General features: G+C 60.7%; 54 protein-coding genes and 1 pseudogene (1 of these 55 running past the window's edge). 39 read left to right on the forward strand and 16 right to left on the reverse strand.

Annotated elements, in window-relative coordinates; all coding sequences use genetic code 11:
• From FBY10_RS22285 to FBY10_RS22325, 9 genes are all read left to right on the forward strand, one after another.
• Positions 1-1236, forward strand: the 3' portion of a protein-coding gene (locus FBY10_RS22285; RefSeq protein ID WP_145337751.1) for a malto-oligosyltrehalose synthase. The gene continues 1515 nt to the left of window position 1, outside the view; 1236 of the gene's 2751 nt are visible here — the last part of the coding sequence; the start codon falls outside the window, past its left edge; its stop codon occupies positions 1234-1236.
• 24 nt (positions 1237-1260) lie between these two features.
• Positions 1261-1530: a DUF2934 domain-containing protein gene (locus tag FBY10_RS22290; RefSeq protein ID WP_131696149.1), complete on the forward strand. Its 270-nt coding sequence runs from the start codon at positions 1261-1263 to the stop codon at positions 1528-1530.
• Positions 1531-1660: 130 nt separating this feature from the next.
• Positions 1661-3820 carry a glycogen debranching protein GlgX gene (gene glgX / locus FBY10_RS22295; protein ID WP_131696148.1) on the forward strand — a complete coding sequence of 720 codons (2160 nt, stop codon included), beginning with the start codon at positions 1661-1663 and terminating at the stop codon, positions 3818-3820.
• Between the two features lies 1 nt (position 3821).
• A complete protein-coding gene (locus FBY10_RS22300) occupies positions 3822-4820 on the forward strand; it encodes an acyl-CoA dehydrogenase family protein (RefSeq protein WP_145337750.1) in 999 nt (332 codons plus the stop codon).
• Positions 4817-5575, forward strand: a complete 759-nt coding sequence (locus FBY10_RS22305; RefSeq protein ID WP_145337749.1) for a PIG-L deacetylase family protein — start codon at positions 4817-4819, stop codon at positions 5573-5575. The genes FBY10_RS22300 and FBY10_RS22305 overlap by 4 nt, the downstream gene beginning before the upstream one ends.
• Complete coding sequence (locus tag FBY10_RS22310) at positions 5572-6171, forward strand: SAM-dependent methyltransferase (protein ID WP_145337748.1); 600 nt, start codon at positions 5572-5574, stop codon at positions 6169-6171. The genes FBY10_RS22305 and FBY10_RS22310 overlap by 4 nt, the downstream gene beginning before the upstream one ends.
• Positions 6168-6827, forward strand: a complete 660-nt coding sequence (locus FBY10_RS22315; RefSeq protein WP_131696144.1) for a glycosyltransferase family 2 protein — start codon at positions 6168-6170, stop codon at positions 6825-6827. Before FBY10_RS22310 ends, FBY10_RS22315 begins: the two co-directional genes overlap by 4 nt.
• A gap of 177 nt (positions 6828-7004) precedes the next feature.
• Positions 7005-7766 carry a PIG-L deacetylase family protein gene (locus FBY10_RS22320; protein ID WP_131696143.1) on the forward strand — a complete coding sequence of 254 codons (762 nt, stop codon included), beginning with the start codon at positions 7005-7007 and terminating at the stop codon, positions 7764-7766.
• A 247-nt stretch (positions 7767-8013) separates the two neighbouring features.
• Positions 8014-10557, forward strand: coding sequence for an autotransporter outer membrane beta-barrel domain-containing protein (locus FBY10_RS22325; RefSeq protein WP_145337747.1), 2544 nt, complete (start codon positions 8014-8016; stop codon positions 10555-10557).
• On the opposite strand, the gene FBY10_RS22330 is transcribed toward FBY10_RS22325, so the two are convergent.
• Entirely contained in the window at positions 10558-11964 is a 1407-nt protein-coding gene (locus FBY10_RS22330) for an amino acid permease (RefSeq protein WP_131696141.1), read from the reverse strand.
• A gap of 67 nt (positions 11965-12031) precedes the next feature.
• On the reverse strand, positions 12032-13066 hold the full coding sequence (locus FBY10_RS22335; protein ID WP_145337746.1) for a histone deacetylase family protein: 1035 nt from the start codon (positions 13064-13066) through the stop codon (positions 12032-12034).
• Between the two features lie 121 nt (positions 13067-13187).
• Between FBY10_RS22335 and FBY10_RS22340 the strand changes: the two genes are divergently transcribed.
• The 3 genes from FBY10_RS22340 (at position 13188) to FBY10_RS32040 (ending at position 17868) form a co-directional block, all read left to right on the forward strand.
• Entirely contained in the window at positions 13188-13679 is a 492-nt protein-coding gene (locus tag FBY10_RS22340; protein WP_131696139.1) for an Lrp/AsnC family transcriptional regulator, read from the forward strand.
• A 186-nt stretch (positions 13680-13865) separates the two neighbouring features.
• Positions 13866-16028 (forward strand): TonB-dependent siderophore receptor, encoded by a 2163-nt coding sequence (locus tag FBY10_RS22345; RefSeq protein WP_145337745.1) that lies wholly within the window; start codon positions 13866-13868, stop codon positions 16026-16028.
• Positions 16029-16374: 346 nt separating this feature from the next.
• On the forward strand, positions 16375-17868 hold the full coding sequence (locus FBY10_RS32040) for a methyl-accepting chemotaxis protein (protein ID WP_145337744.1): 1494 nt from the start codon (positions 16375-16377) through the stop codon (positions 17866-17868).
• An 82-nt stretch (positions 17869-17950) separates the two neighbouring features.
• Here FBY10_RS32040 and FBY10_RS22355 read toward each other — a convergent pair whose 3' ends face one another.
• Positions 17951-18607 carry an OmpA family protein gene (locus FBY10_RS22355; RefSeq protein WP_256663566.1) on the reverse strand — a complete coding sequence of 219 codons (657 nt, stop codon included), beginning with the start codon at positions 18605-18607 and terminating at the stop codon, positions 17951-17953.
• A gap of 295 nt (positions 18608-18902) precedes the next feature.
• On the opposite strand from FBY10_RS22355, the gene FBY10_RS22360 reads away from it, so the two are divergent.
• Both FBY10_RS22360 and FBY10_RS22365 read left to right on the forward strand, forming a co-directional pair.
• Positions 18903-19616: a DUF3108 domain-containing protein gene (locus tag FBY10_RS22360; protein WP_145337841.1), complete on the forward strand. Its 714-nt coding sequence runs from the start codon at positions 18903-18905 to the stop codon at positions 19614-19616.
• A gap of 230 nt (positions 19617-19846) precedes the next feature.
• A complete protein-coding gene (locus tag FBY10_RS22365) occupies positions 19847-20467 on the forward strand; it encodes a response regulator transcription factor (protein ID WP_145337840.1) in 621 nt (206 codons plus the stop codon).
• Positions 20468-20608: 141 nt separating this feature from the next.
• Here FBY10_RS22365 and FBY10_RS22370 read toward each other — a convergent pair.
• Together FBY10_RS22370 and FBY10_RS22375 are read right to left on the reverse strand one after the other, a co-directional pair.
• Positions 20609-21574 (reverse strand): annotated as a pseudogene (locus FBY10_RS22370) (sensor histidine kinase); the annotation flags it as partial.
• A 103-nt stretch (positions 21575-21677) separates the two neighbouring features.
• Positions 21678-22073, reverse strand: coding sequence for a hypothetical protein (locus tag FBY10_RS22375; RefSeq protein ID WP_145337742.1), 396 nt, complete (start codon positions 22071-22073; stop codon positions 21678-21680).
• Between the two features lie 459 nt (positions 22074-22532).
• Between FBY10_RS22375 and FBY10_RS22380 the strand changes: the two genes are divergently transcribed.
• Entirely contained in the window at positions 22533-22940 is a 408-nt protein-coding gene (locus FBY10_RS22380; protein ID WP_145337741.1) for a hypothetical protein, read from the forward strand.
• A gap of 21 nt (positions 22941-22961) precedes the next feature.
• On the opposite strand, the gene FBY10_RS22385 is transcribed toward FBY10_RS22380, so the two are convergent.
• Complete coding sequence (locus FBY10_RS22385) at positions 22962-23600, reverse strand: response regulator transcription factor (protein WP_065925236.1); 639 nt, start codon at positions 23598-23600, stop codon at positions 22962-22964.
• Between the two features lie 96 nt (positions 23601-23696).
• On the opposite strand from FBY10_RS22385, the gene FBY10_RS22390 reads away from it, so the two are divergent.
• Both FBY10_RS22390 and FBY10_RS22395 read left to right on the forward strand, forming a co-directional pair.
• Entirely contained in the window at positions 23697-25313 is a 1617-nt protein-coding gene (locus FBY10_RS22390; RefSeq protein ID WP_371920990.1) for a hybrid sensor histidine kinase/response regulator, read from the forward strand.
• A 340-nt stretch (positions 25314-25653) separates the two neighbouring features.
• Positions 25654-25836: a hypothetical protein gene (locus FBY10_RS22395; protein ID WP_145337740.1), complete on the forward strand. Its 183-nt coding sequence runs from the start codon at positions 25654-25656 to the stop codon at positions 25834-25836.
• Positions 25837-25879: 43 nt separating this feature from the next.
• Here the strand turns inward: FBY10_RS22395 and FBY10_RS22400 are convergent, their stop codons facing one another.
• On the reverse strand, positions 25880-26623 hold the full coding sequence (locus FBY10_RS22400; protein ID WP_178116785.1) for a class I SAM-dependent methyltransferase: 744 nt from the start codon (positions 26621-26623) through the stop codon (positions 25880-25882).
• A 103-nt stretch (positions 26624-26726) separates the two neighbouring features.
• Between FBY10_RS22400 and FBY10_RS22405 the strand changes: the two genes are divergently transcribed.
• Complete coding sequence (locus FBY10_RS22405; RefSeq protein ID WP_145337738.1) at positions 26727-27086, forward strand: VOC family protein; 360 nt, start codon at positions 26727-26729, stop codon at positions 27084-27086.
• On the opposite strand, the gene FBY10_RS22410 is transcribed toward FBY10_RS22405, so the two are convergent.
• Positions 27083-27493 (reverse strand): RidA family protein, encoded by a 411-nt coding sequence (locus tag FBY10_RS22410; RefSeq protein ID WP_145337737.1) that lies wholly within the window; start codon positions 27491-27493, stop codon positions 27083-27085. The genes FBY10_RS22405 and FBY10_RS22410 overlap by 4 nt on opposite strands.
• Positions 27494-27630: 137 nt before the next feature.
• Between FBY10_RS22410 and FBY10_RS22415 the strand changes: the two genes are divergently transcribed.
• The 5 genes from FBY10_RS22415 to FBY10_RS22430 all read left to right on the forward strand — a co-directional run bounded on the left by FBY10_RS22415 (position 27631) and on the right by FBY10_RS22430 (position 30733).
• A complete protein-coding gene (locus tag FBY10_RS22415) occupies positions 27631-28584 on the forward strand; it encodes a LysR family transcriptional regulator (RefSeq protein WP_145337736.1) in 954 nt (317 codons plus the stop codon).
• Positions 28581-28736, forward strand: coding sequence for a hypothetical protein (locus FBY10_RS31570; protein ID WP_178116786.1), 156 nt, complete (start codon positions 28581-28583; stop codon positions 28734-28736). Before FBY10_RS22415 ends, FBY10_RS31570 begins: the two co-directional genes overlap by 4 nt.
• A gap of 74 nt (positions 28737-28810) precedes the next feature.
• Positions 28811-29395 carry a hypothetical protein gene (locus tag FBY10_RS22420; RefSeq protein WP_145337735.1) on the forward strand — a complete coding sequence of 195 codons (585 nt, stop codon included), beginning with the start codon at positions 28811-28813 and terminating at the stop codon, positions 29393-29395.
• A gap of 311 nt (positions 29396-29706) precedes the next feature.
• Positions 29707-30144 carry a DUF3592 domain-containing protein gene (locus FBY10_RS22425; RefSeq protein WP_145337734.1) on the forward strand — a complete coding sequence of 146 codons (438 nt, stop codon included), beginning with the start codon at positions 29707-29709 and terminating at the stop codon, positions 30142-30144.
• 10 nt (positions 30145-30154) lie between these two features.
• Entirely contained in the window at positions 30155-30733 is a 579-nt protein-coding gene (locus tag FBY10_RS22430; protein WP_053129475.1) for a hypothetical protein, read from the forward strand.
• A 207-nt stretch (positions 30734-30940) separates the two neighbouring features.
• Here FBY10_RS22430 and FBY10_RS22435 read toward each other — a convergent pair whose 3' ends face one another.
• Positions 30941-31822: a LysR family transcriptional regulator gene (locus tag FBY10_RS22435; protein WP_145337733.1), complete on the reverse strand. Its 882-nt coding sequence runs from the start codon at positions 31820-31822 to the stop codon at positions 30941-30943.
• A 110-nt stretch (positions 31823-31932) separates the two neighbouring features.
• On the opposite strand from FBY10_RS22435, the gene FBY10_RS22440 reads away from it, so the two are divergent.
• The 7 genes from FBY10_RS22440 to dapA all read left to right on the forward strand — a co-directional run bounded on the left by FBY10_RS22440 (position 31933) and on the right by dapA (position 37254).
• Complete coding sequence (locus FBY10_RS22440; protein WP_131696128.1) at positions 31933-32424, forward strand: heme-binding protein; 492 nt, start codon at positions 31933-31935, stop codon at positions 32422-32424.
• Between the two features lie 100 nt (positions 32425-32524).
• On the forward strand, positions 32525-33208 hold the full coding sequence (locus FBY10_RS22445; RefSeq protein ID WP_145337732.1) for an HAD hydrolase-like protein: 684 nt from the start codon (positions 32525-32527) through the stop codon (positions 33206-33208).
• Positions 33209-33511: 303 nt separating this feature from the next.
• On the forward strand, positions 33512-34132 hold the full coding sequence (locus FBY10_RS22455; RefSeq protein WP_131696126.1) for a LysE family translocator: 621 nt from the start codon (positions 33512-33514) through the stop codon (positions 34130-34132).
• Positions 34133-34142: 10 nt separating this feature from the next.
• On the forward strand, positions 34143-34535 hold the full coding sequence (locus FBY10_RS22460) for an ester cyclase (RefSeq protein ID WP_145337731.1): 393 nt from the start codon (positions 34143-34145) through the stop codon (positions 34533-34535).
• 34 nt (positions 34536-34569) lie between these two features.
• Positions 34570-35049, forward strand: coding sequence for a VOC family protein (locus FBY10_RS22465; protein ID WP_145337730.1), 480 nt, complete (start codon positions 34570-34572; stop codon positions 35047-35049).
• An 83-nt stretch (positions 35050-35132) separates the two neighbouring features.
• Complete coding sequence (locus FBY10_RS22470; protein WP_145337729.1) at positions 35133-36110, forward strand: alpha/beta hydrolase; 978 nt, start codon at positions 35133-35135, stop codon at positions 36108-36110.
• 280 nt (positions 36111-36390) lie between these two features.
• On the forward strand, positions 36391-37254 hold the full coding sequence (gene dapA, locus FBY10_RS22475; protein WP_145337728.1) for a 4-hydroxy-tetrahydrodipicolinate synthase: 864 nt from the start codon (positions 36391-36393) through the stop codon (positions 37252-37254).
• Positions 37255-37315: 61 nt separating this feature from the next.
• Here dapA and FBY10_RS22480 read toward each other — a convergent pair whose 3' ends face one another.
• Together FBY10_RS22480 and atzF are read right to left on the reverse strand one after the other, a co-directional pair.
• Positions 37316-38008 (reverse strand): GntR family transcriptional regulator, encoded by a 693-nt coding sequence (locus tag FBY10_RS22480; protein WP_145337727.1) that lies wholly within the window; start codon positions 38006-38008, stop codon positions 37316-37318.
• A gap of 2 nt (positions 38009-38010) precedes the next feature.
• Entirely contained in the window at positions 38011-39807 is a 1797-nt protein-coding gene (gene atzF, locus FBY10_RS22485) for an allophanate hydrolase (protein ID WP_145337726.1), read from the reverse strand.
• A gap of 246 nt (positions 39808-40053) precedes the next feature.
• On the opposite strand from atzF, the gene FBY10_RS22490 reads away from it, so the two are divergent.
• Together FBY10_RS22490 and FBY10_RS22495 are read left to right on the forward strand one after the other, a co-directional pair.
• On the forward strand, positions 40054-41430 hold the full coding sequence (locus FBY10_RS22490) for a cystathionine beta-synthase (protein WP_131696119.1): 1377 nt from the start codon (positions 40054-40056) through the stop codon (positions 41428-41430).
• Complete coding sequence (locus FBY10_RS22495; protein ID WP_145337725.1) at positions 41427-42593, forward strand: cystathionine gamma-synthase; 1167 nt, start codon at positions 41427-41429, stop codon at positions 42591-42593. The genes FBY10_RS22490 and FBY10_RS22495 overlap by 4 nt, the downstream gene beginning before the upstream one ends.
• A gap of 123 nt (positions 42594-42716) precedes the next feature.
• Here the strand turns inward: FBY10_RS22495 and FBY10_RS22500 are convergent, their stop codons facing one another.
• Positions 42717-44915 (reverse strand): OsmC domain/YcaO domain-containing protein, encoded by a 2199-nt coding sequence (locus FBY10_RS22500; RefSeq protein ID WP_131696117.1) that lies wholly within the window; start codon positions 44913-44915, stop codon positions 42717-42719.
• Positions 44916-45078: 163 nt separating this feature from the next.
• Between FBY10_RS22500 and FBY10_RS22505 the strand changes: the two genes are divergently transcribed.
• From FBY10_RS22505 to FBY10_RS22525, 5 genes are all read left to right on the forward strand, one after another.
• Positions 45079-46644, forward strand: a complete 1566-nt coding sequence (locus FBY10_RS22505; RefSeq protein WP_131696116.1) for a PAS domain-containing methyl-accepting chemotaxis protein — start codon at positions 45079-45081, stop codon at positions 46642-46644.
• A gap of 208 nt (positions 46645-46852) precedes the next feature.
• Positions 46853-47788 carry an EamA family transporter gene (locus FBY10_RS22510; protein WP_145337724.1) on the forward strand — a complete coding sequence of 312 codons (936 nt, stop codon included), beginning with the start codon at positions 46853-46855 and terminating at the stop codon, positions 47786-47788.
• A 150-nt stretch (positions 47789-47938) separates the two neighbouring features.
• Entirely contained in the window at positions 47939-49276 is a 1338-nt protein-coding gene (locus tag FBY10_RS22515) for an MFS transporter (RefSeq protein ID WP_131696114.1), read from the forward strand.
• Positions 49277-49450: 174 nt separating this feature from the next.
• Positions 49451-49903 (forward strand): thiol-disulfide oxidoreductase DCC family protein, encoded by a 453-nt coding sequence (locus FBY10_RS22520; RefSeq protein WP_131696113.1) that lies wholly within the window; start codon positions 49451-49453, stop codon positions 49901-49903.
• Entirely contained in the window at positions 49900-50316 is a 417-nt protein-coding gene (locus tag FBY10_RS22525) for a DoxX-like family protein (RefSeq protein WP_145337723.1), read from the forward strand. The genes FBY10_RS22520 and FBY10_RS22525 overlap by 4 nt, the downstream gene beginning before the upstream one ends.
• Before the next feature lie 26 nt (positions 50317-50342).
• Here the strand turns inward: FBY10_RS22525 and FBY10_RS22530 are convergent, their stop codons facing one another.
• The 3 genes from FBY10_RS22530 to FBY10_RS22540 form a co-directional block, all read right to left on the reverse strand.
• The gene (locus FBY10_RS22530; RefSeq protein ID WP_145337722.1) at positions 50343-50843 is read right to left on the reverse strand and encodes a DUF2269 domain-containing protein; all 501 of its coding nucleotides are present in this window, start codon (positions 50841-50843) and stop codon (positions 50343-50345) included.
• Positions 50844-50846: 3 nt separating this feature from the next.
• The gene (locus tag FBY10_RS22535; protein WP_145337721.1) at positions 50847-51974 is read right to left on the reverse strand and encodes a saccharopine dehydrogenase family protein; all 1128 of its coding nucleotides are present in this window, start codon (positions 51972-51974) and stop codon (positions 50847-50849) included.
• 130 nt (positions 51975-52104) lie between these two features.
• Entirely contained in the window at positions 52105-53511 is a 1407-nt protein-coding gene (locus FBY10_RS22540; RefSeq protein ID WP_145337720.1) for a hypothetical protein, read from the reverse strand.
• A 128-nt stretch (positions 53512-53639) separates the two neighbouring features.
• Here FBY10_RS22540 and FBY10_RS22545 point away from each other — a divergent pair, with 128 nt between their 5' ends.
• Positions 53640-54203: a cysteine hydrolase family protein gene (locus FBY10_RS22545; protein ID WP_145337719.1), complete on the forward strand. Its 564-nt coding sequence runs from the start codon at positions 53640-53642 to the stop codon at positions 54201-54203.
• Here the strand turns inward: FBY10_RS22545 and FBY10_RS22550 are convergent.
• Positions 54187-54648 carry an NUDIX hydrolase gene (locus tag FBY10_RS22550; protein ID WP_145337718.1) on the reverse strand — a complete coding sequence of 154 codons (462 nt, stop codon included), beginning with the start codon at positions 54646-54648 and terminating at the stop codon, positions 54187-54189. The genes FBY10_RS22545 and FBY10_RS22550 overlap by 17 nt on opposite strands.
• A 30-nt stretch (positions 54649-54678) precedes the next feature.
• Here FBY10_RS22550 and FBY10_RS22555 point away from each other — a divergent pair, with 30 nt between their 5' ends.
• Complete coding sequence (locus tag FBY10_RS22555) at positions 54679-54873, forward strand: hypothetical protein (protein ID WP_145337717.1); 195 nt, start codon at positions 54679-54681, stop codon at positions 54871-54873.
• The last annotated feature ends 421 nt before the right edge of the window (positions 54874-55294 follow it).

The following is a 55294-nucleotide window of genomic DNA, read 5'->3' on the forward strand; positions in this document are numbered from 1 at the left end:
TGGCGCAATCGCCCGGTGGGCCGTGAGCGCAAGATCCTTAAGCATGCCTGTGTGCGCTTCCAGCAACTGACCTCGCCGGCTGCCGCCAAGGCCGTGGAAGACACCGCGTTCTACCGCTCGGCCGTGCTGCTGTCGCGCAACGATGTGGGCTTCAGTACCGAGCAGTTCAGCGCGCCGTTGGCCGAGTTTCATGCCATCAACCAACAGCGTTTGCAGGCCTTCCCCGACAACCTGCTGGCCACCGCCACCCATGACCACAAGCGTGGCGAAGACACCCGGGCGCGCCTGGCCGTGCTCAGCGAGTGCGCGCCGTGGTACGTCGAGCAAGTGGAGCATTGGCGCACCCTGGCAGCACCGTTGCGCGACGACGCGACCACACCGTCGGCCGGCGATGAGCTGATCCTGTATCAGGTGCTGCTGGGCAGTTGGCCGCTGGACCAGGCCGAAGACTTCGAGAGCTATCACCAGCGCCTGTGGCAGTGGCAACAAAAAGCCCTGCGCGAAGCCAAGTTGCAGAGCAGTTGGAGCGCGCCCAACGAGGCCTATGAACAGGGGGTCGAAGCCTTTCTCACACGTCTGCTGCTCAGTGATGAAGGTCAGCCGCTGCGCAGCGCAATCGGCAGCGCCGCCCAGGCCATCGCCCCCGCCGGCGCGGTCAACGGACTGGCGCAAACCTTGCTTCGCATTACCGTGCCGGGTGTGCCGGACCTGTACCAGGGCGATGAGTTCTGGGACTTCAGCCTGGTGGACCCGGACAACCGTCGTCCGGTGGATTTCACCGCGCGGCAACAGGCACTCACTACCCCGCCGGACATCGGCGAACTGTTGTTCAACTGGCGTGACGGGCGTATCAAGCAAACATTGATTGCCCACGTACTGGCCTTGCGCAAGGCCCATCCGGACGTGTTCCGCAACGGCCGCTATACAGCACTGGAAGTCGTCGGCCGACACGCCGAACGCGTGGTCGCGTTCTGCCGCGAACACCAAGGCAAACGCCTGCTGGTGGTGGTGCCACGTTGGTCCCATGACCTGCTTGAAAACGGTGTGCATCCCCAGATCAATGCGCAGGTTTGGGGCGATACCCGGGTGAAATTACCGTTCGCCATGCCAACGCAAAACTGGAAGGGACTTTTTCATACAGGCGCAGTCACACCAGACAAGGAGCTGTTGATCAGCACTGCCCTGGGGGATTTCCCGGTCAATGTCTTTATCAATTCTGATGATCAAGAAAGCTGAAAATTTTCTGTGAGGAGCATTGTGATGAGTACTGAAGACAAACGCATACGCGAACTGGCGCATCAGATCTGGGAGTCTGAAGGCAAACCCCACGGGGAAGACGCGCGCCACTGGGAGATGGCGCGCAAGCTGGCCGAAGCCGAAGCACTGACGCCGAGCAAACCCAAGCCCGCCGCCAAGCCCAAGACCGCCCCCAAGCCTGCGGCAAAGGCCAAGCCACCTGCGCCCACCGCGAGCAAACCGGCGCCCCCGGCGGCCAAGAAGCCGCCAGCGCCGAAAAAGCCCAAGGCTTAACGCGCACGGCGCCACGAACCTTTTGCCGGCGCTGTCGGCAAAAGGCGACTTCACTCTTCTTCTCATCCGCTGAACACACGTCAGCAGGGCCGCGTTCGGCCCGAAAAAATAGCCTTGCAGGAGCAACTCAATGAGCAAACCCCATAAGACCCCATCGACGCCGGGTAACGAGCCGTCGCGGATTCGTGAAGGTTTGCCCTTCCCCCTCGGCGCTACCTGGGATGGCCTGGGTGTGAACTTCGCGCTGTTCTCGGCCAACGCCGAGAAAGTCGAACTGTGCCTGTTCGATGACACCGGCGAAGTGGAACTCGAGCGCATCGAATTGCCCGAATACACCGACGAAATATTCCACGGTTACTTGCCCGACGCCCACCCTGGGCTGATCTACGGCTACCGTGTGTACGGCGCTTATGATCCGGCCAATGGTCATCGTTTCAACCACAACAAATTGCTGATCGACCCCTACGCCAAACAGCTGGTGGGCGAACTCAAATGGTCCGAAGCGCTGTTCGGCTACACCATCGGCCACCCGGATGACGATCTCAGTTTCGACGAGCGTGACAGCGCACCGTTCGTGCCCAAGTGCAAGGTCATCGACCCGGCGCACACCTGGGGCAACGACCAGCCGGTGCGGGTGCCATGGGACCGTACGATCATTTACGAAACCCACTTGCGCGGCATCAGCATGCGTCACCCTTCGGTCGGCGAAGACGTGCGCGGCACCTGTGCCGGGTTGATGGAAGATGACGTGCTCAAGCACATCCGCCAGTTGGGCATCTCGTCGGTGGAATTGCTGCCGGTGCACGCCTTCGTCAACGACCAGCACCTGCTGGAAAAAGGCATGACCAACTACTGGGGCTACAACAGCATTGCGTTCTTCGCCCCCGACCCGCGTTACCTGGCCAGCGGCAAGATCGCCGAGTTCAAGGAGATGGTTGCGCACCTGCACGAGCAGAAGCTGGAAGTGATCCTCGACGTGGTCTACAACCACACCGCCGAGGGCAACGAGCGGGGCCCGACCCTGTCCATGCGCGGCATCGACAACGCTTCGTACTACCGGCTGATGCCCGACGACAAGCGCTTCTACATCAACGATTCCGGCACCGGCAACACCCTGGACCTGAGCCACCCCTGCGTGCTGCAAATGGTTACCGACTCCCTGCGCTACTGGGCTACCGAAATGCACGTCGATGGCTTCCGCTTCGACCTGGCGACCATTCTTGGGCGCTACCGCGACGGTTTTGACGAGCGCCACAGTTTCCTCGTGGCCTGCCGCCAGGACCCGGTGCTGCGCCAGTTGAAAATGATCGCTGAACCCTGGGACTGTGGCCCCGGCGGCTACCAGGTGGGTAACTTCCCGCCGGGCTGGGTTGAATGGAACGACCGTTTCCGCGACACCGTGCGTGCCTTCTGGAAAGGCGATGACGGCCAACTGGCAGACTTTGCCGGGCGCATGACCGCCTCGGGCGAGATGTTCAACCATCGTGGCCGCCGCCCCTACAGCTCGGTGAATTTCATCACCGCCCACGACGGTTTCACCCTGCATGACCTGGTGTCTTACAACGACAAGCACAACGAAGACAACGACGAGAACAACCAGGACGGCAGCAACAACAACCTGTCCTGGAACCACGGCGTCGAAGGCCCGACCGACGACCCGGAAATCAACGCACTGCGCCTGCGCCAGATGCGCAACTTCTTTGCCACGCTGCTGCTGGCCCAGGGCACGCCGATGATCGTGGCCGGAGATGAATTCGCCCGCACCCAGCACGGCAACAACAACGCCTACTGCCAGGACAGCGAGATCGGCTGGGTCAACTGGGAACTGGACGATGACGGCAAGGCGTTGCTCAAGTTCGTCAAGCGCCTGATCAAGCTGCGCCTGGCCTACCCGATCCTGCGTCGTGGCCGCTTCCTGGTGGGCGACTACAACGAAGACATCGGCGTCAAGGACGTCACCTGGTTGTCGCCGGACGGCAACGAGATGACCACCGAACAGTGGGAAGACAGCCACGGCCGTTGCCTGGGCATGCTGATGGATGGCCGCGCCCAGGAAACCGGGATTCGCCGTGCAGGTGCCGACGCCACTCTGTTGCTGGTGGTGAACGCCCACCACGACGTGGTCAATTTCCGCCTGCCGCCGGTGCCAGAGGGTGAGTTCTGGACCTGCATGCTCGACACCAACGAGCCAGCAGTGCGTGGCCAGGAACGCTTTGAGTTCGACCACGAGTACGGCGTGACCGGGCGCTCGCTGCTGCTGTTCGAACTGCAGCGTGACGACGAGGTGTGACATGGCACTGCATGGATTCCTTCAAGGCTTCCAGGACTATGCGGACACGCAGGACCTGGGCAAGGCCCTGAGGGCACTTCAGGAGGTTGGCCTGGATCAGTTGCCACTGCCTGGCAGCGGCGACACACTGGGGCGGTTCAGCCGCCTGGCACAGGTGGCAGGCCATGACCTGCGCTTGTGCAAACTGTTCGAAGGCCACACCGACGCATTGGCGATCATTGCCGAACTCGACAGCCCGCTGCCGCCCCTGGGCAGCCTCTGGGGCATGTGGGCTGCAGAACCGCCGAGCGCCAAAGTGCAGGTGCACCGCGACGGTCATCGCCTGCGCCTGGACGGGCGTAAGGCCTGGTGTTCCGGTGCGGCGGTGGTCAGCCATGGTTTGTTGACGGCTTGGGATGAACAAGGCAGCCAGCAATTGGTGGCGGTGCAGATGGATCAACCGGGCATCACGGTCACCAACGACGGTTGGAATGCCGTGGGTATGGCCGCCACTGGCAGCGTCGAGGTCGTCTTTGACGGCGCTCATGGCATTGCCGTGGGCGGCCCCGGCGACTACCTCTCGCGCCCTGGGTTCTGGCAAGGCGGCATTGGCATTGCCGCCTGCTGGTACGGTGCGGCACAACGCCTGGCAGAGGTGCTGCGCGATCACTGCAGCAAGCGCCCGGAACCCCATGCCCTCGCGCACCTCGGCGCCGTTGACAGTGCACTGAACGGCGCGGCCTGTGTGCTGCGCGCCAGCGCTCTACAGATCGACCGCGAACCCAAGGCTGACGCCCGGCAACTGGCCCAGCAGGTACGCGCGTGCATCGAGGACAGCGTCGAGCAGGTCATGCGGCATGTCGGCCGAGCCGTGGGCGCAGGGCCGTACTGCAAGGATCCGCACTTTGCCCAGTTGATGGCCGACCTGCCGGTGTATGTCCGCCAGAGCCATGCCGAACGCGACCTGGCCGGCCTCGGCGAACTGGTCGCCGGGGACCCCACAGGCAGGTGGCAATTATGAAACCCAACCCGATTGTAGGCCAGGGCACGCCACTGCACCGCTGGCAGGACTCGGCGCTGATGGCCGAACTGCCGCAGATCAGCGTCGAACAACTGGTACCCGAGGGCCACCGCGCGGTGATCATCGCCCCGCACCCGGATGACGAAGTGTTGGGCTGTGGCGGCCTGTTGCAAGGCTTGGCCGAGTTGGGCCGGCCCATTCAATTGATTTCGGTCACCGATGGCAGCGCCAGTCACCCCGGTTCCACACACTGGTCGGTGGAGCGCTTGAGCGTGGTACGCCCGCAGGAGTCGGCACAGGCCCTGCATCGCCTCGGCGTGCCGTTGCACAGCCTGAAATGGTTGCGGGCCGGCTTCAGCGACGGCCAGGTGGCGGCGCGGGAAGAGCAGCTCAGCGCCTTCATCCAGCGCCACCTCAAACCCGCGGATGTGGTGTTTACCACCTGGCGCGAAGACGGCCATTGCGACCACGAGGCCGTTGGCCGCGCGAGCGCCAAGGCGGCGCACGCGGCGGGTGCGGCCCTCTATGAGCTGCCGGTGTGGACCTGGCACTGGGCATCTCCCGAGAACAGCCTGGTGCCCTGGCACCGCGCCCGCAAGCTCCCGCTGAGCTGTGAAGCCGTCGCGCGTAAACGCCACGCCATCCACGCGTTCGCCAGCCAGTTGGAGGGTGACCCGCAGATCGGACTGCCGCCGGTGCTGGCGCCCTATGTGGTGGAGCGTCTGCTGCAACCTTTTGAAGTGGTATTTATATGAGTGTGGCGACGCCGTATTTCGATCAACTGTTTGCCGGTAACGACGACCCCTGGGCCTTTCGACAACGCTGGTACGAGCGACGCAAACGTGCGCTGACCCTGGCGCTGTTGACTCGGCCGCGCTATGCCTCGGTGTTCGAACCCGGCTGCGCCAATGGCGAATTGAGCATCGAGCTGGCCCCGCGCTGTGACCACCTGCTGTGTTGCGACACGGCCTCGGCCGCCGTCGCCCTGGCACGCAGCCGCTTGCTGGGCTTTGCCCATGCCCAGGTGGAGCAGAGCCGCCTGCCCGAGCAATGGCCGACAGGCGAATTCGATCTGATCGTCTTGAGCGAACTGTGCTACTACCTCGACAGCGATGACCTGTGCCGCTTGATCGATCGCGTCCTCAGCAGCCTCACCGCCAATGGCCAGGTGCTGGCCTGCCACTGGCGCCCGGCTATCGACGGTTGCCCGCAAACCGCCGAACAGGTGCATGCCCTGCTCCATGAGCGGCTGGCGATGCCCTTGGTCGCCACCCACCACGAACACGATTTCCTGCTCGACCTGTGGAGCCGTGACGGCACTTCGGTCGCCACCCTCGAGGGCCTGCGATGATCGGCATTCTGATCCCGGTACATAACGAAGAGGCGTTGCTCGGCGGCTGTCTGGAGGCAGCATTGGTCGCGGCCAGCCACCCAGGCTTGCTGGGCGAAACAGTGCAGATCCTGGTGGTGCTCGACAGTTGCAGCGATGCCAGTGCCGCGATTGCCGAGGGTTTCCCGGTGCAGCGCCTGGAAGTCCAGGCACGTAACGTCGGCCACGTGCGCGGGGTAGGCGCGCGGCACCTGCTCAACCAGGGCGCACGCTGGATTTCGTGCACCGACGCCGACAGCCGCGTGGCCCCCGATTGGCTGGTAGCCCAGCTGGCACTGGGCGCCGACGCGGTGTGCGGCACGGTGACCGTCGACGCCTGGAGCGAAGGGTTCGAGCCGGCGGCGCAGATCCGTTACCAGCAGGCATACCAGGCCCGCGACGGTCACCGTCATATCCACGGCGCCAACCTGGGCATCAGTGCCGGGGCGTATGTGCGCGCCGGAGGGTTCGAACCGCTGCCCTGTCACGAAGATGTGCAATTGGTGCGCGACCTCGAGCGCTGCGGTGCGTCCATCGCCTGGAGCCACGCCCCGCAAGTCATCACCAGCGCGCGTCTGGAGGCCCGTGCCCAAGGCGGGTTCGGCGATTATTTGAAGAGCCTGATGTGCGCGTCTTGAAAAAAACGACATTGCAAAATGTAAAAGCGACCAATCCTTGTCTATGCTGATGACGCCTTGCTGGTAATTCAGGCTTGGATTGCCATGCGCACACCACGGCGGAGTCTGTGGTGAATAAATAGAGTCGTCCCATTAACGGGGCATGACCCAGCATCAACCGACAAGGATGTAATTCCCATGAAGCCTGCCTCTCTTAGTGAAGGCCATCGCGGCCCCGCGCAAATCTGGAACAGCGCACCGCAGCTGGCGCAAATCCCGCCTATCTCTACCGCTTCGCTGGTGCCCGCCGGCGCGCGCGTGGTGATCATCGCGCCCCATCCCGGCGACGAGGTGGTGGCCTGCGGTGGTCTACTGCAATTGCTCAGCACCCTGGAACACCCTCTGCAACTGATCTCCATCACTGACGGCAGCGCCAGCCACCCGGGCTCCTGCGTATGGCCGGCCAGACGCCTGAGTGTGGTGCGCCCCCAGGAAAGCGCCGAAGCGCTGCGCCGCCTGGGCATGCCCTTGCACAGCCTGAAGTGGATTCGCGGCGGTTTCTGCGACAACGCCCTCGCCGCTCGCGAGCCGCAGTTGAGCCAATTTATCGCGCGCTACCTGCAACCGGGCGACGTGGTGTTTACCACGTGGCGCAACGACGGCAATGACGACCATGACGTCGTCGGCCGTGCCAGCGCCAAAGCCTGCAGCCTGGTGGGTGCGCAACTGTATGAACTGCCGATCTGGGCCTGGCACTGCCCCGCCCGCGAGGGTGCGATGATCCCCTGGCAACGGGCACGCAAGGTACGCCTGGACACCTGGACCGTGGCGCGCAAGCTCCACGCCGCCCATGCGTATGCCAGCCAGTTGGCGGGCGACCCGCAGATTGGCCTGGCGCCGATATTGGCCCAGGTGCTGCTGGAGCGTATGCGCGAGCCTTACGAAATTGTGTTTGTGTAATCGCCCACTCGTCTGTACCTGTTATTTCTGACAGTGGCGCCCCGCACGATGTGTGGCTATGGTGCAAAAAGCGCTGCACAGCTTGAGGTGCAGTCGAGAAAGCCATGCCAACCCTTTGCATTGGCCGGTGTTTTCGAACAGGTAACCCGTCGTCCCTGATCCGTATCGCGCGTCACGTTGTCATGGTCTGGCCTGCACCTGCCTTTGCCGGTATCGGTGCAACTCTCCCCTCTCGCGAGGACGGATCATGCGCTCACAGACTTTGCCCCTGCTGTACCTGGTTGCCTTGGCGACGTTGCCGCCCGCGTCTTACGGGGCGTGTACCATCAGCAACACCGCCGGCGATGACCTCTCTTCCTGCGACAGCGGCACGGCGCCGGGGTTTACCGACAGCGCGGGCAACAACACCCTGAACATCAGCGCCACGGGGCGAGTTACCGGGAATGTGACCTATGGCGCCGGCAACGATCTGGTGGATGTGAACGGGCCGAGTGCCGGGATCGACGGCAACCTCAACCAGGGCGATGGCAGTAATATTTTCCGCCTGAATCTGGGCAGCATCACCGGCAGCGTAAGCCAGGGCTCGGGCGCGGATGTGGCACAGATCAGCGGCGGCCAGGCCGGCGCCGTCACCCAAGGCGCAGGTGTCGACAGCTACGCCCAGAGCGGCGGCACCATTGCTTCACTGGCCCAAGGCGATGGCCTGGATACCTTCAACATGAGTGGCGGCACCATCACCGGAGCCTTCGAGGATGGCGACCAGGCCAAGATGAGCGGTGGCAGCATCGGCCGGGTCGACATGAAGCTCGACAACAACCTGTTCGATATGTCGGGTGGCAGGATCATCGGCAACCTGGTGGCCGGCTTCGGCAACGACACCATCCTGATCTCGGGCACGGCCTTTGTCGGCGGCAACATCAGTGTCAGCGGTGGCAACGACGTCGTGACCGTCTCGGGTGGCGACGTCAACGGGCAGATACTCCTAAGCTTTGGCAACGACGAGTTCGGCTGGACGGGCGGAAACCTGCACTCGTTCGTGCTGATGGGCGCGGGTGACGATACTGCGGTGCTGCAAAACCTGGTCAATGCCCAACTGGCTGCGGCGCAATTGGTCGACGGCGGCCTGGGTGTCGACACGCTCACACTGGACAATACCAAGGCAGGCGATCCGGGCCTGTTTCCCAACTGGGAAAGCATTCGTCTGGACAACCAGTCGCAGCTGACCCTGGGCGGAACGCTGAAACTGGGTGACAGCGCCACCGGCACCGGCAGCCTGACCATCGACGGGACCAGTGAACTGTTGATCGGCACAGGGGTGATCGACCCATTTACGGCTGGCCAACGGGTGAACGTCACTAACAGCGGCACCCTCAACATGACCACCGGCAACACCCGTACCAGCGACACCCTGACCATCAATGGCAATTACACCGGCGACAACGGGCGGCTTGCACTGCAAAGCGCCTTGGGTGCGGATGATTCCCCCAGCGACAAACTCATTATCAACCAGGGCACCCTCGCCGGTACCACCGCCCTCAACGTCACGAACCTCGGCGGCGCGGGGGCGGCGACCCTGCAGGACGGCATCCAGGTGGTGCAGGCCCTCAACGGCGCCTCTGGCAGCGGTAACGCGTTTACGCTGGCCGGGCCGGTGTCCGCCGGGGCGTTCGACTACTACCTGTTCAAGGGCGGCGTAACGGCCGGTACGGCGGAGAACTACTACCTGCGCTCGACGATCCCCGTGGTGCCGCCTGGCCCGGTGATTATCGTGCCGTTACCCACCCCGGTTCCCGGTGAACCACCGCTGCCGCCCAATCCCGGGACCGAACCGATCCCTATTTATCGTCCGGAAGTGCCGATCTACGCTGCATTGTTTCCCGCCGCACAGCAACTCGTGCAGGGCATGCTCGGCACCTTCCACCAGCGTATGGGTGACCAAAGCCAACAGTTGCACACCGGCCCATTCACGTCGGGCTGGGGACGGACCTACGGTAATAGCACGCGCCAGAGTTTTACCGGGACGGTCAGCCCGTCGCTCGACAGTTCGGTGACCGGCTTCCAAGTGGGTAGCGACCTGTACGCCAGCACCTACGACAATGGCCTGACCCAACGCAGCGGGTTCTTCGTCGGCCACAGCACCCTCAAAGGCAATATCAAAGGCTTCAACGGTGGCTGGCAGGACAAGGACGCCGGCAAGACCACCTTGCGCGGGGACAGCCTGGGGGTTTACTGGACACTGATCAGGGCCAACCAGGCCTACCTCGACCTGGTCTTGATGGGCACCCGCTTCGACGGCAATAACGAGTCGGATCGTGGCGTGAAGATGGACACCCGGGGGCACAATGTCACGGCGTCCGCCGAAGTCGGCTGGCCGTTTGCCGGGATGGGTAACTGGGTGGTTGAACCCCAGGCGCAACTGATCGTCGGCAAGACCAAACTGGATAAGCAAAACGACGGGATCTCTGACGTCTCCTATGACGCCGACACCACCGTCACCAGCCGCCTGGGTGTACGCCTGCGCGGTGACTATCAGGTCCGCAGCATGCCGCTTCAACCCTACGTACGGGCGAATGTCTGGCACACCAGTGCCGGGCAGAACACCGTCACCTTCAACGATGTAACAGCGATCGACACTGAGCAGAAGTCCACCACCCTGGACCTGAGCGCCGGCGCCACGCTGAAGGTGGCCACGGGCATCAGCCTGTACGCCGAGGTGGGCTACAACCGCAACCTGGACAGCAACACCTTCAACGGCCGCCAGGGCACGGTCGGCCTGAGAATGGAGTTCTAATCACCTATGACCGGGATTGACCACCCCGGCCGCCTTGAAGCGTGAAAACTGAAAGGCAATGCCCAGCCAGATAAACCAGGCCGGCATTACGCATAGCGCCAAGCGTGTATCCGGCCGCAACGCCAGCAGGCACAACACGAAGGCCAGGAACGCCAGGGAAAACCAGGCCATCGGCACACCGCCGGGCATCTTGTAGAGGGATTTGGCGTGCAGATCCGGGCGTTTTTTACGGTAGGCGATATAGGACGCGAGGATGGTCGACCAGGTGAAAATCACCAGGATCGCCGACACCGTCGACACAATCGTGAAGGCAGTCATCACCTCCGGCACCACAAACAGCAGCGCCAGGCCGAGCAGCATCAAAAACGTGGTAAATGCCAGGCTGATAAACGGCACGCTGCTTTTCGACAGCCGACCGAAGATACCCGGTGCGTCCCCCAGGTCTGCCAGGCCGAATAACATGCGGCTGGCGGAAAACACCCCACTGTTGGCCGACGATGCCGCCGAGGTCAGCACCACGAAATTGACGATCCCCGCCGCAGCCGGAAAGCCTGCTACCAAAAACAACTCAACGAACGGACTTTTGCTCGGCGACACCTGTTGCCACGACGTCACCGCAATGATGCACGCCAGGGCCAGCACGTAGAACAGGATGATGCGCAGCGGTATCGAGTTGATCGCCTTGGGCAAGGTCTTCTCCGGCGCACGGGTTTCAGCCGCTGCGGTGCCGATCAGTTCGGTGCCGGCAAAGGAAAAGATCGCCATCTGGAACCCGGCGAAAAAGCCGAACAGGCCATTGGGAAACGCCGCCTGTTTATCCAGCAGGTGGCTCAAGGACGCCGTGACGCCAGTGGGCGAGACAAACGAGCTGGCAATCAGCACCACACTCACACCGATCAGGGTCAGCACCGCGATGATCTTGATGATCGCGAACCAGAACTCCACTTCACCGAACAGTTTTACCGTCAGCACGTTCAACGCGAACAGCGTCAGCAGCATGCCCACCGCCGGGATCCACGCCGGCACATGCGGGAACCAGTACTGGAAAAACCCGCCGACCACCACCGCATCCCCCACCACCGCCACGCTCCAGCTCAGCCAGTACGACCAGCCGAGAAAGAACGCCGCACGCGGCCCCAGGTAAGCGCCGGCAAAGTCGGCGAAGCTCTTGAAGTTGAGGTTGGACAGCAGCAGCTCACCCATGGCGCGCATCACGAAATACACGAACAGCCCGATGATCATGTAGATCAGGATGATCGAGGTACCGGACAACGCGATGATCTTGCCGGAGCCCATGAACAGGCCGGTGCCGATCGCACCGCCCATGGCCATCAACTGGATATGGCGGTTGCTCAGGGTGCGTTGCAATGCAGGCTTTTCACAAAGCCCGGACGTGGTTGTTTTCATCACAAAACCTCTTGTTATGTTTTTGAGTTTTGGCAGAAAAAAGAATCGAGCGCGTGTTGTTATTGGCTCAGGCGGTCTTGCTTTCGAAGCCGTGCAGGACGTTGACGGCATTGATGCCGATCTCATCGACCATGTAGCCGCCTTCCATCACGAACAGTGTCGTGACGCCGACGCTGGCGATGAGCTCGCCCATGCTGAGGAAGTCCTGGCTGTCGAGCAGGAAGTGGCTGATGGGGTCGTCCTTGAAGGTGTCGACGCCGAGGGAGATCACCAGCACGTCGGGGGCGAAGTGTTTCAGTTGCTGGCAAGCGTGGATCAGCGCGGTTTTGTACTGACCCCACGTGGTGTTTTTCGGCAAAGGGTAATTAAGGTTGAAGCCCTCCCCGGCACCTGCGCCGCGTTCGCTGGCGGCGCCGGAAAAATACGGATAGGACACCGAAGGCTCGCCGTGCAGGGAGATGAACAGCACATCCGGGCGGTCGTAGAAAATATTCTGCGTACCGTTACCGTGGTGGAAATCCACATCCAGTACCGCGACGCGCTTGGCGCCTTGGGTGATGGCCTGTTGCGCGGCAATCGCGGCGTTGTTGAGGTAGCAATAGCCGCCCATGTATTCGCGGGCCGCATGGTGCCCCGGTGGGCGGCACAGGGCGAAGGCGCTGTTGTGGCCTTCGTCGATCAGCGCGAGGCCGGTGAGCGCAATATCTGCGCTGGTCTTGACGGCGTGCCAGGTGGTGGCGGTGATCGGCGAGCCGGCGTCCATGGCGAAAAAGCCCAGCTTGCCGTCGATAAAGTCCGGCACCTGGTGATTGGCCAGGTCGCGCACCGGCCATACCAGCGGCAGCGCGTCATGGCTGCGGCCGATGGCGGTCCATTCGGCCCAGGCGGTTTCGAGGAAGCTGACGTAGCGTTCGCTGTGGGCGTTGACGTAACAGGCACGCTCAAAGCTGCGCGGCACGATGATATCGCCCAGCCCAACGTGTCGGACGCGGTCACGCACGGTGTCGGCGCGGCTGGGTTGTTCGAATGAGGGCTTGAGCACGCCGTCCTTGAGTTCGGTGCCGTGGTGCAAACGGTGGTCATCACTAAAAACAGTCAGCATTTGGATACATCCGCCAGTAAAAGACAGGGTCTATTTTGTTCTGGCAGCACAGGGCTTTCTTTGCTTTTACTTCTGACGCTGATAGCTTTATCGGGTGTTTTTACCCACGCGATAGCCAAATATGAAAAATAAAACCAAACAGGTCGTTCTTGACGACACCGATCTCGCCATCCTCGCCCTGCTGCAGGAAGACGCGAGTATTTCCAACGCCCAACTGAGCGAGCGTCTGTCCCTGAGCCTCACCCCCTGCTGGCGCCGGCGCAAACGCCTGGAAGAAGAAGGCGTGATCAAGGACTACCAGGCCAACCTGGATCGCAAGCTGCTCGGCCTGGACATCATGGCGTTTGTACACGTGCGTTTTGCGATCCACACAGACCATGCGCCGGATGCGTTTGAAGCGGTGATCAAAGAGCTGCCTCAGGTGCTGTCTTGCCACAAGATCACCGGCGATGCGGACTATCTGTTGCAGGTATTGGCGGAGGATCTGGACAGCTACAGCGAGTTTGTCGAGAGCGTGCTGCGGCGGCAGCTGGGGATTGCGTCGATCCAGTCGAGCCTGGCGTTGCGCGAGGTGAAGGCGACGAGTCGGGTGGCGATTCCAAAACGCGATTGAACGCGCTAAAGAAGACATTGAACACGGCAGGTGATGGCTAAAAGCCTGCCCTCAGCATGTGAAAAATTCGTTAACTAATTCTCCCCAAAGGCTTTTTTACTTCAAGTCATTGCGGCACAATAATGCGAATAATTATCAACAGATTTATTATTCGCCAAGGACGGCACTTAGGGGAGAGTCCGTTCCATGTCAGTGCAACAACACGGCGGTAAAGGTTTTACACTCACTCTGATCGCTTTGGCGGTGTGTCTTGCCACCTCGCACGCGGCCTTCGCGGCCGATGCTGAAACGCCGACAACCACCTTGGAACTGGGCGCTACCCAGATCTCCGGCGAGCAGCAATTGGGCGAAACCACCGAGGGCACGCAGTCCTACACCACCGGCGCGATGAAAACCGCGACCAAACTGCCCCTCACCTTGCGTGAAACCCCGCAGGCCGTCACCGTCATCACACGCCAGCGCATGGATGACCAGGCGATGACCAGCATCAACGACGTGGTCAACGCCACGCCTGGGTTGTTCCTCAATTATTCCAACGGCCCAGGCCGGCAGTCCTATACCTCACGCGGTTTCGACATCGACAACCTGATGTACGACGGCATCCCCAGCGGCTACAACGGCGTTTCCGTAGGCGCCCAGCCGAACCTGGCGATGTTCGACCGTGTCGAGGTAGTGCGTGGCGCCACCGGCCTGGTGACCGGTGCGGGCAACCCGTCGGCGGCCATCAACCTGGTCCGCAAGCGGCCGCTGGACGAACAGAAAGTCACCCTCACCGGCGCCGCCGGCAGCTGGGATGACTACCGTGGCGAGCTCGACGCCTCCAGCCCGCTCAATGACAGCGGCACCTGGCGCGGCCGGGTGGTCACCTCCTACCGCGACGCCAACAGCTTCATCGACAACGCCGAGTCCTATCACGGCCTGTTCTATGCCGTCACCGAAGCCGACCTGAGCGAAGACACCACCCTCACCCTCGGCTTCTCGAACCAGAAGGACAAGACCAACTACTTCTGGGGCTCGTCGATGATCGGCCAGGACGGCCATCACCTCGACCTGCCACGCTCCTACAACCCCGGTACCGACTGGGAGAACAAGGACCAGGAAATCAACACGGTATTCGCCGAACTGCGCCAACGCCTGGCCTATGACTGGAAGCTTCAGGTCAACGCCAACTACGCCGAACAGAACGCGTTATTTTCCGGCTCTTATCAGTCGCGCTGGGTCAACAACACCCTGGCGCGGACGGTCTACCAGGCCGCCTACGACGAAAACCAGGCTGGCGTCGACGCCTTTGCCAGCGGCCCGTTCCAGGCATTCGGACGTACCCATGAACTGGTGGTGGGTGCCAGCCGACGCATCTACGACATGACCACCCATAACTACAGCCCCTACGACACCAACTGGCCCCTCACCGCGGGCAAACCGGACTTCGTCCACACCACCAACGACCGTGAGGTCACCACCCAGGACGGTGTCTACGTGACCACGCGCCTGAGCCTGGCGGACCCGTTGAAGCTGATCCTCGGCGGGCGCCTGGACTGGTATGACTACGACGCCCATGGCAGCAACACCGGCGACTACAAGGTCACGCGCAACCTCACGCGCTATGCGGGGCTGATCTACGAGCTGGACGACCAACATTCGGTCTACGTCAGCTACAGCGACATCTTCACGCCGCAGAGTTCCAAGGACACCTCCGGCACCCCGGTCAAACCTATTGTCGGTAAGAACTACGAGGTCGGCATCAAGGGCGAATACCTGGGTGGCGCGCTGAATGCGAGCGTGGCGCTGTTCCGTGTCGACCAAGAAAACCGCGCCACGCAAGTGACCGTGCAAAACTGCCCACAGACGGAATGCTATGAAGCCTCCGGCGAGATTCGCAGCCAGGGTATCGACTTCGAACTGCAAGGCGCGCTGACCGAAAACTGGCAGGTCGGCGGTGGCTACACCTACGCCCGCACCCACACCATCAAGGACGAGGCCAACCCACAGAAGGTCAACAAGCAGTACGACACGGACATTCCGGAGCACCTGTTCAAGCTGACCACCCGCTACAACTTCCAAGGCCCGCTGGAAAAACTGCGCGTGGGCGGCAACATCTCTTGGCAGAGTCGCATGTACAACGACGTCAAACTGGCGGATGGCAGCACCTACCGCCTCCAACAGGGCGCCTACGCCGTCACCGACCTGATGGCCGGCTACAAGGTCAACGACCACCTCGACCTGCAGCTCAACGCCAACAACATCTTCGACCGCCGCTATTACTCCACCATCGCCAACTCCGTGAGCTACGGCGGCGACGCCTACGGCACCCCACGCAACATGATGCTGACGGCCAAGTACAGCTTCTGATCCACCTCGCGTCCTCGGCTGCCCGCTCGGACAGCCGCTCAGCGAACTCTTTCCCCGTGGCGAACGGGGGCCCTCATGTGAGAGGGGGCTTGCTCCCGATAGCGGTGGGTCAGTCAATGATGCTGTGACTGTGCTACCGCTATCGGGAGCAAGCCCCCTCCCACATTGCCCCCCCGCTTGTCACCAGGAATGTCGTCTGCCCCCTCTGAACGCACTCGCGCTTAAAGTCCCCTCCCCCAAAGCCGATAAGCTTTTTGGTTTCCCTGCACCCGCAAGTGCCTGAACGCGGGCCGTAGTGGCACGCCGCATGCTTTGATCCTGGCCAGACCACATGGAGTAAGAGTGAATGCTCGCACGCGCACGTTTCCTGGAGCACTACCGCAAGGCCGACCGCATCATGCTGGCACTTATCTGGCTGATGTTCCTGTTCTCCGTCGGCCTGGCGTTCTGGCACGACACGTTACTCCAGGCCATAGTCGTGGGTGGTGGCACCAGCGTGGTGCTCTCCGCGCTCTATCGAGCCATCAGCGGCACCCGTGTGATGCGTTGCGCCTTGGGCGCTGGCCTGATGGTGATGGCCGCGCTGCAGATCAACCAGGCACAAGGCGTGATCGAAGCGCACTTCGGGATTTTCGCGCTGCTGGCAGTGCTGACGTTCTATCGAGACTGGCTGCCGATCCTGGTGGCGGCGCTCACCATTGCCGTGCACCACGTGGTGTTCCACGCCTTGCAACATCAAGGCTTCCCGGTATTCGTGATGGCGCATCACGGCGGTTGGACCATGGTGTTCGTCCACGCCTTCTACGTGGTGATGGAAACCGTCGCCCTGCTCTACCTCGCCGTACACAGCCAGGCCGAAGCCGTCGAGAGCCAGGAAATGCTCGAGAAGATGCTCGCCGTCACGTCCCAGTTCACCGGAGAAAGCACTCAGGGTGAAGGCAAGGTACGCGTGTCCCTTGCAAGGCGTTTCGAGCACTTCCTGCAGCAACTCACCCACCTGATCGACGGTGTCGCCCGCGACTCCCATGGCTTGGGCCAACTGGGCCAGGAACTGGCCAGCGCCAGCGGCACCCTGGAAAAAGGAGCGCGGCACCAACTGGCGGAAATCACCCAGATGACCGGCTCGATGCAACGCATGGAAGACGCCATGGGCCACATCGCCGTGCATGTCGAACAAGCGGTGGAACACGCCGGCAAAGCCAGCAAACAAATCCTGCGCGGCCAGGAAAGCGTCGGCCGCGCCCAGCATGAAATCACCCAACTCGCCTCACGCCTGGAAGGCACCAACCAGACCGTCCAAGGCCTGGCCACGCAAACCGAGCAAATCGGCTCCGTGCTCGAAGTCATCAGCAGCATCGCCAACCAGACCAACCTCCTCGCCCTCAACGCCGCCATCGAAGCCGCCCGCGCCGGCGAACAAGGCCGCGGCTTCGCCGTCGTCGCCGACGAAGTACGCAACCTGGCGCAACGCACCGCCGTCTCCACCCAAGAAATCAAAACCATCATCGAAGGCCTGCAACAAGGCAGCCGCCAGGCCGTGGAAGCCATGCACGACAGCCGCCAGGGCGTGGAACGGTGTGTGGAGGACAGTCAACTGGCAGTGGAAATGCTGCAAGCGGTAGGCAATGACATTACCCAGATCGACGAGTTGAATGGCCGGATCGTGATCACCACGCAGGAACAGACCTCTGCGAACCTGGAGATTGTCGGGCGGTTGCAGTCGGTGCAGAGCATTGCTCAAAACACCGCTGACGAGGTGGAGATGCTGGCCAGGAGCAGCGAGCAGTTGCCGCCGATTGCGGTGCGGTTGGATGCGTTGGGGAGGCGGTTTCACCCCTGATAGTTTGGGGCTCGCAATCAGCCGGAAGCCATCACGGGGCTCGTCTTGATGACCCGGGCCGCCGCAGGTCCTGAACGTTCGCTTAGTCTTGCTTGACCAGCTCGACCCTGCGGTTTTCAGCTTTGCCTGCCTCGGTGGCGTTGTCGGCCACCGGGTCAGCCTCGCCAAATCCGGCCGCAGATAACCTCGCCGCGTCGATGCCCTTGGCGGTGATGGCGGCCTCAACGGCCTTGGCGCTGCCGTATGACAGTGTCTTGTTGTGCGCGGGATCACCGGTGTGATCGGTGTAGCCGTTAATGGCCAGTTTCAACGATGTATTTTGCTTGAGTAACAACAACACTTGCTCGATCTGTGGCTGTGAACCCGGAAGGATGCGGGTCTGGTCAGTCGCAAAGTTGATGTGCGATGCCACCTTGCCGGTTTTATCTATCTGCGCTTTCAGTTCACTGGCCGGCAACAGGCTGGCAGTTATTTGCAACGGTTTGGTTTCGGCAATTAGCAGGCCGCCGCCGAACGCGTAGCTGCACAAATGAATCCAGATATCGCGGTCGGCGCGATGGATAACAAACACCTGCGCGGCGTTATTCCAAATGTCCCCCAGGCCACTGTTGTATTTGAGCGCGAAGTCCCGCGGCCATTCTTTGATCTTCTGGCCAGGGTCTTCCGGAATCCTGCCATCGAAGATCTTGCTGCCGCCCAACGAGGACACGACGGACTCGAGGTTGCGTTGCAATTCCAAGTCGGAGAACGCCTTGTCCTGCGCGGCGTCGATATGGGCTGACCAGACCTTGCCGTGGTGATGGTCGAGCGGATAAAGGGTGCTGCTATCGTTGGCTGCTTATAAAACCGGGGCTATCGAGATAACTCAATAGCACAGCTGCCCTATTGCATCGCGCTTTAGCGCTGGATCACAGTTGTTCGCGCTCTAATACGTCTTTTTTTACGCTATTCGACGCTGCCGATCGTATTGAACAGGGATGCTTTTTTTGAAACCTATAACCACCAGAAAAATTGAAATGAACGCTGCGCTGGCGATGGCCTTGATCTCGCTGTTAACCACCAGCGCTACTTGGACCGAGGCAGCCGTTGGTGCAACAGCCTCCTCGGCACCGTGTACCAATGAAGCGGATTTCCAGGCCGGCACCGTTGTGGAGTCTGAAAGTCGCGACAACACCTCTGCCGTAACCAATCGTAGTAAAACCGAAACGCTGGGCCATGAAGACTTCGCAGGGGCCAACCCAGTGGCGTCATTACACACCACGTTCATAAGCAATTCGCCGGTGTATTTAACGACCACCTTTGCGCAAATCAAGGACGGCCAGTTGATTCGCTATGGTGATCGGCACGGTGCCGGGCCTTCGTTGACCACTACTCTTTATACCCCTCCTCCCACCACGCCGCTGGATTTACAACCCGGGCAGACAGTCGCCGTCAGTTACAAGAACCAGGTCGTCAGCGGCGGCAACACGCTTGAGTTTGAGGTATCAGAAAAGCTGACCTACAACGGCCGCGAGACGATCAAGACAGCACTCGGGACGTTCGAAACCTGTCGCTTCACCAATGAAATTTCCACTGGATCAACGTCCGGTCAACAACCGATCCAGAAGGTCGTGGTGCAGAATTGGTTTGCTGCCGAAGGGCCCTACCGTGGGCAATCAATCAGGTCGGCCAGTCTCTCCGGCACGAATGGTGGACAGGAGCGGCTCGTTGAAGTGGTCAAGATGCGATATGAGCCGCGAGCCAACTAGGTATCTTTATGCCCAGGCGATGAGAAGGAGGATAGCACTGCCCTTCCTGGCAACGGGTTCAAGCACGCTGTTTGTGCCGCAGTTGTATCGACCAAAATACACTTAATTGCTTAATGGCTTTTAGTAACTAGTACAGGTGTACTAGTTCAGCTGTTCTATATCATAAGTTGCATGAGTCGGACATGATCAAAGCGTGTTTTCATTGATCTGGACGGGTTGTGCTTGCTGATATGAGTTGCCGAATTGTGGTGGCGGACGAACACCCACTTTATCGAGAGGGCATGACAGGATTACTGGAGTGCTTAATACCTGGAGCAAAAATAAAACAGGCAGGAAACCTGGAGGAAGTCTGGGTTCTCCTGGATCGCTGGCAACCTGTCGCCATGCTCTTTATCGAAGTATATTTGCCAGGGCTTTGCTCCTTGAAAGAGCTTGCAAAACTGTGCGGGGAAAGAGGCACTACTGCAGTCGTTGTTGTTTCGACAGTCGATGACAGCGTGATCATTACGCGAGTAATGGAGGCTGGCGCCAAAGGGTTTATTGGCAAGAACATTTCAGCCGAAGAGGTACGTAACGCCATCCACGATATTCGTAATGGCCAAGTAGTGGTCAAATACGAACCGACCGAATCACCATCATTTGAAAGTGATCACGCGATGGGCAAACTGACGTCGCGGCAGCGGGAAGTCTGGAATTTGATCGCACAAGGTAAAACCAACAAGGAAATTGCCGCTGAACTGGAAATCTCTCCCTATACCGTGCGTATTCACGTGTCTTCGCTGATACGTGCCCTGAACGTACCCAACAGAGCAGTAGCCGCCGCGCGTTTCGCAGGGCGCTACACCTGCTAGTCCCGTAATGGATCTACGGGTAACTCACACTTCATTGACTTGACCTGTTCAAGCAACACGTTACGCAGTTCCGGCGGTCGCACGGGTTTTGCCAGTACCGAGATATTAAATGCATGCAGTGATTGACGGATGCGCTCGATTTCGTGCCCGGTGATGAACATCGACATTGAGCAACTGGCTGATGCGCTTGACGATGGACAAGCCCAACCCCAGGCCCTCAACATCTTGTCGCGTGCGTGGCGCACCCGGTAAAACTCTTTGAATGCGTCCGGCAAATGTTCAGCGGCGATACCGCAGCCCTTATCGTAAACAACCACGGCCAAGCCCTTTGCCTGGCGTCTGACACCGATCAGCACGGGCTCCCCCGATGCGTACTTGATCGCATTGGACACCAGGTTTTGCACCATGGTGGTCAATAGCCCCCCCCATTGACGTTCACCCAATGCCGACAAGGGTGCAGGCGCAGCTCAACCCCGGCCCAGCGGGTGGCCTCGATGTTCTGTTTGACAACCTCCTGCAGCAGTGCGCCCAGGTTCACCGGCTCCGCTTGCGGTTCCAGCTTTCCGTTATCGAGGGTGTAGATATCCCAAATCGAACGGAACAGTTGAGAGACGGTATGCAGCGAGCGGTCGATGTTGTCCACCAGTCGCAATTCTTCACCGCCCAGATTCGCGTCACGCAGGCACGCGGTGAACAGGCCGATGGAGTGGATGGGCTGGCGCAGGTCGTGGCTGGCCAGGGCCAGATAGTGTGAGCCGAAACGCATGCCATTACCCAGGGTCACCCAGAGCAGCGCAGCATAGATAGGCAATGCACCTTCGCCTCCCAGCGCCATGGCGAAAGCGATACCGGTGTAGTCATGAAGCATGGAGAGCAAGCGCCGCCAAAAAAGTGTCCTGGCCAGCGCTTGATCGCCATGCGCAGGAATATCGACACCACGATGAATGTCGAGATATACACAATGATGGGCGTGTAGGCTGTGGTATCACTGGGGCGCAACCCGCTCAGTACGATGATGTACAGCAACGCACAGGCGCTAACGATCAGGCGTAACGTGGCCTGATTGAGTTCGCTGTTCTTTTCCACGCGTTCAACCTCATGGACCATGGGGGATGCATCGCTGGATGCCGCCCCCTTGAGAACAATAAGGCGTAGGTTGGCGTGTTAAGGCATCAAACGACACGGCGTGTCGTATCAGAAGTGGAACGTGTCAGTAAAGCCTGTAGTAATCCACCACGTCATCCACGAAGTAAATTATCAACCTCGTTCCCTGGGTCTGGCTTTGAGCTTTTTTCGTGCCCGTCACACTGCCGACATCATTGGCGACACCTTGAGCCTTGGACACTTGCGACGAGGCGTCGTACATCTTCAGGCTTGTCTCGGTCGAGACATATTTGTGGGCCAGGGTCATGTACTTTTCCAGACCCTCCTGGTTTTTATCATAGGTCCAGTTGGACCCGTTGCTTCTGCTCGTTGAATCAAGTTCCTCTTCGGCTGGAGCGCCGAACAATTGTGTCACCTGACTCTTGGTAGTTTTTCCCGGGATGATGGTTTTCTTCAGGTAAGCAACATCGTACTTTTGTGCTCCAGGATTTAAGGAATTCATCAAATCCCCAGTGTTAGCACAGCCTCCCAAGCCGGCGGTCAGTAAGCACAGAGCGAATCCGATTCTAATTAGTTTTCCATATCTTAAGCACATAGACTTACCTTGAGTTGTGTTTAATACCATTCCATTTCGACCGGATGCACGGTGAAGTTGACACAGCGTAGTGCAACTAATCGAGCCTTTGAATTGACAGGCGGGCAAACACACTGGAACACCTCGACGTTGAAGTTCAAGTGCGTTCCGGTGTGCGCTCTGGCTCAAAGCCTTTAAGACTTTTTCGAGCGTGTACAGCTTATGGGCGCGCGTGAGCTGACGCTATAGTACAAGTGTGCTATAGGCGGCCAATAGGAACTTGTCTAGCATAGCTAGATGGACATTAACGGCTTGAATTAATGTAATAAATTGCTCGCCAGTTGATGTAATGTCGGATTATTGAATCCGCCTGAATGGAGTCGAAATATGAAATCATGGACCACCGTCTTATCCATTCTGATGCTGTCCGGGTGTGCGGGTTCTCCCTTGAGTAATCTGGTTATGAACCAGCGTTATCAAACGACATCGGACATTACTGCTTCATGGGTAGGTGCATCCGAAGATGAGTTGGTGACGTCATGGGGGGCGCCAAAAAACAGCCACGGCCTCAGTGATGGCAACTCGAGAATCATCGGCTACGACTACGTATGGCTTACAAACGGCAGTCGTTCGATGGAATGGGGTTATGTGCCTGATTACGCCCGTTGCGAACAGCGGTTCATGATTGAAAAGGGCGTGGTGACCCGCTGGTATTCATCTGGCGACTGTCCAAAAAGGCCTAAAGGCGCCAAGTTGATCCCCGGTAACACCCCCGTGCCCCAACCCACGCTCTAATGTTCATTGCACCGTCTTGATTCAAGTATCGAGCTTGCCCGGCCACCCACTGGCACCGGGAAAGTTACTGAATTGAGCCGCCGCCGCCGCACGGGTGGGCACCCCCAGGGACTTAAGCAGAGTGGAAACATGGATGCGTACGGTGAACGGGGAGATACCCAGTTGCTTGGCTATTTCCTTATTGGTCTTGCCCGCTGCAACCAGGCCGAGCACTTGCCGTTGGCGGGCGGTGAGTGAGGCAAGGCTTGGGTCCAGAAGGGGGTTTTCGGGGTTGTACTTCACCACGACTTCCCCTTCCCGAATCGCCAGGATGGCTTCGGCAATGCCTGCCGGATCAACGTTTTTGCCGATAAAGCCATCAGCGCCTTGGGCGATGACCTGGGAAATAATGTCCAGGTCATCGACCATCGACACCACAATGATCGAGGTGCGCTTGAACTCGTTGCGCAGCTGGCCTATGACCTGCATAGACGTGATACCGGGAAAGCGCAGGTCCAGAATCAACGAATCAACTTCTGCGCCCGTACGCGCCAGCGCCAGTACTTCATCCAGATTGCCCGCCTGCTCTATCATCGCTGTCGGCATAAGCCGTTCTATGGTTCTCAGCATACCTTCGCGAAACAGAGGATGGTCATCTGCCACTATGATTCTGTGCGTCATGTCAAGGTCCATCTCACCTCAGGTCCGGCGCATCGTAACGCAAACTGTAACGCCAGGTTTCAACTTTTAAGCGACTTCTTACCCTGGAGAATCGCAATGAACATGACGGAAAAGAACAGTGAACTGGACCAGGCCACGTTGCGGTTGACGGTCAGCACCTGTGCTTCGCTGTACATCCTTGTGGTGGCCCTCCTTCCTTCAAGTGACTTCGCCACCTATGTACCGATCATGTGGTACATGGCGTTTTTCATCAGCGTGGCAGTCCCCCTGCGCATGGCGATCAAGCGCTGGCCAGGGCACTTCTTCTGGCGCCGATTGTTCGCCATGGCCCATGACTATACCGGCATCGCTTTCGCCATGATCGTGGGTGGAGAGGGGGCGTTGCCGGTTTATGCCGCGCTGCTCTGGGTCACATTGGGCAATGGCATGCGCTTTGGCTCGCGCTACTTGACCGCCGCGACACTCATCGCGCTGAGCATGCTGGTCATGATCTTCATGCTTACCCCTTTCTGGCGCGCACAGCCCTACATGTTCCTGATGCTGATCGTGACCACCATCGTCGTGCCGGCCTATGCGCACATTCTGCTCAAACGCACGCGTATCGCATCGGAAGAGGCAATCGCCGCCAATCAGGAAAAATCACGCTTTCTGGCCCAGGCCAGCCACGACCTGCGCCAGCCCATCCACTCCATCGGCCTGTTCACCGCATGCCTGCGTGACGCGAATCTGGGCGGCGAAGAACTACGACTGGTGGACAACATCGACCGCTCGCTGCATACCGTCTCTCAACTGTTCCGTTCGATCCTGGATATCTACACCCTCGACAACGGAAAGCTGGAACCGCAAGCGGAACCGGTGAACCTGGGGGCGCTGCTGCGGGATGTCGTCAAACAGAACACCGAGGCCGCGCGCTGGGCCGGGGTTCAACTGCGCCTGCGCCCTTGCGAGCACTGGGTGAATGTCAATGCGGGGCTGTTGACCACCATGGTGCAGAATCTGGTGTCAAATACGCTCAAGTATGCGTCCGGCCAACCTGTCTTGATCGGTGTGCGTCCCAGAGGCAAGGGCTTGGCCATTGTCATCTACGACAAGGGACGCGGCATCGCCGCTGAACATTTACCGGACGTATTCAAGGAGTTTTACCGGGTACGCCACGCACGCGACAAGGATGTCGAGGGCCTGGGGTTGGGCTTGTCCATCGTCAAGCGCATCAGCCAGTTGCTCAATCTGGATATCCAGTTGGACTCCCGACTCGGCCAAGGCACCCGCGCCACTATCCAACGCCTGGAAAGCGTCGCGCCAGGCACCGAGACACAACGGCCAGCGGCCACGCAAAGCCGTCTGCAGGGACTGCGGGTATGCCTGGTGGAAGACGATTCCAACGTACTGATGGCGACCTCGGCCTTGCTGGAAAAATGGGGATGCGAGGTAGAAAGTCATAGCGATGGACTGAACGTGACCACGGAATGCGACATCATCATTGCCGACTTCGACCTGGGCCCTAGGATTTCAGGCTCCGAGTGTATCGCTGCGATTCGCGAACAGCGTGGTTGGGAAGTACCGGCCATGATCATGACCGGTCATGAAATCGAGCGTATCCGCAGCACATTGATCCACATGAATATCTCCATCCTGTCCAAGCCCGTGCGTCCGCCTGAATTGCGAACGACCTTGCTCGAACTGACCAAGCATTTCGCCAGGGAAATGGGTTAGCTGGAGGATGTCCATGCCCGGACATAACCGGGTGCGACGGTGTGTGGAATGCACGCCTATCATTAGCGCGGCCTGCCATTCGCCTGTCGGTTTGCGGCGAGGTCATAGGTCACTTGTCGTATTGATGTCGCTCGCTACCCGCTATCCAATGCACCTGGGGAACGTGCCTCGCTGAATCAACGTTGTTTCAGCGCTGACCGGTCCTCCGCTGCCTTAATTTGGATGCAGTTCAATTAAGCGTAAGGAGTGTCCCAGCCGAAGGACGGGCGGTTAGTTTTGACAACCGTGCCACCTTGACCGACTCGGGCCACACAGCGACCAAGTGATAGAGGGAGTTTCCATGAAAGACAATATGAAGAAAGTACGTTCGACCATCGCAATAGCATTGGCTCTCTCAGCAGGTCTTGCGTTCAGCGGTACGGCCAGCGCCCTTACTTTTGAACATGGATGGAGTTGCCAGAATAAGTGGTACCAAATGGGGCTTATTGAACTGATTGCTTGCGGAGGAGGAGGCGATGGTTGATCTGCCTGGGTCTTTTTCAGGCATATGAAGGAGCGATAGTTCATTAACGCTTCACACACACAAACAACGCATTCCCGGTCACGCCCTCCCAGGGCGTGATCCGCTCATAGTCATGCTCGAACACCTGCACCTCGAAGTGCGGCTGTAACAGTGCCTGCAACTCAGTGAAACTCAGCGCAACCATGGTGTGCTCATCCTGCCAAGCCTCAGTCACCCCCGCCGTGATCTTCTCGATGCTCAGGCGCAGCGCCTGCTGCTGCCCTTCTCCGCTGTAATACCAGCCGGACCCGAAGGTGAAGTGGCTGCCTTCAAACTCGACGCTATGGCGTACGAGCAAGCGGTTGTCGATATGCAGTTTGTCCACCGCGTTGAAGCAGAACACGCCGTTGTCTGCGAGTGCGCCGTGAACGCTGGCGAGGCAGGCGCGCAGTTGGGCCAGCCCGGGGTTGTAATGGGTCGAGTACAGGAAGCAGGTGATCAGGTCTTGCGGTTCGTCCACCTGGAAACCGGCCATGTCCTGGCGGCTGAACTGTGCTTCGGGGCAGCGCAGTTGGGCGAGGTCCAGCATCGGTTGGCTGATGTCCAGGCCGGCGCTGCGGTAGCCGAAGTCGAGGAAGTGGCGCACATGCGGCCCGGTGCCACAGGCCAGGTCCAGATGGCGGCGCCCGTCATTGCCGAACAATTGGTGCAGGCGGCGCACACTGTGGCTTTGCGCGCGGTAGTCGATGTCGGCGCACATCAGGTCGTAGTAGATGGACAGGTCGGTGTACAGCGCGTTGGAGGACATAAGTAGCCAGAGGGTTCGGCGGGAATTTCGCGGCGGCATGGTAACCCAGTCCTGGGCGTAAACCGCTACACTCGCACCTCAACCATCCGCCAAGGAGGCAACCATGAGCGTTCGCGGTCAAGACCGACAGATCGACAATATCGAGTTCAACGTGGGTGATATCGCCCGCAGCAAAGCCTTTTACGGCGCGGTTTTCGGCTGGGAATTCGTCGATTACGGCCCCACCTACACCGAGTTCAGCGATGGGCGACTGACCGGCGGCTTCACTACCGGAGAGCCCGTTCGACCGGGTGGCCCGTTGGTGATCCTGTACGCGGATGATCTTGAAGGCACGCAGCAGCGGCTCAAATCCATCGGCGCCGTGATCAGCCGGGAAACCTTTTCGTTCCCTGGCGGGAGCAGGTTTCACTTCATTGATCCGGATGGTTATGAACTGGCGGTGTGGACCTCGTCGGCCCCTTAAGTGCTCGCGGGGCCCGGGTCTGGAAGCTTGGCAATCACCTTGATCTCAAACTGGTACCCATACAGCCACGTAACCCCTACGCCAGTCAGCGTCGGGTGTGGCGCTTCGCCCCAGAACTCCGGCACCACCTTCCAGATCGTCTCAAACCTGGATTCGGGATCGACGATAAACACCGTCACGTCAATCACATCGTCAAAGGTGCAACCGGCAGCGCCCAGGATCGCATTCAGGTTGTTGAACGCCAGACGGACCTGATCCTCCAGGTCGGGTTCGGGCGAGCCGTCCTCATGGCTGCCGACCTGGCCCGAGACGAATAAAAAGCCATTGGACTTGATGGCCGGTGAATAGCGATTGCGCTCATACAGCGCCTGGCGTCCAGGCGGAAAAACCACATTACGCTGCGTCATGGATGCCTCCATCAAAGGGTCGAAATTGACCCGCAATTAACGATGGGCAGACTCTAGGGGCTTGTGCCAGGGCGATAAACCAGCAACCTTAGCCAGCACTGTTTGTGAAACCCAAACAATCGATCGCCGAGGCCGTTATGGACCGTTTTGATGCAATGCAGGCATTTGCTCGCGTGGTGGAAGCCGGCAGCTTCACCAAGGCCGCCGAGACCCTGCACATGAGCAAGACTACCGTGACGCAACTGGTGCAGCAGTTGGAGGCGCGCCTGCGGGTCAAATTGCTTAACCGCACCACGCGCAAAGTCAACGTCACGGCCGACGGCGCCGTGTACTACGAACGCGTGCTGCAACTGCTGGCTGACATGGACGACGCCGAGACCAGCCTGTCCGGCGCGGCGACCCTACCCAGGGGCCGCCTGCGCGTGGATGTGCCAAGCCCGCTGGCGAGCATGATCCTCGTGCACGCATTGCCTGCATTTTACGCCCGGTACCCGGATATCCAGATCGATATGGGCGTCAGCGACCGCATCGTCGACATGATCGATGAGAACGTCGATTGTGTGGTGCGCGGCGGCGAACTCACCGATCAATCCCTGATGGCGCGCCGGGTAGGCGACCTTCCCCTCGGCGTTTTTGCGGCGCCGAGCTACCTGGCACGCGTAGGTACGCCCGCTCACCCACAGGAACTGGAAGACTCCAACCACCGTATCGTCGGTTTCCTGTGGGCCCGCACCGGCAAGCCCTTGCCCTATGCGATGCGCAAGCACCTTGAAACTCTCCAGATCAAGGGCCGCTACGCCCTGGCGGTCGACGACGGCAACGCCTACCTCGCCGCCGGCCTGGCCGGTCTTGGGGTGTTGTGGCTGCCCACGTACATGTCAAAAGCCTTCGCGGACCGGGGTGAATTAGTGCCCTTGTTCGAAGACTGGACCCTCGATCCGATGCCGCTTTACGTGGCCTTTCCGCCAAACCGGCATATCAGCCTCAAGCTGCGCGTGTTTATCGAATGGGTGGCTGAGTTGATGGCCGTGCATGCGCCTGTCAGTGGGCGAGTACATCCCCTTCATAGTATGGTTGCGGCCACCAAATGAAGCTTCAAGTGATAAAACTCAGTACGTTCAAGGCCGGCTGCGTGATTGCCGTCCGCCAACTTTCCACCCAGGCCGACATCACCGTTGAAACGCCGCTGTGTGCCAAAACCCCACCGGGCTGGTACACCGTGACCCCAGCGCCCTTGCCTTGATCGTCCCTGGACAGTTGTTGAACGACAGTGGCACGTAATTCAATGGTTTTCCTCACACTCATACAGGGACAGACATGGGCATTTTGGATCGGTTGTTTGGTGGACGCTTTACCATGCCTCCTCCCGAGGAAACCAACCTCAGCGCTTCAGCAATCATGAAAGAGCTGCGGCCCGAGCGCAGCGACCCCACCCAGAAAAAAGCCCTCGAAGCCTTCGCCCAGGCGCTGGTGGCGACCACTGCGGAAAAAGAAGGTGCCAGACTTGTCCGCCGCGTTATGCGCAGATACGCGATGGGAGATGACCCCTGCTGTGCCCTCACGGAAGGCTTCCTGAATGACTCAAGGGGACAAAAACTTGAAAACCTCGTTCTCCTTAGCCTGGATTGGAAGGGCTATGACGTGTTTGAGTATCAAGCCCCCTTTTTGGTCAGCGCCAGTGGCTTGAAGGCGCCCTACGCCTATGTAAGGGAAGACGCTTCATCCATGCCACAGGTTCTAGATAACTTTGATCAGTGGCTGGCCCAGTTCGGTAAACGGTTTCTTCACCTGGACTCCGGAGGTGAAAATTACGACGGCTTCATTGTTGACGCGGATCGGCTCGAAGACGTTATCGAGCTGGCTGGACGAGCGGGAATCCACGTGCGTCTTGAGAGCTTCTGACTCTGCGGCGGGGTGAGGGGCTTCTGCAAAACCTGTTCAATCAAGCCCTCCCCCGATTAATGTCCCTGCCCCGGCCGCTATCCGATCAGGTTTTTCCTTTCCCGGTTTTGGAGGCATACCTTGAAAATTGCCCACAACAATCGGGTACTGCCAACGGCAAGATCAGCTATCTGTTGGTAGAGCCCGGTGCAGCGGCTTTACCGCACATGAACGCTGGACGGGGTCAGGCGCAGTTCTTGCCCGGCCGATTGACAGCGTCCCACCGGTTGATTGTAATAGCCGCCGTTTATGCATGACGCAAGGGACCTGCCATGACCAAGAGACCCTCTCCCGGGCGCGGCGATCTGCCCCGCGCACTGATATTCATCCCGCTGGGCCTGTGCCTGCTCTACCTCACCCTATGGCTGGTCGAAGACCGGCTGAGCTTTCTGGCCCAGGCGCAACGCGCCGAAGGGCATGTCAGCGCCCTGAACGCGGGCGGCAGCCACCCACAAATTGATTTTACCGACGCCGCAGGCAAGACGGTCAGCTACCCCGAGAGCGGGTTTATATTCGGCTACGCGGTGGGCGACTCAGTGACGGTGTTTTACCGCGCCGATGCCCCCTCCAGTACCGCAATCATTGAAGACCGTGGTGCGCTATGGGGCGCGAGCCTACTGACGGGTCTGTTCGCAATCGTGTTTATCGCAGGCGGCGGCTACCATGTGGCCGCGTGGATTCGTCGGCGCCAGATAGCGCGGCACCTATAAGGATATTCAAATGCAAATCCCATTACCCGTCACTGTCAGTGACTGGCGCTACAAGACAGCCAGCAGCGGCGGCTTGACCGTAGTATTCGCGGCCGCCGCTGGCGGTGCATTGACACTGACCGACCCCAAGGGAGTCGACCAGCAGTTTCGTTATGGCTCGGTCGGGGTCGGCATGGGCATCGGCGCGCGCCTGCCACGTTTCGGCAAGGTCAACTTGCACGTGCGCGGCAAGAGCGTCGGGGCCGCTGGCGCAAGCGAAGACTTTCCGGCGTTTGGCCAAGTGCTGGTTGCAGACTCGATCGCTGCCCGCGGTCTGACCCGGGAGGACTTCCAAGGCGCTTGTGTGTTCATTGAAGCGGGCGTGGGCCTGGTCGGCGGAGCCAGCGGCTCGGCCATGCTGTTCGGTCTGGACCCCAAGCTGCTGGCCATGGCCGCCGCCACACTGACGCCTATGGGCAACCTGCTCCTGCCCCACGACAGCACGACGCGCCTGCTGCGCTCAGCCAAAGGCGTGATCGTCGCCGCTGGCCTTAACGTTGGACTGCAGGCTGGGGGCGGCGCGACGATTTCCTTGGGCGGGCTGTTCTGATCATCAGCCCTCGCGGGCGTGCGGCTCGCCAGGTTCGAGCAAGGCTGCGGATGGGCAGTAAACGGCCCGAAACTGCCGCAGCACCGCTGATGTCAGTCACCATCTCGTGGTCGGAGCACTGAAAAGGTCTATTGCTCGCCATACAGGTCACGGTGAAACTTCCCTCACAGCATTTCTTTGCGTGCAGTCCGCAGATGGATCGCCTATTTACACGCGCTCATCGGTCTCAAGTATCTGGCTAATGAGGTTGCACACAATCGGCAGCCTCTCATGGCGACGAAACAAAGCCCCCACCTCTGAAAAAATGGGAGGCCCAGCTATCGCCCTAAAGACAACATTCGGCAGTTGGATAGTTTGAATCAGAACGTTGGGAATGACCGCTATACCCACGCCCAGTCCCACCTGTGTCAGTACTGCGACCAGACTTCCGGGAACCGAACCAATGTATGGATCGAATCTCCCGCGCTTGGCCACCTCACGCAACCCTGACGCTTGTTCAGGTAGCACAAACAACTCGCTCGCAAGCGCGCTCGGGCGAATGTCATCATCTGTCTTTGCCAGGATATGGTCAGCTGGCAACGCCAGGCAGAAGCGGTCTCGCGCCAAAATACGGCTGGAGATTGCATCAGGTAGCTGTACGGGCATGCGGACAAAGGCTACATCAATCCGCCCATCCTCAAGAAGTGCCGTGAGCTGTTCGGTAGGGAGTTCCTTGGTGTTCACCATGACGTCTGGCCACTGATTGCGAAAGCGCTGGACTTGGTCTTGGAGTACCCCGAAAAAGGCGGCTGAACCCACGTAGCCGATTTCCACTCGACCAACCTGGCCTCGGCCTGCACGTTGGCCCACATTAATAGCCCTCTCAAATTGTTCAAGGGTTGAGCGGGCTTCTGTCAGAAACGCTTCCCCAGCCGGCGTCAAAGCGACAGACCTCTTTGTTCTATTAAAAAGCCTGGCTTCTAACAAGCTCTCGACTTCCTGGATCTGCGCAGTGAGCGTTGGGGCAGACACGCCCAGTTGCTCAGCTGAGCGTGAAAAATGTAGATTTTCCGCAACTGTGACGAAGGAGCGAAGATGGCGAATGTCCATGTCACTTGACTCCCATATTCAGTTTTTCTGAATTATATGACTAATAGGCTTTATTGTTCTGAATTGTCTCCCCTGTTTCAATCATGGACTCACTTTCCTAGGAGTTCACCATGTTCCGTCTCCCCCACATCGCAGTCGCTGTTGGCCTTGCTGGATCCCTCACACTTGTTTCCTTGCCAGCAGCCGCAGCATTAGATTTGCCCAACCAGCCAGTTCTGACGCTTGCCGCCGCTCAACAGATCCTCACGGCAGCGCAAACGAAGGCGCAAACGGCTGGGTGGCCATGCGTGATCTCAGTTGTCGATAGTGCTGGTCTGCCCATTCTCCTGGCTCGCATGGACAACGCCGCTGTGCCAGCAGGCGTTGAGCTGGCCCCCGGGAAAGCACGCACAGCCGCTCTATTCCGCCGTCCCAGCGGTGCGTTAGAAGACGCTATCAACGGCGCCAGACCTGCCGCCATCACCGCCCAGGGCTTTGTGCTGATGCGTGGCGGTTTTCCGATCGTCGTCAACGGGCACACCGTTGGGGCCGTAGGCGTATCCGCGGACACACCCCAGCACGATGAAGAGATCGCTCAGGCCGGGCTAGCTGCATTCAGATAAACGCTTTCTGATCTCGCTACTCGCATCCGCTGCGGTGTATGTGCTGATGCGTAGCAAAAAAAGCCAGAGCCAGAGCCCTGCAAAACATGAGTAAACATATATGTCGATAAATGACCTGAAAATTACTCATCCGGTTGGGACTGACGCAATCATTTTTGACCTTGATGGCACTCTCGTCGACTCTGCGGGCGACATGACAGCGCAACTGAACACTATTCTTATCGAGCGGAATCTTGAGCCAGTTTTAGTCGCAACAACTTCATTATTCCTCGGCGACGGAATGCGTTCATTTGCCAGGCGGGCGTTCTGCTTGCGGGGCGTGAATGATATGGAAGAAGCGATCGATACCTTCATCTCGCGCTACGAACATACTGACCACCTGATGACAAAACCCTATGAGGGGGTAATTGAAACCCTCAGCGCGTTGCGAAACGCGGGATGGAAAATATCGGTTTGTACGAATAAAAACGAATTGATTGCCATCGATATTCTCAAGCAAACCGACCTGTTGAGATTTATGGATGTGGTTTGTGGTGGGGATAGCGTGTCCTTTAAGAAGCCTGACCCTAGACACCTAAGTACAGTGGTGGCGCTGGCCGATTATGAAAAGCTTTCCAAGATAATGATCGGAGACAACTGGAACGATTTTGAAGCTGCCCGTGCGTATGGAATTCCGTTTGCCTTTGCCAGTTGGGGCTATGGATCTCTGCCCGACGATTGCAAAGCCGTTAACCTCATAAAATTCAGTGACATTCTCGTCGTCGTTGGCTTGCCTGTGCATTGAACGTCGCCTGCTAATTGCAGGCAGCGCAGTCAAAACTCTTTAAAGGTTCGTAGTGAGGTCCTCTACGTTGGGGACGGTGCAGTCGCGCCACAGAACGTATAAAAATCCAAGGCCTTTGGGTCGAAGTGTGTTTTTAACGGTACCAGTGATGATCTGGCGGGGGATTCCACTTCAGTCGTCGATCGCCACAGCGCGCCTGGCCTCGGTAGGCACCATGGTTGCCGGACTGCGGACGCGCATTGTCCAACCACCCCCACTCCCCTTATCCTCGACGCTCCCCGTCCGTCCAAAATCGGAGTCGCCATGGACCTCGCCACCCTAGCCCTCTTCCTCCCCGCCTGCTTCGCCCTGAACATGGCGCCCGGCCCCAACAACCTGCTATCCGTGAGCAACTCCACCCGCTATGGCTACCGCACTTCATGCCTGGCCGGCATCGGCCGCCTGCTGGCCTTCGCGGGCATGATCGCCCTCGCCTCTGCGGGGTTGGCGGTGGTGTTGCAAACCTCGGAACTGCTGTTCTACGCGATCAAGATCCTGGGCGCGGCGTATCTGTTGTATCTGGCGTTTCAGCTGTGGCGCGCGAATCCCCAGGCGGAGGCGGAATCGGTAACCGCCAAGGTAAGCCTGTGGGCACTGGCGCGGCAGGAGTTTCTGGTGGCGGCAGGCAACCCGAAGGCGATTCTGATCTTCACCGCGTTCCTTCCGCAGTTCGTGGTGCCAGGCCAACCCATCACCCCGCAATTCGCCCTGCTGGGCGCGATGTTCCTGGTGTTGGAATGGATCGCCATCAGCGCCTATGCCTACATGGGCCTGCACATGCGTCGCTGGTTTGCCGAGCCGCGTGGCAAACGCCTATTCAATCGCTGCTGCGCGGGATTGTTGTCGGCGGCGGCGACGGTGTTGTTGACCGCGCGCAGGGCTTGAGGGAAAAAACATGACCCGCAACGAACTCTCCGACCTGTACCTCGGCTACATCGACTGCCTCAACCAACAGGATTGGAACCGACTAGGCGACTTCGTCCACCCGGACGTGAGCTACAACGCCAAGATGGTCGGTCTTGAGGGCTATCGCGCCATGCTGGAGCGCGACTTTCGCGAGATCCCCGACCTGCGGTTCCACATCCAGTTGCTGATCGCCGACCCGCCCACCGTCGCCAGCCGGCTGAACTTCAATGTCACGCCCAGGGGCGAGTTTTTCGGGTTGCCTATCAATGGTCGCCAGGTGGCGTTCTCGGAGAACGTTTTCTACACGTTCGTCGACGGGAAAATCGCGCAGGTCTGGTCGGTCATCGACAAGGCGGCGATCGAACAGCAGTTGGCCGGCTAGACTCCACGCACCCATTCTCACGTGGAGCCCGATCATGAAAAGCAAAACCACCCTCTGCCTCTGGTACAACGGCACCGCCGAGGAGGCTGCCAACTTCTACGCCAAGACCTTCCCCGACAGTGCGGTGAACGCCGTGCACCTGGCACCGGGGGATTATCCTTCGGGTAAAAAGGGCGACGTATTGACCGTCGAGTTCAGCGTCTTGGGCATCCCGTGTATCGGCCTCAATGGCGGCCCGATATTCCCCCACAGCGAAGCGTTTTCCTTCCAGGTGGCCACCGACGACCAGGCCGAAACCGATCGCTACTGGAACGCCATTATCGACAACGGCGGCCAGGCCAGTGCCTGCGGTTGGTGCAAGGATAAGTGGGGGTTATCGTGGCAGATCACGCCTCGGGTGTTGACGGATGCGGTGGCACACGCTGATCCGGCCATTGCCAAGCGTGCATTCGACGCGATGATGACCATGACCAAAATCGACATTGCGGCGATAGAAGCTGCGATAAAGGACTGACCGCCTACGTCTACGAAACGAGCACAGACAAGAATGACCTTTTCCACTTCGATGCACACATCGACACCCTCGAGTAACCGACCATGAGCGACGGCGTGCATATCAGCCCACGGACCATTCCGGTGCCCTCTTCGATCAGCCCCGAAGCCCAGGCGATGCTCAAGCGCATGGTGGGTGAGGATGGCGTACCGTTGAACGCTCTGCACGTCATGCCGGCGCCCGACGACCACGACGGCTGGCGCCGCATGCAGGCCACCGTTGCCGAGCACTTCGCCGCAACCACCGCCGGCCAGGCGGCCTCACTGCGCGCGAGCCTGCATACCCTGCGCGTAGAAAACGCGACCGTGCACGTGGCGACGCCGTCGGATCACACGGGCGGCGCCTACATCGACCTGCATGGCGGTGCCCTGGTATTCGGCGGTGGCGAAAACTGCCGCGTCGCGGCCGGGAGGCAGGCCGACCTGCACAACATGGTCTGCTACGGCGTGGACTACCGCATGCCACCCGATCATCCCTACCCGGCGGCACTGGATGACTGCATGGCCACCTACCGCCATGTGCTCAAGCATCACGCCCCGGACCGTATCGTGATCGGTGGCCGCTCGGCCGGCGGCAACCTCGCAGCGGCCCTGGTATTGCGTGCCCGCGACGAAGGGTTGCCCCTGCCGGCGGCGCTGGTGTTGTTGTCGCCGGAGGTGGACCTGACCGAGTCGGGCGACAGTTTTCATGTCAACCGCACGGTAGACGTGGTGCTGCCCAACCCGCTGATGGGCACCAACCTGCTGTATGCCGCCGACGCGGACCTGGCCCACCCGTACCTGTCGCCGCTGTTCGGTGATTTCAGCCGGGGCTTCCCGCCCACCTTCCTGCAAAGCGGCACGCGGGATCTGTTCCTGTCCAACACCGTGCGCCTGCATCGGGCCTTGCGCCAGGCACGGGTGCCGGCGCAGTTGCACGTGTTCGAAGCGATGCCCCATGGCGGTTTCATGGGCGCGCCGGAAGATGCAGAGCTTGCACAGGAAATCCGCGCATTTGTGCGTGAACACCTGCAACGCCCTTGACACATTTACTGACACCCCCTGAAGATGGAGGCCTCATTCAGGGTGTGTCAGTTTATGTCCGCAACCTCAGTCGTTAACCTTTCTGTCATTGGCTTGATTGCCAAGGCGCAAGGTTGCGTTGCGCACGCCCTCAAATCGAAGAAACAGTCGCTCATGTGACCGGGGCGCGCTGTCCCGTCAGATGAGCTGACAGGACATTGAGCGCGGACTCCCTCCCCCTTGCACAATTGCCCATGCCCTTCTGACGGTGACTCAAGCGGTCAATCATCAGGAGAAGTGCATGTCATCGTTTCAAGGTATCTGGGTTCCCGTGGTCACGCCGTTCCAGGATGGCGCCATCGACTTTGTCGGTCTGCACCGCCTGGTCAGCCACCTGCTGGACAAGCACGTGGCCGGGATCATGGTGTGCACCACCACCGGCGAAGCCGCATCGCTCAGCCGCCAGGAACAGCTGGCTGTGCTGGATGCGGTATTGCAACAAGTGCCGTCCCACCGTGTGGTGATGGGCCTGGCGGGCAACAACCAGATTGAGCTGCTGCAATTCCAGGCCGAGATCCTCAAGCGCCCGCTGGCGGGTTTGCTGGTGCCGGCGCCGAGTTACATCCGCCCTTCCCAGGCAGGTCTTGAAGCGTTCTTTCGCACGGTGGCCGATGCGTCCAGCGTGCCGATCATTCTCTACGACATTCCCTACCGCACCGGCGTGACCTTCGAGCAGGCCACCTTGCTGAACATCGTCGCGCACCCGCGGATCGTGGCGATCAAGGACTGCGGCGGCAACCTGGGCAATACCCTGGCGCTGTTGACCAGCGGTGAGGCGGATGTGTTGTGTGGCGAGGATCTGCAGATCTTCAATGCGCTGTGCCTGGGCGCCAGCGGCGCGATTGCCGCGTCGGCCCATGTGTGCACCGAACAGTTTGTGGCGCTGTGGCAACAGGTACGGGATAACCAGTTGGCTGAGGCGCGGGCGACGTTCCTTGGCCTGGTGCCGTTGATCAACACGCTGTTCATGCAGCCCAACCCCGCGCCAGTGAAAGCCGCGCTGGCGCTGGAGGGGTTGATCGACAGTGAGTTGCGGGCGCCGATGCAGCGGGCAACCGAGGCGGTCATCGCAAAACTGCAACGGCTTTCACGCCACGCCCAGTAACCTGTGGTGAGCGAGCTTGCCTCGCGCGGGGCAAGCCCGCTCACCACAGAAGCTCAGGGCATCAGGAAATCTGCCCCCCCACTTGCCGGGCCATATGCAAACTGTGCAACGTGATCTCGCGCACCGCCTGCTTGCTCAGTTCGATATGCCGCTTCAGCAGTTGCTGCGCCTGATCACCCTGCCGTTGCACGATGGCCGCAAGTATTTGCCCATGCTCTTCGTACGTCGCCGCAATGCGTGGCGCCTGGGTAAAGTCCAGTCGCCGGATGATACGGATCTGCTCCGTGATCGCGTAGTGCATGCGCGCCATTTCACGGTTGCCGGTGGCTTCCACCAACGCGCAATGAAAACGCTCATCCAGCGCCGATACGGCCTGGGCGTCCCGCAGGCGCTCGTCCTCCTGCACCTGCCAGGTGGCCTGCAACGCGTGCAGCATCGGGTTCGGTGCGTCCATCGCACATAACCGGCTGACAGCGGCCAGTTCCAACACGATGCGCACGTCGTAGAGTTCTTCGAAGTAGGCGAAATCGAACGGTTTCACCTGCCAGCCACTGCGGAAATACACCTCCAGATACCCTTCCCGCTCCAAGCGATACAGTGCCTGACGCACCGGCGTGCGGCTGGCGTGCATGCGTTCGGCCACCTCGCCTTCGCTGAAGCGATCACCTGGCAGCAGGCGGAAGTCGAAGATATCCGCCTTGAGCTGTGCGTAGATCTGCTCGGCCAGGCTGTCGGGGCGTGTCTTGGCCCGCATGTTTAACCGCGACTCGCAATAAAGGCGCGCCAGCCACCGAACTCGGTGATATCGAGGGCATCGGCCAGCGCCCATGGCTCGCAGATGAAGCCTTTGACGCTGCGCCCATCCGCCAGCAGCAGGTTGCCGATCCCCAACGGCGCGGGGATCTCGGCGACGAACTCGCCGAAGCGTGCGAGGGGTATGTCCCACAGCTCGACGATGATCGCCCGACCGCTGTCCGCCTTGGCCAGCCCTGGCTTGGGCGGCACGGTGCCCGGCAGCGCGTACAGGCGGTATGTGTCGGCTGTCAGGGTTTGCTCCACCAGCACCGCGTTGCGACGGGTGAGCTGCACGTTGAGCGGCATGCCGGTGAGGTGCGCGCCCACCACCGCCACGCGCACGCAGCCGGGCGCTTGGACGGGTGCGGACGGTGCCGGCAGAGAGCGCTGGGTGGCGCCCAAAGGCAGCTCCAGGCTGGCTTGCCAGCGCTTGCCCAAGTGCGCCAGCGCCGTGTCATGCCAGGCCGGTGCGAGCAGGGTAATGCCGCTGGGCAAGCCATCGGCGCGCAAACCGGCCGGCAGCGCCAGGGCCGAGAGGTCGGCGAGGTTGGTGAAGTTGGTGTAGTAGCCGAACTGCGAGTTGTAGCGCACCGGTTCTTCAGCCATCTCGGCCAGGGTGCGCAGGGTTGGCGAAGTCGGCACCAGCAAGGCATCGAAACCGGCCAGGCTGTCATTGATGCGCCGGCTCAGTTCGGCCCGCAGGTATTCGGCTTTGTAGGCATCGCAGGCGCTGTACTGGCGGCCATTTTCGACAATGCCGCGCACCACCGGGTTGATTGCCTCGGGCTGGTTTTCCAGCATGCTTTCCAGGGCCACGGTACGTTCAGCGACCCAAGGGCCAAAGTACAACTGGTCCGCCAGTTCCTTGAACGCAGTGAAATCCACCGGGGTGATCACCGCGCCCAGCGCCTTGAAGTGTTCGACCGCGTGTTCGAACACGGCCTGGTTCTGGGTATCGCCGAAAAACTCCAGGGCCTGCGGGATGGCCAGCTTGATCGAAGCGCCCACCGCCACCGGCGCCGTGTTGGGATTGGCGCGGGAATAGGCATCGCTGGGGTCATATCCCGCCGCGACGTGCGCCACGGTCTCGGCGTCTTCCACGGTCAGCGCAAACACCGAGACACAATCCACCGTACGACAAGCCGGCACCAGGCCGGTATTGGACAACCGTCCCTTGGTCGGTTTCAAGCCGACGATATTGTTGAACCCCGCCGGTACACGCCCGGAGCCCGCCGTGTCGGTGCCCAGGGAAAACGCCACCAGCCCACGGGCGACCACCGACGCAGAGCCGGAGCTGGAGCCGCCGCTGACGTAATCCCCATCAAAACTGTTGCCCACCGCACCATACGGGGAGCGCGTGCCCACCAGGCCGGTGGCGAACTGATCGAGGTTGGTCTTGCCCATCAGGATCGCGCCGGCTGCGCGCAGCTTCTGCACGACCGAGGCATCCTGCGTCGCCCGGTAGGCAAATTCGGGGCAGGCGGCAGTGGTGTCCCAGCCGGCCGCATCGATGTTGTCCTTGATCGCAAACGGCACGCCATACAACGGCAGCTTGGTCATATCGCCGCCCAGCGCTGCCAGCCGTTCGCTCAACTGTGCCAGTTGCCCGGCCAATGCCTGCGGTTGAGCGCGGGCGATCCAGGCGGTGTCCTCGGCGGGGTATTGGGTGGCCACCGTGAGCAGAATATCCGGGGTGATCGCGCCGCTGCGGTAAGCGGCCTGCCATTCACCGAGGGTCCAGCCAAAAACGTTGTGCATGGGAAACTCCATCTTGTATCCAAGTTTGGATTTCTCTAAAGCAAAGCCCACGCCAGGTCACTCTGCCAATGATTACGCGGGTATCGCCGCAAAACGTGCGCGTAGATGGCGCACCCGGGCATCGCCCATGCGCCAAAAAAAGACATTCAATGGCCCCCTCGGTTGCGACCGACCCGATACCGACCTACTGTTCCAGACCATGCTGTGCCATTTGCTGTCCCCCACCCTAAGCCCCCAGGTGACGACATGCCCACACTACCCCGCCCTGCCGTACTCGAACTGATCGGCAACACGCCGCTGGTGCGGGTCAGCCGTTTCGATACCGGCCCCTGCACACTGTTCCTCAAGCTTGAATCCCAAAACCCCGGCGGCTCCATCAAGGATCGCATCGGCCTGGCCATGATCGACGCCGCCGAACGCGACGGCCGCCTGCGCCCCGGCGGCACCATCATTGAAGCCACCGCCGGCAACACCGGGCTGGGCCTGGCGCTGGTCGGCCGGGCGAAAGGTTATCGGGTGGTGCTGGTGGTGCCCGACAAGATGTCCACGGAAAAAGTGCTGCACCTCAAGGCCATGGGCGCCGAGGTGCATATCACCCGCTCCGATGTCGGCAAGGGCCATCCCGAGTATTACCAGGACATGGCCGCGCGACTGGCCAAGGATATTGACGGTTCGTTCTTCGCCGACCAATTCAACAACCCGGCCAACCCCCTGGCCCACGAAACCAGCACCGCGCCGGAAATCTGGGCGCAAACCCAACACGATGTGGACGCGATTGTGGTGGGCGTCGGCTCGGCCGGCACCCTCACCGGCCTGACACGCTTCTTCAAACGAGTGCAGCCCGAGTTGGAAATGGTCCTCGCCGACCCGGTGGGTTCGGTGATGGCCGAATACAGCCGCAGCGGCAAACTGGAAACACCCGGCTCGTGGGCGGTGGAAGGCATCGGCGAGGACTTCATCCCGTCGATTGCCGACCTGTCCAGCGTGCGCCACGCCTACTCCATCAGCGATGAAGACAGCTTCGACCACGCCCGCCAACTGCTCAAGGCCGAGGGCATTCTCGGCGGTTCATCCACCGGCACCCTGTTCGCGGCGGCGCTGCGTTATTGCCGCGAACAGAGCGTGCCCAAGCGCGTGGTCACCTTTGTCTGCGACACCGGCACCCGCTACTTGTCGAAGGTCTACAACGACCAATGGATGACCGATGCCGGCTTGCTGCACTACAAGCACTACGGCGACCTGCGCGACCTGATCGCGCGGCGCTTCGAAGATGGCCGCGTGATCAGCGTGAGCCCCGACGACACCCTGCTCACCGCCTTCCAGCGCATGCGCCTGGCGGACGTGTCGCAACTGCCGGTGCTGGTGGGCGGCCGCGAACTGGTAGGAGTGATCGATGAGTCCGACATCCTGCTGGGTCTGCATCATGATGCGGCGGACTTCTCCATGATTGTCGCCAGCGCCATGAGCGACAAATTGCAAACCCTGGACCCCGGCGCCAGCCTGGCCGAACTGCAAGCCGAACTGGACCGCGGCCTGGTCGCCATCATTGCCGACGCGGCGGGCTTTCACGGCCTGATCACCCGCGTCGACCTGCTCAACCACCTGCGGAGATCCCTTGCATGAGCCTGCCCGATAAAAGCGCGTTTGCCACCCGTGTGATCCACGCCGGGCAGTCACCCGACCCGACCACGGGCGCGCTGATGCCGCCGATCTACGCCAACTCCACCTACCTGCAAGACAGCCCCGGCGTACACAAGGGCTTCGACTACGGCCGCTCCCACAACCCCACGCGATTTGCCCTCGAGCGCTGCGTGGCCGACCTGGAGGGTGGCAGCCAGGCATTTGCCTTCGCTTCCGGGCTGGCGGCGATCTCGACGGTGCTGGAGTTGCTGGATGCCGGCGCCCATATCGTGTCCGGCAACGACCTGTACGGCGGCACCTTCCGCCTGTTCGACAAGGTGCGCCAGCGCAGTGCCGGGCACCGTTTCAGCTTTGTCGACCTGAGTGATGTAGCGGCGTTCGAAGCGTCCTTGCAGGACGACACACGCATGGTCTGGGTCGAGACCCCGAGCAACCCGCTGCTGAGCCTTACCGACCTCAGCGCCATCGCCCGGATCTGCCGCAGCCGCGGCATTCTCTGCGTGGCCGACAATACCTTCGCCAGCCCGTGGATCCAGCGTCCGCTGGAATTGGGTGTCGACATCGTGGTGCATTCCACCACCAAGTACCTCAATGGCCACTCCGATGTGATCGGCGGCATCGCCATCGTCGGCGACAACCCCGAACTGGCAGAGCGCGTGGGCTTTTTGCAAAACTCGGTCGGCGCCATCGCCGGCCCGTTCGACGCCTTCCTCACCCTGCGCGGCGTGAAAACACTGGCCCTGCGCATGGAGCGCCATTGCAGCAACGCCCTCGACCTGGCCACCTGGCTGGAACAGCAACCGCAAGTATCACGGGTTTATTACCCAGGCCTGGCGTCCCACCCGCAGCACGAACTGGCACGCAGGCAGATGCGCGGGTTTGGCGGGATGATTTCAGTCGACTTGAACAGCGACCTGGCCGGCGCCACGCGCTTCCTGGAAACCGTCAAGCTCTTCGCCCTGGCCGAAAGCCTGGGCGGCGTGGAAAGCCTGATCGAACACCCGGCAATCATGACCCACGCCAGCATCCCGGCAGCGACCCGCGCGCAGCTGGGGATTGGCGACGGGCTGGTGCGGTTGTCGGTGGGGGTTGAAGATGTAGAGGATCTACGAGCGGACCTGGCGCAGGCCCTGGCACGGATATAAATCCCCCAGCCAACAAAGATCAACTGTGGGAGGGGCTTGCTCCCGATAGCGGCGTGTCAGGCACTGAATATTTGTCTGAACCACCACCATCGGGAGCAAGCCCCCTCCTACATTGAGTAGGCGTCACGCCTGGATTATGTTGGCACGCGCCGAATGCAGCTTCTTGTAGCTCTCGATCAAGCGCAAATGCCGGTCCAGCCCTTCCAGCTTCATGCTGGTCGGTGTCAGCCCATGGAAGCGCACACTGCCGTTGACCGAGCCGATCACCGCGTCCATCCGCTCATTGCCGAACATGCGGCGGAAGTTGGCTTCGTAGTCCGCCAGTTCCAGGTCGTCGTCCAGTTCCATCTCCAGCACCGCATTCATCGCCTGGTAGAACAGGCCACGCTCGGCGGTGTTGTCGTTGTACTGCAGGAACATCTCCACGCACTCCTTGGCCTCTTCGTACTGCTGCAAGGCGAGGAAGATCAGCAGCTTCAATTCGAGAATGGTCAGTTGGCCCCAGGCCGTGTTGTCGTCGAACTCGATGCCGATCAGGGTGGTGATGTCGGTGTAGTCGTCCAGCTCGCTTTCGATCAAGCGTTCGACCAGCGCCTGCAGTTCGGCTTCGTCCAGGCGGTGCAGGTTGAGGATGTCCTCGCGGAAAAACAGCGCCTTGTTGGTGTTGTCCCAGATCAGGTCGTCCACCGGGTAGATTTCCGAGTAGTCCGGCACCAGGATGCGGCAGGCGGTTGCGCCGAGGTGTTCGTACACCGCCATATAGGACTCTTTGCCCATGCCTTCCAGAATGCCGAACAAGGTCGCGGCCTCTTGGGCGTTGGAATCTTCACCCTGGCCGGAGAAGTCCCACTCGACAAACTCGTAGTCCGATTGGGCGCTGAAAAAGCGCCACGACACCACACCGCTGGAGTCGATAAAGTGCTCGACAAAGTTGTTCGGCTCGGTCACCGCCTGGGCTTCGAAGGTCGGCTGCGGCAGGTCATTCAAGCCTTCGAAGCTGCGGCCCTGCAGCAGTTCGGTGAGGCTGCGTTCCAGCGCCACTTCCAGGCTTGGGTGCGCACCGAACGAGGCGAACACGCCGCCGGTGCGCGGGTTCATCAAGGTCACGCACATCACCGGGAACTCGCCGCCCAGAGACGCGTCCTTGACCAGCACCGGGAACCCCTGGGCTTCCAGGCCTGCAATACCCGCCAGGATGCTCGGGTACTTCGCGAGCACGTCAGCCGGTACGTCCGGCAGGGCAAATTCACCCTCGATGATTTCGCGCTTCACCGCCCGTTCGAAAATCTCCGACAGGCACTGCACCTGGGCCTCGGCCAAGGTGTTGCCCGCGCTCATGCCGTTGCTGAGGTAGAGGTTCTCGATCAGGTTGGACGGAAAATACACCACCTCGCCATCCGACTGGCGCACGAACGGCAGCGAAACGATGCCGCGCGCTTCATTGCCGGAGTTGGTGTCGAACAGGTGCGAGCCGCGCAGCTCGCCGTCGCGGTTGTAGACCTTCAGGCAGTAGGCGTCGAGGATTTCGCTGGGCAGTTCATCATTCGGGCCCGGCTGGAACCAGCGTTCGTCCGGGTAATGCACGAACGGCGCATTGGCCAGTTCCTCACCCCAGAACTGGTCGTTGTAGAAGAAGTTGCAGTTGAGCCGCTCGATGAACTCGCCCAACGCCGACGCCAGGGCGCCCTCCTTGGTCGCGCCCTTGCCATTGGTAAAGCACATCGGTGAATGCGCGTCGCGGATATGCAGCGACCACACGTTCGGCACGATATTGCGCCACGAGGCGATCTCAATCTTCATACCCAGGCCGGCGAGAATCCCGGACATGTTGGCGATGGTCTGCTCCAGCGGCAGGTCCTTGCCGGCAATATAAGTGCCCGCCTCGCTGCCCGCGCTCGGCATCAACAAGGCCTGGGCATCGGCGTCGAGGTTGTCGACTTCTTCGATCACGAACTCAGGCCCGGCCTGCACCACTTTTTTCACGGTGCAACGGTCGATGGAACGCAGGATGCCCTGGCGATCTTTATCGGAAATATCAGCCGGCAACTCCACCTGGATCTTGAAGATCTGGTTATAGCGGTTTTCCGGATCGACAATATTATTTTGCGACAGGCGAATATTGTCCGTGGGGATGTTGCGCGTGCTGCAGTACAACTTGACGAAGTACGCCGCACACAACGCCGACGAAGCCAGGAAGTAATCGAACGGCCCCGGTGCCGAGCCATCGCCTTTATAGCGAATAGGCTGGTCGGCAATCACCGTGAAGTCATCGAACTTGGCTTCAAGCCGGAGGTTGTCGAGAAAGTTGACCTTGATTTCCATGGGGGCACACCAGAATAACGGGCTAAACAAAAATGGCCGCTATTATGAGGTTTTTCATTGGGAAGTTTCAGGCTTTTGACCAGTGGCTGACGAAATCGTCAATGTGCATTAATCTTCTGCACGTTCGCGCCGATGGACTGTTTGGAACCAGGGAGTAATCGGAATGCGCAACAATCAGCCCGTTACACAGCGCGAGGTTTCACTCGCGCCTTCGCAAAAACTCATCTCCGCCACCGATGTTCAAGGGATGATCACCTATTGCAACGACGCCTTCGTCGATATCAGCGGCTTTGAACGCGTCGACCTGATCGGCGCCCCCCAGAACATCGTGCGTCACCCCGATGTTCCGCCGGCCGTTTTTGCGCACATGTGGAGTGCGCTCAAGCAAGGCTTGCCGTGGATGGGCATCGTCAAGAATCGCTCGAAGAATGGCGATCATTATTGGGTCAATGCCTATGTCACGCCAATCTTCGACGGCAGCCGGGTGGTTGGTTTTGAGTCTGTGCGGGTCAAGCCCACAGCCGATGAAATCCGCCGCGCCCAGGCCCTCTACCGGCGTCTCAGCCAAGGCCAGCCGGGCGTGCCCCGCCAGGATGCCTGGCTGCCGGCGGCCTTGAGCTGCGTGCCTTATGTTGCAACCGCCATTGCTGGCAGTGTCGCCGGGCTGTTTCTCAGCGCACCGGTGGCTGTCGCAGTGGCTGCGGCTGTCGCGCTGCCGGTAGGCCTGTTGTGCTCACGCGGGCGCCAGAGCAGTACCTTGCGGCTGCTGGAGGGGGTTGAGCCCTCGACGTCGGATGCCTTGATCGCGCAGATGTACAGTGATGCACGTGGCCCGCAGTCACGCTTGGAAACCGCGTTTATCAGCCAGGCCGCACGCCTCAAGACCTGCCTCACCCGCCTGCAGGACAGCGCCGAGCAACTGAGTACCCTGGCCGGGCAATCCGATCAGCTGGCCAGCGCCAGCGCCAGAGGCCTGGACCGCCAGCGCCAGGAGACCGAACAGGTCTCGGCGGCCGTCAACCAGATGGCCGCGACCACCCAGGAAGTCGCCAGCCATGTGCAGCGCACTGCAGATGCCACTCAGCAGGCCAATGTCCTGACCGGCCGCGGCCGCGAAGTCGCGCGCGATACCCGCGAAGCAATCGAGCGCCTGTCCGTCGTCGTCGGGGAGACCGGCGTGACCGTGGCGCAACTGGCCAGGGACAGTGACGAAATCGGCAGTATGGTGGATGTGATCAAAGGCATCGCCGACCAGACCAACCTGCTCGCCCTCAACGCTGCGATTGAAGCGGCGCGGGCCGGCGAGCAAGGCCGAGGGTTTGCCGTGGTAGCCGACGAAGTGCGCCAACTGGCCCAGCGAACTTCGCAATCGACCACCCAGATCCATGGCCTGATCACCAAGCTCCAGGCGTCCTCCAACAACGCGGTGCAAAGCATGCAAAACGGCCATCGCCAAGCCCAGGAAGGCGTGGCCTGGGTGCTTGAGGCGGACCAGGCCCTGGTGGGCATCAGCGAAGCGGTGTCGCATATCACCGAGATGACCACCCAGATCGCCGCCGCCACCGAAGAACAAAGCGCCGTCGCCGAGGAGATCAGCCGCAACATCACCACCATCGCCGAACTGGCCGACCAGACCTCGATACAAGCCCATCAATCCACGGACCTGAGCAAGGAATTGACGAATACCGCGTCCACCCAATACGCGTTGGTGGAGCGCTTCAATCGCTGAAGGCAGACAAGCCTCTCTGATAGTCATCCCGCTTACTGTGGTGAGCGGGCTTGCCACAACAAGCCCGCTCGCCACACGATAACCACTCAAACGAAATACCTCCTTGCCCCTTCGACACAAACACGCTACAAATCCCACCACGAAGTTGTACGACAACCTAAAAACAAATCCCCATCCCCGACGATGGTGCCTACTGCCCGAGCCCTTCATGACTGCCCCCGTCTCCCTGCAAAGCACCCCTGCCCTGTTCTCCCGCCCCATTGCCGTGTTGATTCTGCTCTGCATGGGCTGTGCCTTCGCCGGCAATCACATCGCCGCTCGCGTCGCCTTCGATGATGGCGCCGGTGTGCTGTTGGCCATTCTGCTGCGCTCGGGTGGCACCTTGCTGGTGCTGGCCGCTTTGGTGCTGTGGCAACGCCAAAGCCTGCGCCTGCCGGCAGGTGCATGGCGCTGGCAAGTGCTGCTGGGCCTGCTTATCGCCACCCAGAGCCTGTGCCTCTACTCCGCCGTCGCCCGCGTGCCGGTAGCGCTCGCGCTACTGGTGGGTAACGTATTCCCGATTTTGCTCGCCCTGCTCACCTGGGTATTAGGCGGCCCACGCCCAACGACGCGCACCGCCTTGCTGATGGGCTTGATCCTGCTGGGCCTGGTGTTTGTGCTGGACGTACCCGGCCGCCTCTCAACCAGCGCCGATATCGGCCCGCAATGGCTGCTCGGCGTCAGCCTGGCCTTCTGCGCCGCCTTCGTGTTCGCCTGCGCGCTATGGATCACCGACCATAAGTTGTCCCAGGTTCGCGGTTCAGTGCGCAGCCTGCTGACGATCTTCGTCGTGTTCAGCAGCGTCAACCTCGCCGGCCTCAGCGGCGCCCTTCCCGGCGGCCTGAACCTGCCGGCCACCAGTACCGGCTGGCTGGCACTCGCGACGTTGGTGGTGCTGTATGGCACCGGTTTTATCGTGCTGTTCATTTCGGTCCCGCGCCTGGACATGCCGCGCAATGCGCCGGTCATGAACATTGAGCCGCTGGCGACGTTGCTGATGGGCTGGATCGTGCTCGATCAAATGCTCAGCGCCGGGCAGATGCTCGGCGGCGTCATCGTGGTGACCGGGATTGTGCTGCTGACGTATCGCAAGTCTGCGCGGTAACGATAGATCCCCGCCTGACCTGGCCCAATTCCTGCCTCCTCCACTCCCAACCAGTCGCTACTGACTATGCGGACGACTCTTTTGAGCCCGGCCGCCTATCCCCCTTCCCCGGATAATCCAGCATCCCCGACCCCTTCCGAGGCCTTCCCCATGACGAGCCCCTCCACCGAACAGGTAAGCCCCCAGACCCTGCGCAAGGTCATCATCGCCGCCGGCATCGGTAACTTTGTCGAGTGGTTCGACTTCGCCGTCTACGGTTTCCTCGCCACCACCATCGCCCAACAATTCTTCCCCAGTGGCGACGCCAGCGCGGCCTTGCTCAAAACCTTCGCGGTATTCGCCGTGGCATTTGCCTTCCGGCCCCTGGGCGGGATTTTCTTCGGCATGCTCGGCGACCGTATCGGGCGCAAACGCACCCTGGCCATGACTATCCTGCTGATGGCCGGCGCCACCACCTTGATCGGCCTGCTGCCCACCTACGCCGCCATCGGCGTCGCGGCGCCGATTCTGTTGTCACTGATCCGCTGCGCCCAGGGCTTCTCCGCCGGCGGCGAATACGCCGGTGCCTGTGCCTATCTGATGGAGCATGCACCCAGCGACAAGCGCGCCTGGTACGGCAGCTTCGTGCCGGTGTCGACATTCTCCGCCTTCGCCGCCGCCGCCGTGGTGGCATACGCCCTTGAAGCGTCGTTGTCCGCCGAGGCGATGGGCAGCTGGGGCTGGCGCCTGCCGTTCCTGATCGCCGCGCCGCTGGGCCTGGTGGGCCTTTACCTGCGCTGGAAGCTGGATGAGACGCCTGCCTTCCAGGCCGTGAAGCAGGAGCACGCGGTCGCCCACTCTCCGCTCAAGGAAACCTTGCGCAACCATGGTGCGGCGATCTGCTGCCTGGGCGCTTTTGTGTCACTGACGGCGCTGTCGTTTTATATGTTCACCACCTACTTTGCGACGTACCTGCAAGTGGCCGGTGGGCTGAGTCGGGCGATGGCGTTGCTGGTGTCGCTGATCGCGCTGATCTTCGCCGCGGCGATTTGCCCGCTGGCGGGGCTGTATTCGGATCGCGTGGGGCGTCGGGTCACGGTGATGACGGCGTGCGTGTTGTTGATGGTGGTGGTGTATCCGTCGTTCCTGATGGCCAGTTCCGGCTCCTTCGCGGCATCTATCGTCGGGGTGATGTTGCTGGCGGTGGGCGCGGTGTTGTGCGGGGTGGTCACGGCGGCGTTGCTGTCGGAGACCTTTCCGACCCGCACGCGCTATACCGCCTCGGCGATCACCTACAACATGGCGTATACGATCTTCGGCGGTACCGCGCCGCTGATGGCCACGTGGTTGATCAGCACCACAGGCAGCAACCTGTCACCGGCGTTCTACCTGATTGCCGTGGCGTTGCTGGCGTTGGCGGGTGGCCTGGCGTTGCCGGAGACGTCGAGGATTTCGCTGCATGACGTGGGCGATGAGGACAAAAGCCCGGCGCCGCTGCTCTCGCGTTAAGCACTCACACCATCCAAACCGTAGCAGCGGCCGACGCAGCCTCGCTGAAGCTCGTCAGCTGCTACACGGGATGCCCTTTGCTTATCGGGTCCTCACGCTTCAATTGAACAACAGCGCCACACGCCACTGAGCGGGTATGATCCAGGCTGCCCCCGGCCGATTGGACCCACGCATATGCCCACCTCCCAAACCCGCCCTGCTCCCGCGCCCTTGCTCAAGCCCGGCGAAACCGTGGTGTTGTTCGACGGCGTGTGCAAACTGTGCAACGGCTGGGCAAGGTTCCTGATTCGCCATGACCGTCAACGACGCGTGCGGCTGGCAGCGGTGCAATCCCCCGAAGGGCAGGCACTGCTGGCCTGGGCCGGGTTGCCGCTGGATCAGTTCGACACCCTGGCGGTGATTCGCGACAGGCACTATTGGGTGCGTTCGGATGCAGTGTTGGAAATCATCGCGCAACTGCCTCGCGCCTGGCGTCCCTTGCTGCTGTTGCGCGGTATCCCGCGCGTACTGCGGGATTGGGCCTACGATCGCATCGCGCGTAATCGCTATCGGCTCTTCGGCAAATACGACACTTGCCTGTTGCCGGATGCGGATCATGAGCAGCGCTTTTTGAAGGGGCCGTTATGAACACCTTGGTGCGCATTAACTGGATCGCCCGGGGCGGCTTGGCGTTCATGTTTGGCTACCATGGGCTGGTGCCAAAGCTGCTGTGGTTGAGCGAGGGCGAGCGGACGATGATCCACGCGCATGGGATCGAGCAGGTGCAGGTGGTTGCCATGCTGGCTGGGGTTGGGGAGATAGCTCTGGCGTTATGGATAGTACTTTCGCCGCGCAGTGCCTGGCCGATTGCGGTGGCTGCAATGTCACTGGCGGGGCTGCTGGTGGATGTGGCGGTGTTCAGTCCGGCGCTGCTCAGGGAGGCGTTTAATCCTGTGTCGCTGAATGTCGCTGGGTTAGCGCTGTGCGCGGTGGCTTGGTGTGCCAAGCCCTCAGAGGGCGCTCACCTGAGCGCAACATCCAGTGCTGATAGAAAAACCTGATTGCCGCCGTACCACTCGCCGCTCGTTTATTCAGCCCCCGCCAATAGCCCAACCAACTGCCACGGCGTCATCTTCGTCACCATGATCATCACGATCACAAACATCCCCAAGAACCCGAAGACGCCCAGCCAGAACCATTGCCGGTACACACCACGGTATCCATCATCCAGCACCGTGTCGGTCTCGACCGCCCGAGAGGCCATCTGCTGCAAGCGCTTCTGCAGTACCAACACCGGCAGCCACAGCGAGCCCACGCAGAGGAAGATGATCAACGCGGTCAGTACCCATTCAGTGGTCACAGACAGCCCGGCAAGCTGGATCAGCAGCAGGCCCGTGATGATCTGAATAACGCCCGCCGGCGTGGTAATCCAGGTATCAAACCGTACGACCATGCGCGCCACATGGGCGATCACTTGCGGGTTGGCGGTGCGACTGGCGGCGATCAGGTAGAGGTACGAGCCCATGCCGAAGCCGAACAGGAAAATCGCCGCGATGATGTGCAGGTACTTCAGGCACAGGTAGAGCATCCGTCAGGCCTGCCCGTCAGAGAAGCGCACCGTCAGGCTCAGCTTGGTCGGTTCGTTGATGGCGGCCATGTATTCGTCGACGCTGATTTCGCCTACGCACGGGCGGGCACCGGGTTCGGGCACGTAACCGTGGGCCATTTTGGTGGCAAGGGCGACGGCTGCGCAGCTGGGGATTTCCGGGCCCTTGTCGTCCAGGGCCGTGAGTTGCACCGCCAGGGTCAGCGGCTGACCGTGCATGCCCAGGCCTTGCACGTCGATGTACATCGCGCTTTTGCCATCACCCAATCGTTCGAACCAGGTGCCCAGGCGATGCAGTCTGGCGGCCCATGCAAGGTGGTCGCGCACGATACCCATGCGTAGCGCTTGCGCCAGCAGATAATTGGCGACACCGCCCAGCTTGAGCCCCGCACCGGCCTTGAAGCGCAGGGTATGGGCGCCATAACGGCCAGCGAATATATCCATGTCAGGCACGTCCACATTGGCCAGCACCCGCGTGCCGAGCTGGGGCATCCTGCGCAGGGTCAGGTCCTGCCAGCCCAGCACTTCGTGCACTTGGCCCTGCTTGAGTTGCTTGATCGGTTTGCCCGCGTAGGCAAGCACACCTTCGATGGTCGACAGCCCCGGCATCTTCGCCGAAGAGGAAATGCCATGCTCGATGGTGTCGATGCGCATAAAGCGATAGCGGTACCGGTCGATGATGGCGGACGACAACGTCGGCACAGAGCTGCAACCGCTGAGGACGGCCACGCCCGCCTGCCGGGCTTTCGCATCCAGCACGCCGACGCCATTGACGAAGGTCCGGCAGTCCGACAGGTCGCAGTAGTTCACGCCCGCGTCGATGCAGTGCTGGGCGACGGCATAGGATTGCCCCTGGAACGGGCCGCCGGTGTGGATCACCAACTGGATGTCCATCGACTGCAAGACGCCAGCGAACCCGGCCGCCATGGCATCGCCGCACCAGCTTTCGCACACGCGGCCGGAGGACGTTTTCAACCCATCGACTTTGCCCTGCAACTTGTGTGGGTGGCGGCCCGAGACCACCAGTTCAATGCCCGGCGCGCCCGCCAGGTGTCGGCAAATGATGCTGCCAAAGTTGCCGTAGCCGCCGATCACCATCACCCTGAGTGCCATTGCATGTTTCCCTGATCAATCGATTGCGCGCGGGGCCTGAGGCAGGCCGGCGGCTGAAACGGCTAAAGATACCCGATTTGCTTAACCGCCTGAGCCAGGATCGACACTCAGGCAGCATTGCTCCCTTGCCTCAGGGCTGCTTACGATAAAACCCGGTCAGATAGTCCTGGCTGTCCGGCGCCGAGTTGTGCTCGATCACAGCGAAGCCCTTCACCAGTTGGATGTGATACGGCCCGGCCCGAGGCGGCGCCTGGGGTGTGCGCACGATGATCAGGTTTGCGGTTTCCATCGGCACGCGTTGGTGCGTAGTGATGATGACCTTGTCGGTGCCGGTGTCTTTGAGCGTCACGCTAAGTTCCGCCACCTCCCGGCCCTGGGCATCGCGGTCGGGAAGGATTTTCAGGTCGAGGTCACCGTCGCGGCCGAGGAAGTCGTCGCGCATCTGGTAATGGCCATCGCGCTGGTCACGGGCCACGTCGCCGAGTTTGTCGTACTCAGGCTCCCGGTCCTGCCTGTGCAGTTGAATCTGCAGTTCAGGCTGGTCGCCCTTGGCGCCGCTGACCCAGGTGCCCGCGTAGGCATAGGGTTCGACGGTTTCCCGCGTGATGCGCCAGATGCCGGTTTGACGGCCGTCATCGGCATATTCGTGCAGGTAGATAAACGACTGGTCGCCGTATTCACCCTGATTACCCACCAGCTTGATCGGCTTGCCGCTGCCGCTTTTGGTGTAGCGCAACTCACCGATCAGCACCGCGCCCTGTTGCTGGTACCAGAGTTGCACCGGGATCTTGCCGTTGAGGGTGCCGGCCAGGAACTCGGGGTCTTCGTTTACCGGCCCTTCCAGCCTTGGCGTTTCCAGCCATTGACCGTCCTTCCACTCGCCGGTGGTGCGCAGCATGTAGCCGCTGGGCATGCTGTTGTTGGCGTCATCGTCGGTCGCGGGCACTTCTGCCTGAGTGTACGAGCTGAGTTTTACCAGTTCGCCGTCGCGCATCTGATAGCGGCTGGCGCGGGTCCAGCAGCAACCTCGGTCGGTCTGCGAATGAATAGTGCCGTCCTTGGGATTGACCGAAAACATCCCGCCGGAGGTCTCGTTGGCCAGCTCGGTCAAGGGACCATTGAGCACCCAGTGGGGCTTCTGCGGGTCTTGCAGGTAGACGTCGTAACTCGACTGAAAGTCTTTATCCGCGCCGTTGCCATTGCGGATCGCCAGGTCCTGGCGGCCATCCTGGTTGATATCGGCGAAGTACACCACGCCGTTCTCCCCCATCAGGCGCCAGTCCTCGGTTTTACCTTGCTGGTCCAACGGCACATGGGCATCCGGGGTCTGCAATTGCTGAAGGATTTCGAGTGAGCTTTTATCGCGCAGGGTGATGAGCGCCGGCGCCAGGTGCTGCAAGTCCTGCGGCAACTCCGGGAACAACACCTCGACCAGGTAGTGACCGCTGGGGTCATTGACCGAGAACGAACGGGGCTCGGCCATGACGGGAGCGGCCAGGGCCAGGGACAGGAGTACACCGCTGAGTCGCGTACGCATCCAACGCATCCTTGCTGAAATTCGGGGGCGGCAGTGTAAAGGCAAATGGCGAAGGCTTCGAACAAATCGCTGTTTAGGCGCACTCAATGGCTGCTATGTTTTGTGCCTCACGAGCCAAAGGATGTGCCATGGAACCGTTAGCCACCAACGCTGCACTGGTGATCATCGACATGCAGCAGGGTATGAATGATTCGAAGCTCGGGCGCCGCAATAATCCGCAGGCCGAGCAGCAGTTGCAGCAGTTGCTCGGCGCCTGGCGGCAGTCGGGGCGGCCTGTGGTACACGTCAGGCACATCTCCCGTACCCCCGGCTCTGTATTCTGGCCGGGCCAGCCGGGCTGCGAATTTCAGCCTGCGCTGCAACCGCTGGCCCACGAACACGTAGTGGAAAAGAACGTACCTTGTGCCTTCACCGCCACGGGGCTGGAACGCTGGCTGCATGCGCGTTCGATCAAGCAACTGGTGATCGCCGGGGTGATCACCAACAACTCCGTCGAAGCAACGACGCGCACAGGCGGCAATCTTGGCTTTGACGTGATCGTCGCCGCCGACGCCTGCTACACCTTCGATCAAACCGATTTGTCCGGGCGCCTGTGGCCGGCCGAGGACGTGCACGCGCTGTCACTGAGCAACCTGGCAATGGACTACGCCAGGGTGGTCGAGACGGCTGGGATTCTCAGCGCTCTGCGCTGAACACGCCGGCCTGCGCCAGCATTTCAACCAGCGCTTCGGGCCACACCGTTTCCTCGGTGGCACGCAGCGCCTGGGCCGACCACCAATGATGGTCCGCCATTACCTGGGTCTCTTCCAGCGTCCATTCGGCCTTGGACAGTTCGCTGCTGGCGGCGCGGACCACAAAGTAGTGCTCGACGGCCGACACCGTTTCACCGCTGGGCAGCATCAGCGCAAATCGGCGCTCAGCGATGGGCGCTGCAACGGCCTGCACCTGGATACCGGTTTCCTCGCGCAGTTCACGGATGGCAGCCGCCTCGAAAGTCTCCCCGGCTTCAACGCCGCCGCCCGGGGTGGCCCAGTAATTTTTACCGGCCAACGCGCCGTTTTTATGGACGAACCTGAACAACAGCACCTCGTGCGCGGGGTTGATCACCAGCAGTCGTGCTGCTTTTCGTTCACGCATGGGTGTATTCCTTGGGTAGTTTTCCAGTAATTGCGCAATGGTCTTGGCAGCTCCCTTGCTTTAGCCGAGTGCGGGGACGCCGGCAAGGGCAACCTGGCCGACCCCAAGCGTTTCGGCACCGTGGATTACAACCTGGGCGTGGTCAACGGCATTCTCAACGTCGAAGCGCTGCGCCTGGCCCAGGAAAAAGGCATCACGCCGCGGGATTGCAGCCAAGAGCAGTAAAACGACCCAACTGTGGAAGGGGGCTTGCTCCCGATAGCGGAGTTTCAGTCAACAGATTCATTAGCTGATCCACCGTCATCGGGAGCAAGCCCCCTCCCACATTCAGACCGAGGCGTGTCAGCCCACGCCTACTTCAACCACGCGACTTTTGGCAGTCGCCCATGCGACCGAAATCTGCCGGATGTAAACAGCTCAACTGTGGAAGGGGGCTTGCTCCCGATAGCGGAGTGTCAGTCAACAGATTTATTAGCTGATCCACCGTCATCGGGAGCAAGCCCCCTCCCACATTCAGACTGAGGCGTGTCAGCCCACGCCTACTTCAACCGCGCGACTTTTGGCAGTCGCCCATGCGACCGAAATCTGCCGGATGTAAACAGCTCAACTGTGGGAGGGGGCTTGCTCCCGATAGCGGAGTGTCAGT

This window comes from Pseudomonas sp. SJZ103 (genome assembly GCF_007828335.1).
Taxonomy (GTDB): Bacteria; Pseudomonadota; Gammaproteobacteria; order Pseudomonadales; family Pseudomonadaceae; genus Aquipseudomonas.

Bases quoted from the DNA above. Each gene is read 5' to 3' on its own strand.
- FBY10_RS22290 (WP_131696149.1), top strand. From the start codon at position 1,261: ATGAGTACTGAAGACAAACGCATACGCGAACTGGCGCATCAGATCTGG.
- glgX (WP_131696148.1), top strand. From the start codon at position 1,661: ATGAGCAAACCCCATAAGACCCCATCGACGCCGGGTAACGAGCCGTCG.
- FBY10_RS22300 (WP_145337750.1), top strand. From the start codon at position 3,822: ATGGCACTGCATGGATTCCTTCAAGGCTTCCAGGACTATGCGGACACG.
- FBY10_RS22305 (WP_145337749.1), top strand. From the start codon at position 4,817: ATGAAACCCAACCCGATTGTAGGCCAGGGCACGCCACTGCACCGCTGG.
- FBY10_RS22310 (WP_145337748.1), top strand. From the start codon at position 5,572: ATGAGTGTGGCGACGCCGTATTTCGATCAACTGTTTGCCGGTAACGAC.
- FBY10_RS22315 (WP_131696144.1), top strand. From the start codon at position 6,168: ATGATCGGCATTCTGATCCCGGTACATAACGAAGAGGCGTTGCTCGGC.
- FBY10_RS22320 (WP_131696143.1), top strand. From the start codon at position 7,005: ATGAAGCCTGCCTCTCTTAGTGAAGGCCATCGCGGCCCCGCGCAAATC.
- FBY10_RS22325 (WP_145337747.1), top strand. From the start codon at position 8,014: ATGCGCTCACAGACTTTGCCCCTGCTGTACCTGGTTGCCTTGGCGACG.
- FBY10_RS22330 (WP_131696141.1), bottom strand. From the start codon at position 11,964: ATGAAAACAACCACGTCCGGGCTTTGTGAAAAGCCTGCATTGCAACGC.
- FBY10_RS22335 (WP_145337746.1), bottom strand. From the start codon at position 13,066: ATGCTGACTGTTTTTAGTGATGACCACCGTTTGCACCACGGCACCGAA.
- FBY10_RS22340 (WP_131696139.1), top strand. From the start codon at position 13,188: ATGAAAAATAAAACCAAACAGGTCGTTCTTGACGACACCGATCTCGCC.
- FBY10_RS22345 (WP_145337745.1), top strand. From the start codon at position 13,866: ATGTCAGTGCAACAACACGGCGGTAAAGGTTTTACACTCACTCTGATC.
- FBY10_RS32040 (WP_145337744.1), top strand. From the start codon at position 16,375: ATGCTCGCACGCGCACGTTTCCTGGAGCACTACCGCAAGGCCGACCGC.
- FBY10_RS22360 (WP_145337841.1), top strand. From the start codon at position 18,903: ATGGCCTTGATCTCGCTGTTAACCACCAGCGCTACTTGGACCGAGGCA.
- FBY10_RS22365 (WP_145337840.1), top strand. From the start codon at position 19,847: ATGAGTTGCCGAATTGTGGTGGCGGACGAACACCCACTTTATCGAGAG.
- FBY10_RS22375 (WP_145337742.1), bottom strand. From the start codon at position 22,073: ATGAATTCCTTAAATCCTGGAGCACAAAAGTACGATGTTGCTTACCTG.
- FBY10_RS22380 (WP_145337741.1), top strand. From the start codon at position 22,533: ATGAAATCATGGACCACCGTCTTATCCATTCTGATGCTGTCCGGGTGT.
- FBY10_RS22385 (WP_065925236.1), bottom strand. From the start codon at position 23,600: ATGACGCACAGAATCATAGTGGCAGATGACCATCCTCTGTTTCGCGAA.
- FBY10_RS22390 (WP_371920990.1), top strand. From the start codon at position 23,697: ATGAACATGACGGAAAAGAACAGTGAACTGGACCAGGCCACGTTGCGG.
- FBY10_RS22395 (WP_145337740.1), top strand. From the start codon at position 25,654: ATGAAAGACAATATGAAGAAAGTACGTTCGACCATCGCAATAGCATTG.
- FBY10_RS22400 (WP_178116785.1), bottom strand. From the start codon at position 26,623: ATGTCCTCCAACGCGCTGTACACCGACCTGTCCATCTACTACGACCTG.
- FBY10_RS22405 (WP_145337738.1), top strand. From the start codon at position 26,727: ATGAGCGTTCGCGGTCAAGACCGACAGATCGACAATATCGAGTTCAAC.
- FBY10_RS22410 (WP_145337737.1), bottom strand. From the start codon at position 27,493: ATGACGCAGCGTAATGTGGTTTTTCCGCCTGGACGCCAGGCGCTGTAT.
- FBY10_RS22415 (WP_145337736.1), top strand. From the start codon at position 27,631: ATGGACCGTTTTGATGCAATGCAGGCATTTGCTCGCGTGGTGGAAGCC.
- FBY10_RS31570 (WP_178116786.1), top strand. From the start codon at position 28,581: ATGAAGCTTCAAGTGATAAAACTCAGTACGTTCAAGGCCGGCTGCGTG.
- FBY10_RS22420 (WP_145337735.1), top strand. From the start codon at position 28,811: ATGGGCATTTTGGATCGGTTGTTTGGTGGACGCTTTACCATGCCTCCT.
- FBY10_RS22425 (WP_145337734.1), top strand. From the start codon at position 29,707: ATGACCAAGAGACCCTCTCCCGGGCGCGGCGATCTGCCCCGCGCACTG.
- FBY10_RS22430 (WP_053129475.1), top strand. From the start codon at position 30,155: ATGCAAATCCCATTACCCGTCACTGTCAGTGACTGGCGCTACAAGACA.
- FBY10_RS22435 (WP_145337733.1), bottom strand. From the start codon at position 31,822: ATGGACATTCGCCATCTTCGCTCCTTCGTCACAGTTGCGGAAAATCTA.
- FBY10_RS22440 (WP_131696128.1), top strand. From the start codon at position 31,933: ATGTTCCGTCTCCCCCACATCGCAGTCGCTGTTGGCCTTGCTGGATCC.
- FBY10_RS22445 (WP_145337732.1), top strand. From the start codon at position 32,525: ATGTCGATAAATGACCTGAAAATTACTCATCCGGTTGGGACTGACGCA.
- FBY10_RS22455 (WP_131696126.1), top strand. From the start codon at position 33,512: ATGGACCTCGCCACCCTAGCCCTCTTCCTCCCCGCCTGCTTCGCCCTG.
- FBY10_RS22460 (WP_145337731.1), top strand. From the start codon at position 34,143: ATGACCCGCAACGAACTCTCCGACCTGTACCTCGGCTACATCGACTGC.
- FBY10_RS22465 (WP_145337730.1), top strand. From the start codon at position 34,570: ATGAAAAGCAAAACCACCCTCTGCCTCTGGTACAACGGCACCGCCGAG.
- FBY10_RS22470 (WP_145337729.1), top strand. From the start codon at position 35,133: ATGAGCGACGGCGTGCATATCAGCCCACGGACCATTCCGGTGCCCTCT.
- dapA (WP_145337728.1), top strand. From the start codon at position 36,391: ATGTCATCGTTTCAAGGTATCTGGGTTCCCGTGGTCACGCCGTTCCAG.
- FBY10_RS22480 (WP_145337727.1), bottom strand. From the start codon at position 38,008: ATGCGGGCCAAGACACGCCCCGACAGCCTGGCCGAGCAGATCTACGCA.
- atzF (WP_145337726.1), bottom strand. From the start codon at position 39,807: ATGCACAACGTTTTTGGCTGGACCCTCGGTGAATGGCAGGCCGCTTAC.
- FBY10_RS22490 (WP_131696119.1), top strand. From the start codon at position 40,054: ATGCCCACACTACCCCGCCCTGCCGTACTCGAACTGATCGGCAACACG.
- FBY10_RS22495 (WP_145337725.1), top strand. From the start codon at position 41,427: ATGAGCCTGCCCGATAAAAGCGCGTTTGCCACCCGTGTGATCCACGCC.
- FBY10_RS22500 (WP_131696117.1), bottom strand. From the start codon at position 44,915: ATGGAAATCAAGGTCAACTTTCTCGACAACCTCCGGCTTGAAGCCAAG.
- FBY10_RS22505 (WP_131696116.1), top strand. From the start codon at position 45,079: ATGCGCAACAATCAGCCCGTTACACAGCGCGAGGTTTCACTCGCGCCT.
- FBY10_RS22510 (WP_145337724.1), top strand. From the start codon at position 46,853: ATGACTGCCCCCGTCTCCCTGCAAAGCACCCCTGCCCTGTTCTCCCGC.
- FBY10_RS22515 (WP_131696114.1), top strand. From the start codon at position 47,939: ATGACGAGCCCCTCCACCGAACAGGTAAGCCCCCAGACCCTGCGCAAG.
- FBY10_RS22520 (WP_131696113.1), top strand. From the start codon at position 49,451: ATGCCCACCTCCCAAACCCGCCCTGCTCCCGCGCCCTTGCTCAAGCCC.
- FBY10_RS22525 (WP_145337723.1), top strand. From the start codon at position 49,900: ATGAACACCTTGGTGCGCATTAACTGGATCGCCCGGGGCGGCTTGGCG.
- FBY10_RS22530 (WP_145337722.1), bottom strand. From the start codon at position 50,843: ATGCTCTACCTGTGCCTGAAGTACCTGCACATCATCGCGGCGATTTTC.
- FBY10_RS22535 (WP_145337721.1), bottom strand. From the start codon at position 51,974: ATGGCACTCAGGGTGATGGTGATCGGCGGCTACGGCAACTTTGGCAGC.
- FBY10_RS22540 (WP_145337720.1), bottom strand. From the start codon at position 53,511: ATGCGTACGCGACTCAGCGGTGTACTCCTGTCCCTGGCCCTGGCCGCT.
- FBY10_RS22545 (WP_145337719.1), top strand. From the start codon at position 53,640: ATGGAACCGTTAGCCACCAACGCTGCACTGGTGATCATCGACATGCAG.
- FBY10_RS22550 (WP_145337718.1), bottom strand. From the start codon at position 54,648: ATGCGTGAACGAAAAGCAGCACGACTGCTGGTGATCAACCCCGCGCAC.